Source organism: Paraburkholderia dipogonis (assembly GCF_046027395.1).
GTDB lineage: Bacteria > Pseudomonadota > Gammaproteobacteria > Burkholderiales > Burkholderiaceae > Paraburkholderia > Paraburkholderia dipogonis_A.
This window is the reverse complement of record NZ_JAQQEG010000019.1, coordinates 113,202-170,746: the sequence shown is the minus strand read 5'-3', so window position 1 is coordinate 170,746 and position 57,545 is coordinate 113,202. Positions and strand designations below refer to the sequence as shown.

The 57,545-nt window shown below is 63.1% G+C and carries 49 protein-coding genes and 1 pseudogene (2 of these 50 cut by a window edge); 25 read left to right on the top strand and 25 right to left on the bottom strand.

Translation table 11 applies throughout. The features are described from left to right. From ilvB to PQR32_RS20810, 6 genes are all read left to right on the top strand, one after another. Nucleotides 1–382, top strand: the final stretch of a protein-coding gene (gene ilvB / locus PQR32_RS20835; RefSeq protein WP_408231029.1) for a biosynthetic-type acetolactate synthase large subunit. The gene continues 1,484 nt to the left of window position 1, outside the view; only the last 382 of its 1,866 coding nucleotides appear in the window; the start codon falls outside the window, past its left edge; the stop codon is at nucleotides 380–382. 88 nt (nucleotides 383–470) lie between these two features. Continuing rightward, nucleotides 471–836, top strand: a complete 366-nt coding sequence (locus PQR32_RS20830) for a hypothetical protein (RefSeq protein WP_408231026.1) — start codon at nucleotides 471–473, stop codon at nucleotides 834–836. Between the two features lie 112 nt (nucleotides 837–948). Beyond that, nucleotides 949–2,250, top strand: coding sequence for a TolC family protein (locus tag PQR32_RS20825; protein WP_408231023.1), 1,302 nt, complete (start codon nucleotides 949–951; stop codon nucleotides 2,248–2,250). Nucleotides 2,251–2,260: 10 nt separating this feature from the next. Next, the gene (locus tag PQR32_RS20820) at nucleotides 2,261–3,793 is read left to right on the top strand and encodes an efflux RND transporter periplasmic adaptor subunit (RefSeq protein WP_408231020.1); all 1,533 of its coding nucleotides are present in this window, start codon (nucleotides 2,261–2,263) and stop codon (nucleotides 3,791–3,793) included. Next, a complete protein-coding gene (locus PQR32_RS20815) occupies nucleotides 3,790–7,008 on the top strand; it encodes an efflux RND transporter permease subunit (protein ID WP_408231017.1) in 3,219 nt (1,072 codons plus the stop codon). The genes PQR32_RS20820 and PQR32_RS20815 overlap by 4 nt, the downstream gene beginning before the upstream one ends. Then, entirely contained in the window at nucleotides 7,005–7,358 is a 354-nt protein-coding gene (locus tag PQR32_RS20810; RefSeq protein ID WP_408231014.1) for a copper-binding protein, read from the top strand. The genes PQR32_RS20815 and PQR32_RS20810 overlap by 4 nt, the downstream gene beginning before the upstream one ends. Before the next feature lie 223 nt (nucleotides 7,359–7,581). Here PQR32_RS20810 and PQR32_RS20805 read toward each other — a convergent pair whose 3' ends face one another. The 3 genes from PQR32_RS20805 to PQR32_RS20795 all read right to left on the bottom strand — a co-directional run bounded on the left by PQR32_RS20805 (nucleotide 7,582) and on the right by PQR32_RS20795 (nucleotide 11,708). Then, entirely contained in the window at nucleotides 7,582–9,201 is a 1,620-nt protein-coding gene (locus PQR32_RS20805) for a PqiB family protein (RefSeq protein ID WP_408231011.1), read from the bottom strand. Nucleotides 9,202–9,364: 163 nt separating this feature from the next. Beyond that, nucleotides 9,365–10,318, bottom strand: a complete 954-nt coding sequence (locus PQR32_RS20800) for a DUF2950 domain-containing protein (RefSeq protein ID WP_408231008.1) — start codon at nucleotides 10,316–10,318, stop codon at nucleotides 9,365–9,367. 22 nt (nucleotides 10,319–10,340) lie between these two features. After that, complete coding sequence (locus tag PQR32_RS20795; RefSeq protein ID WP_408231005.1) at nucleotides 10,341–11,708, bottom strand: DUF3300 domain-containing protein; 1,368 nt, start codon at nucleotides 11,706–11,708, stop codon at nucleotides 10,341–10,343. 923 nt (nucleotides 11,709–12,631) lie between these two features. On the opposite strand from PQR32_RS20795, the gene PQR32_RS20790 reads away from it, so the two are divergent. Beyond that, on the top strand, nucleotides 12,632–13,081 hold the full coding sequence (locus tag PQR32_RS20790) for a glycine zipper domain-containing protein (RefSeq protein ID WP_408231002.1): 450 nt from the start codon (nucleotides 12,632–12,634) through the stop codon (nucleotides 13,079–13,081). 46 nt (nucleotides 13,082–13,127) lie between these two features. Here PQR32_RS20790 and PQR32_RS20785 read toward each other — a convergent pair whose 3' ends face one another. The 4 genes from PQR32_RS20785 to PQR32_RS20770 all read right to left on the bottom strand — a co-directional run bounded on the left by PQR32_RS20785 (nucleotide 13,128) and on the right by PQR32_RS20770 (nucleotide 20,013). Next, entirely contained in the window at nucleotides 13,128–15,605 is a 2,478-nt protein-coding gene (locus tag PQR32_RS20785) for a spermidine synthase (protein ID WP_408231062.1), read from the bottom strand. Between the two features lie 277 nt (nucleotides 15,606–15,882). Beyond that, entirely contained in the window at nucleotides 15,883–17,565 is a 1,683-nt protein-coding gene (locus PQR32_RS20780) for an arylsulfatase (RefSeq protein ID WP_408230999.1), read from the bottom strand. A gap of 127 nt (nucleotides 17,566–17,692) precedes the next feature. Further along, nucleotides 17,693–18,751, bottom strand: a complete 1,059-nt coding sequence (locus tag PQR32_RS20775; protein WP_408230996.1) for an HAD family hydrolase — start codon at nucleotides 18,749–18,751, stop codon at nucleotides 17,693–17,695. Nucleotides 18,752–18,846: 95 nt separating this feature from the next. After that, entirely contained in the window at nucleotides 18,847–20,013 is a 1,167-nt protein-coding gene (locus tag PQR32_RS20770) for a formylglycine-generating enzyme family protein (protein WP_408230993.1), read from the bottom strand. A 363-nt stretch (nucleotides 20,014–20,376) separates the two neighbouring features. Between PQR32_RS20770 and PQR32_RS20765 the strand changes: the two genes are divergently transcribed. The 7 genes from PQR32_RS20765 (at nucleotide 20,377) to PQR32_RS20735 (ending at nucleotide 27,337) form a co-directional block, all read left to right on the top strand. Continuing rightward, on the top strand, nucleotides 20,377–21,336 hold the full coding sequence (locus PQR32_RS20765; RefSeq protein ID WP_408230990.1) for an AAA family ATPase: 960 nt from the start codon (nucleotides 20,377–20,379) through the stop codon (nucleotides 21,334–21,336). A gap of 16 nt (nucleotides 21,337–21,352) precedes the next feature. Then, nucleotides 21,353–22,330: a DUF58 domain-containing protein gene (locus tag PQR32_RS20760; protein ID WP_408230987.1), complete on the top strand. Its 978-nt coding sequence runs from the start codon at nucleotides 21,353–21,355 to the stop codon at nucleotides 22,328–22,330. Then, nucleotides 22,327–22,866 carry a DUF4381 domain-containing protein gene (locus PQR32_RS20755; protein WP_408230984.1) on the top strand — a complete coding sequence of 180 codons (540 nt, stop codon included), beginning with the start codon at nucleotides 22,327–22,329 and terminating at the stop codon, nucleotides 22,864–22,866. Before PQR32_RS20760 ends, PQR32_RS20755 begins: the two co-directional genes overlap by 4 nt. Then, complete coding sequence (locus PQR32_RS20750) at nucleotides 22,853–23,890, top strand: vWA domain-containing protein (RefSeq protein WP_408230981.1); 1,038 nt, start codon at nucleotides 22,853–22,855, stop codon at nucleotides 23,888–23,890. The genes PQR32_RS20755 and PQR32_RS20750 overlap by 14 nt, the downstream gene beginning before the upstream one ends. Further along, nucleotides 23,880–25,472, top strand: a complete 1,593-nt coding sequence (locus PQR32_RS20745) for a vWA domain-containing protein (RefSeq protein ID WP_408230978.1) — start codon at nucleotides 23,880–23,882, stop codon at nucleotides 25,470–25,472. Before PQR32_RS20750 ends, PQR32_RS20745 begins: the two co-directional genes overlap by 11 nt. Beyond that, nucleotides 25,469–26,809 carry a hypothetical protein gene (locus tag PQR32_RS20740; RefSeq protein ID WP_408230975.1) on the top strand — a complete coding sequence of 447 codons (1,341 nt, stop codon included), beginning with the start codon at nucleotides 25,469–25,471 and terminating at the stop codon, nucleotides 26,807–26,809. Before PQR32_RS20745 ends, PQR32_RS20740 begins: the two co-directional genes overlap by 4 nt. Before the next feature lie 231 nt (nucleotides 26,810–27,040). After that, nucleotides 27,041–27,337: a transposase gene (locus PQR32_RS20735; RefSeq protein ID WP_408231059.1), complete on the top strand. Its 297-nt coding sequence runs from the start codon at nucleotides 27,041–27,043 to the stop codon at nucleotides 27,335–27,337. A 40-nt stretch (nucleotides 27,338–27,377) separates the two neighbouring features. Here PQR32_RS20735 and PQR32_RS20730 read toward each other — a convergent pair whose 3' ends face one another. From PQR32_RS20730 to PQR32_RS20710, 5 genes are all read right to left on the bottom strand, one after another. Next, complete coding sequence (locus tag PQR32_RS20730; RefSeq protein WP_408230972.1) at nucleotides 27,378–28,331, bottom strand: isocitrate lyase/PEP mutase family protein; 954 nt, start codon at nucleotides 28,329–28,331, stop codon at nucleotides 27,378–27,380. Between the two features lie 47 nt (nucleotides 28,332–28,378). Continuing rightward, a complete protein-coding gene (locus PQR32_RS20725; protein WP_408230969.1) occupies nucleotides 28,379–29,269 on the bottom strand; it encodes an amidohydrolase family protein in 891 nt (296 codons plus the stop codon). Nucleotides 29,270–29,295: 26 nt separating this feature from the next. Beyond that, nucleotides 29,296–30,231 (bottom strand): isocitrate lyase/PEP mutase family protein, encoded by a 936-nt coding sequence (locus PQR32_RS20720; protein ID WP_408230966.1) that lies wholly within the window; start codon nucleotides 30,229–30,231, stop codon nucleotides 29,296–29,298. 48 nt (nucleotides 30,232–30,279) lie between these two features. After that, nucleotides 30,280–30,843: a hypothetical protein gene (locus PQR32_RS20715; RefSeq protein ID WP_408230963.1), complete on the bottom strand. Its 564-nt coding sequence runs from the start codon at nucleotides 30,841–30,843 to the stop codon at nucleotides 30,280–30,282. A 398-nt stretch (nucleotides 30,844–31,241) separates the two neighbouring features. After that, nucleotides 31,242–32,174 (bottom strand): LysR family transcriptional regulator, encoded by a 933-nt coding sequence (locus PQR32_RS20710; protein WP_408230960.1) that lies wholly within the window; start codon nucleotides 32,172–32,174, stop codon nucleotides 31,242–31,244. Between the two features lie 186 nt (nucleotides 32,175–32,360). On the opposite strand from PQR32_RS20710, the gene PQR32_RS20705 reads away from it, so the two are divergent. After that, on the top strand, nucleotides 32,361–33,392 hold the full coding sequence (locus PQR32_RS20705) for an isocitrate/isopropylmalate dehydrogenase family protein (RefSeq protein ID WP_408230957.1): 1,032 nt from the start codon (nucleotides 32,361–32,363) through the stop codon (nucleotides 33,390–33,392). A gap of 80 nt (nucleotides 33,393–33,472) precedes the next feature. Here PQR32_RS20705 and PQR32_RS20700 read toward each other — a convergent pair whose 3' ends face one another. The 3 genes from PQR32_RS20700 to PQR32_RS20690 all read right to left on the bottom strand — a co-directional run bounded on the left by PQR32_RS20700 (nucleotide 33,473) and on the right by PQR32_RS20690 (nucleotide 37,882). Further along, nucleotides 33,473–34,843, bottom strand: coding sequence for an MFS transporter (locus PQR32_RS20700; RefSeq protein ID WP_408230954.1), 1,371 nt, complete (start codon nucleotides 34,841–34,843; stop codon nucleotides 33,473–33,475). Nucleotides 34,844–34,959: 116 nt separating this feature from the next. After that, the gene (locus PQR32_RS20695; protein ID WP_494471421.1) at nucleotides 34,960–36,129 is read right to left on the bottom strand and encodes a porin; all 1,170 of its coding nucleotides are present in this window, start codon (nucleotides 36,127–36,129) and stop codon (nucleotides 34,960–34,962) included. 52 nt (nucleotides 36,130–36,181) lie between these two features. Beyond that, on the bottom strand, nucleotides 36,182–37,882 hold the full coding sequence (locus PQR32_RS20690; protein ID WP_408230949.1) for a thiamine pyrophosphate-dependent enzyme: 1,701 nt from the start codon (nucleotides 37,880–37,882) through the stop codon (nucleotides 36,182–36,184). A 51-nt stretch (nucleotides 37,883–37,933) separates the two neighbouring features. Here PQR32_RS20690 and PQR32_RS20685 point away from each other — a divergent pair, with 51 nt between their 5' ends. Together PQR32_RS20685 and PQR32_RS20680 are read left to right on the top strand one after the other, a co-directional pair. After that, complete coding sequence (locus tag PQR32_RS20685; protein WP_408230946.1) at nucleotides 37,934–38,068, top strand: hypothetical protein; 135 nt, start codon at nucleotides 37,934–37,936, stop codon at nucleotides 38,066–38,068. Between the two features lie 95 nt (nucleotides 38,069–38,163). After that, on the top strand, nucleotides 38,164–39,174 hold the full coding sequence (locus tag PQR32_RS20680) for a LysR substrate-binding domain-containing protein (protein WP_408230943.1): 1,011 nt from the start codon (nucleotides 38,164–38,166) through the stop codon (nucleotides 39,172–39,174). Nucleotides 39,175–39,231: 57 nt separating this feature from the next. Here the strand turns inward: PQR32_RS20680 and PQR32_RS20675 are convergent, their stop codons facing one another. Both PQR32_RS20675 and PQR32_RS20670 read right to left on the bottom strand, forming a co-directional pair. Further along, on the bottom strand, nucleotides 39,232–40,626 hold the full coding sequence (locus tag PQR32_RS20675) for an MFS transporter (protein ID WP_408205423.1): 1,395 nt from the start codon (nucleotides 40,624–40,626) through the stop codon (nucleotides 39,232–39,234). 59 nt (nucleotides 40,627–40,685) lie between these two features. After that, complete coding sequence (locus tag PQR32_RS20670) at nucleotides 40,686–41,525, bottom strand: TauD/TfdA dioxygenase family protein (protein WP_408230940.1); 840 nt, start codon at nucleotides 41,523–41,525, stop codon at nucleotides 40,686–40,688. 224 nt (nucleotides 41,526–41,749) lie between these two features. Here PQR32_RS20670 and PQR32_RS20665 point away from each other — a divergent pair, with 224 nt between their 5' ends. Next, a complete protein-coding gene (locus PQR32_RS20665; protein WP_408230937.1) occupies nucleotides 41,750–42,502 on the top strand; it encodes an IclR family transcriptional regulator in 753 nt (250 codons plus the stop codon). Nucleotides 42,503–42,553: 51 nt separating this feature from the next. Here the strand turns inward: PQR32_RS20665 and PQR32_RS20660 are convergent, their stop codons facing one another. Further along, nucleotides 42,554–43,954, bottom strand: coding sequence for an MmgE/PrpD family protein (locus tag PQR32_RS20660; RefSeq protein WP_408230935.1), 1,401 nt, complete (start codon nucleotides 43,952–43,954; stop codon nucleotides 42,554–42,556). 266 nt (nucleotides 43,955–44,220) lie between these two features. On the opposite strand from PQR32_RS20660, the gene PQR32_RS20655 reads away from it, so the two are divergent. The 5 genes from PQR32_RS20655 to PQR32_RS20635 all read left to right on the top strand — a co-directional run bounded on the left by PQR32_RS20655 (nucleotide 44,221) and on the right by PQR32_RS20635 (nucleotide 50,007). Then, a complete protein-coding gene (locus PQR32_RS20655; protein ID WP_408230932.1) occupies nucleotides 44,221–45,270 on the top strand; it encodes an ABC transporter substrate-binding protein in 1,050 nt (349 codons plus the stop codon). 8 nt (nucleotides 45,271–45,278) lie between these two features. Further along, nucleotides 45,279–46,343, top strand: a complete 1,065-nt coding sequence (locus PQR32_RS20650) for an ABC transporter ATP-binding protein (RefSeq protein WP_408230929.1) — start codon at nucleotides 45,279–45,281, stop codon at nucleotides 46,341–46,343. 2 nt (nucleotides 46,344–46,345) lie between these two features. Then, nucleotides 46,346–48,076: an ABC transporter permease gene (locus tag PQR32_RS20645; protein ID WP_408230926.1), complete on the top strand. Its 1,731-nt coding sequence runs from the start codon at nucleotides 46,346–46,348 to the stop codon at nucleotides 48,074–48,076. Nucleotides 48,077–48,131: 55 nt separating this feature from the next. Further along, the gene (locus PQR32_RS20640; protein WP_408230923.1) at nucleotides 48,132–48,941 is read left to right on the top strand and encodes an aldolase/citrate lyase family protein; all 810 of its coding nucleotides are present in this window, start codon (nucleotides 48,132–48,134) and stop codon (nucleotides 48,939–48,941) included. Between the two features lie 127 nt (nucleotides 48,942–49,068). After that, nucleotides 49,069–50,007, top strand: coding sequence for a LysR family transcriptional regulator (locus PQR32_RS20635; protein WP_408230920.1), 939 nt, complete (start codon nucleotides 49,069–49,071; stop codon nucleotides 50,005–50,007). On the opposite strand, the gene PQR32_RS20630 is transcribed toward PQR32_RS20635, so the two are convergent. Continuing rightward, entirely contained in the window at nucleotides 50,004–50,516 is a 513-nt protein-coding gene (locus tag PQR32_RS20630) for a RidA family protein (protein WP_408230917.1), read from the bottom strand. The genes PQR32_RS20635 and PQR32_RS20630 overlap by 4 nt on opposite strands. Before the next feature lie 199 nt (nucleotides 50,517–50,715). Here PQR32_RS20630 and PQR32_RS20625 point away from each other — a divergent pair, with 199 nt between their 5' ends. Next, entirely contained in the window at nucleotides 50,716–51,045 is a 330-nt protein-coding gene (locus PQR32_RS20625) for a hypothetical protein (protein ID WP_408230914.1), read from the top strand. A gap of 136 nt (nucleotides 51,046–51,181) precedes the next feature. On the opposite strand, the gene PQR32_RS20620 is transcribed toward PQR32_RS20625, so the two are convergent. The 4 genes and pseudogenes from PQR32_RS20620 to PQR32_RS20605 form a co-directional block, all read right to left on the bottom strand. Further along, entirely contained in the window at nucleotides 51,182–52,324 is a 1,143-nt protein-coding gene (locus PQR32_RS20620) for an aminoacyl--tRNA ligase-related protein (protein ID WP_408230911.1), read from the bottom strand. 420 nt (nucleotides 52,325–52,744) lie between these two features. Further along, nucleotides 52,745–53,494: an aldolase gene (locus PQR32_RS20615; protein ID WP_408230908.1), complete on the bottom strand. Its 750-nt coding sequence runs from the start codon at nucleotides 53,492–53,494 to the stop codon at nucleotides 52,745–52,747. A 76-nt stretch (nucleotides 53,495–53,570) separates the two neighbouring features. Next, on the bottom strand, nucleotides 53,571–54,743 hold the full coding sequence (locus PQR32_RS20610; protein WP_408230905.1) for a M20 aminoacylase family protein: 1,173 nt from the start codon (nucleotides 54,741–54,743) through the stop codon (nucleotides 53,571–53,573). Between the two features lie 39 nt (nucleotides 54,744–54,782). Then, nucleotides 54,783–56,030, bottom strand: a pseudogene (locus PQR32_RS20605) (diaminopropionate ammonia-lyase). Nucleotides 56,031–56,208: 178 nt separating this feature from the next. On the opposite strand from PQR32_RS20605, the gene PQR32_RS20600 reads away from it, so the two are divergent. Further along, entirely contained in the window at nucleotides 56,209–56,685 is a 477-nt protein-coding gene (locus PQR32_RS20600; protein WP_408230902.1) for an Lrp/AsnC family transcriptional regulator, read from the top strand. A 9-nt stretch (nucleotides 56,686–56,694) separates the two neighbouring features. Here the strand turns inward: PQR32_RS20600 and PQR32_RS20595 are convergent, their stop codons facing one another. Together PQR32_RS20595 and PQR32_RS20590 are read right to left on the bottom strand one after the other, a co-directional pair. After that, nucleotides 56,695–57,240, bottom strand: coding sequence for an ABC transporter substrate-binding protein (locus PQR32_RS20595; protein WP_408230899.1), 546 nt, complete (start codon nucleotides 57,238–57,240; stop codon nucleotides 56,695–56,697). An 11-nt stretch (nucleotides 57,241–57,251) separates the two neighbouring features. Continuing rightward, nucleotides 57,252–57,545 carry the 3' end of an aminotransferase-like domain-containing protein gene (locus tag PQR32_RS20590; protein WP_408230896.1) on the bottom strand. The gene runs 1,041 nt beyond the window's last position, so 294 of the gene's 1,335 nt are visible here — the last part of the coding sequence; its start codon lies beyond the right edge, outside the window; the stop codon is at nucleotides 57,252–57,254.

The window sequence follows — 57,545 nt, the reverse complement described above, 5'->3', positions numbered from 1 at the left end:
TGTCAAAGTACTGCTGCTCAACAATCTCGGTGACGGGATGATCCGGCAGTGGCAGCGTCTCTTTTACGAGGGGCGCTTGTGCGTGAGCGACAAGTCGCTTCATCGCAAGGATTTCGTCATGGCCGCTCGGGCCGACGGGTTTGAGTTTGCCTGTCGCGTTGACGCAATGAGCGAACTCGAGGACCAACTTAAGGCCTTCGTGGAATTTGACGGACCGGCTTTCCTCGAGGTGATGGTCGACGAGAACGCCGATGTGTTTCCGATGGTGGGACCAGGGCAAAGCTACGCGAATATGATCACCGGGCCGTTCATTCCGTCGCGGGTTGAGCCGGAAACCAAAGGGAAGGGCACGGAGCGTCAGGCGGCTGCGGATATGTTCTAACCATACCTGGTGCTGACTCACCTCACGCGCTCTTACCCGCGCGTCTCAACAGCGTGACAATGCCGATGGCTGCGCTATACTTGCGGCGATGAAAATCCTGCGGACACTTCTCGTCTTGCTGCTGTGTGTGATGCTGCCCCTCAGTGGGCTGGCAGCAAGCGGCGCGGCCGGAGCGTGTCCAATGGAATCCGCCATGACCGGCGACACCGCCGCCATGTCGGCTGATATGCCCGGCTGCGATTCGGCAAGCCCCATGTCCAGCGAACACGCCAAGTCGAAGGTATCGCTGTGCAAGGTGAGCGCCCAGTGTCAGATAGGCAGCCTCTATCACCCCGTTTCTTCTCCCACCGTGACTCGGCCCGCCGGGTCGTTTGTTCCCGTCAGCTTCCACTACGCACAGTCGCTCTCCATCCGCGAGCCGGATGGCCTCTGGCGTCCACCGCAGTCCCTCTAACTCCATCGTTCTGGTTCATCGCGTTTGCGCGGTGATGTCGTCCCGTTTCGGGACGTGAGTTCGTGTGTCCGCTCGCGCGGCTACGCACGGCTCGACCATTCGAGGTTAGACCATGTTTTCCATCATTGGCACGCCGGCATCCAGGCGCGCCCGGGCGGGCGCGTGTGCCGTCTTTCTTGCGTTCGGCCTGTTGGCTGGCCGCGCGGCACACGCCCAGCACGCGGGCTTGACGCTCGACGAGGCGCTTCAAATCGCCACCAGTCGCTCGTCCTCGATCCAGGCTGCGCAAGCCTCGGTTCGCGGAAGTTCGGACGTGGTTGTCAAAGCCGGGCAACTGCCCAATCCCACGCTGAATCTGAGTGTCCAGGACCTGCCTGTCAATGGACCCAATGCCTTCACGATCGGGCAGGACAATTTCACGATGCGTGGCATCGGCATCCAGCAGGAATGGGTCTCTCCTGCCAAGCGCCGGCTGCGGACAACACTGGCCGATCGTGCCGTGGAGCGCGACAAATCGACGTACCTCGAAAAGGTCGCGGAGGTTCGTCAGCAAGTGGCCATGGCCTGGCTCAACGCCATCTACGCAAAAAAAGCCGTCGCCCTGAGTCAGGCGCTGGTTGACCATCTGAGCCAGGAACTCGCCGCAAAACAGGCGTCGTACCGCGGCGCAAAAGGGGCAGCGATCGATGTCGCCCAGGCGAACCTGACGCTTGGCAATGCGCGTGACGAACTGATCAGCGCCGAGCAGGACGAGAAGACCGCGCTGATCACGCTGTCGCGCTGGACGGGGGCGGGCAATGTGCTCGAAGTGGGCGGCACTCCGCCGGCACTCCAGTCACACGTATCCGGTTTAAGCGCCGAGCAGCTTGCTCAGGTTCAGCCTTCGTTGATCGCGGCCCGCGCGGCCATTTCGCTGGCCGATGCCGACACGGAGGTTACCCGAAGCAACCGAAGCCCGAACTGGACCTGGGGGCTGACCTACTTCAAGAGCGGTGGCAAGTTTCCGGACTACGTGTCGGTAGGCGTTTCCATTCCTTTGCCGATTCACCGCGGGAACGTCGAAGACCGCGACGTCGAGCAAAAGTCCGAAATGGGTACGCAGGCGCGGCTCACTTATGAAGATGCCGAACGGCAGGTCGTCGCGGATATCCAGAGTCTGACGGCAAAGCTCGCCAGTGGGCGAGGCCGTCTGGCCAACGCCAAACAAACCGTTCTTCCCGCGGCCGAGCAAAAAGTGCAACTGGCCAATGCCGCTTACCGGTCGGGGACCGGCACGCTCTCCGATGCGTTGGATGCGAGACACACACAGCTCGAAGCGGACCTTCAGGTGTTGAACCTTGAACGGGACGTTTCCCTCGTCTGGGCGCAGCTCGAATATCAGGTTCTGCCGCCCGACCTGACCTCCGGCCAGTAAAAAGAAAAACATGAACCAGAAACTGATCGTACGCGCCGTTGCGGCAGTGTTCACTGCAGCCGCGCTGCTGGGCGCCGGCTATGTAATTGGCAGTCGTCGTGCCGCAACCGAAACACCCATGGCGTCAGCCACGGCCGCGGCTCCATCCGTAGCCGGAGACAAGGTCGACCCAAAGACTGGCCGCAAAGTGCTCTATTGGCACGATCCGATGGTGCCGAACCAGCACTTCGACAAGCCCGGCAAATCGCCCTTCATGAACATGGAGCTTCAACCCGTCTTCGCGGACGAAGGGAGTTCAAGCGGTATCAAGGTCGACTCGACGCTGCAACAGAATCTCGGCATTCGATACGCGACGGTGATCCGGCGGGATGCCTCCGAAAGTTTCGACGCGATCGGAACCACCCAGTTCGACGAGTCGATGGCCGGTGTCGTCCAGTCGCGAGTGACGGGTTATATCGATCACCTGTACGCGAGCGCTCCGATGCAACGTGTCGCGAAGGGAGCGCCGATTGCATCGCTCTTCGTTCCCGACTGGTTGGCGCCTCAGGAAGAGTACCTGGCGCTCAGGCGCGGAGGCATGGATGCCGGCCTGCTTGCCGCGGCACGCGCACGCATGCAGGCGCTGTCGATTCCGGACGGGCTGATTGCCAGCCTCGACCGAACCGGAAAAGCGCAGACCCATGTCACGCTATTCGCCCAGCAAGCCGGCGTGCTGACGGAACTCAACGTTCGCGATGGCGCGATGGTGTCGCCTGGACAAACGCTCGCCAAGATCGCGGGTCTTTCGAAGCTCTGGCTGATCGTTGAGATACCCGAGTCGCTCGCCTTGCAGGTGCAGCCCGGCATGATGGTCGACGCGACGTTCGCCAGCGACGCTTCGCACCACTTTAGCGGCCATATCCGTGAAATCCTGCCGGGCATCAGTCCGGACAGCCGGACGCTGCAGGCGCGCCTCGAAATCGATAACGCAGGACTGAAACTGACCCCTGGGATGCTGATGCGCGCACGGATCAGTGGAGCGGAACCGGTCTCGCGGTTGCTTGTGCCGTCCGAAGCGGTCATCACGACCGGCAAGCGCTCGATCGTCATCGTCAGGAATAGCGACGGCCGGTTGCAGCCCGTGCAGGTCGCGGTCGGTCACGATAGCGGCGACAGCACCGAGGTGACGAGTGGGTTGACCGAAGGCCAGCAGGTCGTCGCATCGGGCCAGTTCCTGATCGACTCGGAAGCGAGCCTGAAGTCCGTGCTGCCGAAACTCGAAGGCAGCGTGGCACCTGCCGCGCCTGCTTCCGCCTCCGAGTCCGCTGTCGCGCAAACCTACGAAACGACCGGCAAGGTCGAAAAAGTCACTAGCAGCGATATCACGTTCTCACATCAACCCGTGCCGGCGCTGGGCTGGGGTGCGATGACCATGACCTTCGGCAAGCCGTCGCCGACGGCCTTTCCGGACGTCAAGGCCGGCGAGTCCGTGCATTTCGTCTTCAAGCCGTCCGACGACGGCTACCAGTTGACGCAGGTCGAACCGGCCGGAGGCGCGAAATGATCGCACGCATCATTCGCTGGTCGATTTACAACCGGTTCCTCGTGCTGCTCGCGACAGTGCTCGTCACCGCATGGGGCGTTTATTCGCTGACTCAAACGCCGGTCGACGCATTGCCGGATCTCTCCGACACGCAGGTCATCATCAAGGCGTCGTATCCCGGCAAGGCGCCGCAAGTCGTCGAAGACCAGGTGACGTATCCGCTCACGACGACCCTGCTGGGGGTGCCGGGCGCCACCACCATCCGCGCCTATTCGTCGTTCGGGGACGCGTTCGTCTACGTGCTATTCGATGACAGGACGGACCCGTATTGGGCCCGCTCGCGCGTGCTCGAATATCTCAACCAGGTGCAGAGCCGTTTGCCACAGGGCGCGACTGTCTCACTCGGGCCCGATGCTACGGGCGTTGGCTGGGTTTACGAATACGCACTGGTTGACCGCACGGGCAAACATGACCTTGGCCAGCTTCGGGCCTTGAACGACTGGTTTCTGAAGTTCGAGCTGAAATCGGTACCGGACGTTTCGGAGGTGGCCAGTATCGGCGGCATGGTGCGGCAATACCAGGTCGTTCTGGATCCGGACAAGCTGCGCGCCTTCGGCATCACCCAGGCTAGCGTCGCGGATGCCATCGGCAAGGCGAATCAGGAATCTGGTGGCTCCGTGGTCGAACTGGCCGAGTCCGAGTACATGGTCAGGTCCTCGGGATATCTGCACTCGCTCGATGATTTCCGCCACATCATGCTGCGCACGAACGCCACTGGAACCCCTGTGTTGCTTGGCGACGTCGCGCGCATTCAGATCGGACCTGAAATGCGCCGCGGCATTGCCGAACTGAACGGTGAAGGCGAAGTGGCCGGCGGTGTGATCGTGATGCGCTCAGGAAAGAATGCGCTGACCACCATCGAAGCGGTCAAGGCCAGGCTCGCCGGCCTGAAGAGGTCTCTGCCGCCGGGCGTCGAGATCGTCACGACCTATGACCGCTCGCAGCTCATCGAGCGCGCAGTCGACAACCTTAAGGACAAGCTCATCGAGGAGTTCATCATCGTCGGCCTGGTCTGCGCGGTATTCCTGTTCCACTTGCGCAGCGCGTTCGTTGCGATCCTGTCGCTGCCGCTCGGCGTGCTGATCGCATTTGTCGTGATGCGTTATCAGGGCGTCAACGCAAACCTGATGTCATTGGGCGGCATTGCGATCGCGATTGGCGCGATGATCGATGCAGCCATCGTGATGATCGAGAACGCCCACAAACATCTGGAGGCGTACGACCACAAACACCCCGATACGCCGATCACGACTGCCCGGCGGTGGGAGTTGATCGCACAGTCGGCGGCCGAGGTCGGCCCGGCGCTGTTCTTTTCGCTTCTGATCATCACGCTGTCGTTCATTCCGGTGTTCTCGCTCGAAGGCCAGGAAGGGAAGCTGTTTGCGCCATTGGCGTTCACGAAGACCTACACCATTGCCGCTGCCGCCGGCTTGTCCGTGACGCTCGTACCGGTCCTGATGGGCTATCTGATCCGTGGCCGGATTCCGCATGAGAACGCCAATCCGATCAACCGTGTGTTGATCCGGCTTTACCGTCCGGTACTCGAAGCGACGCTGCGCCGGCCGTGGGTGGCAATCGGGCTGGCCGTGCTGGCGCTTGCCATCACGATGATTCCCGTGTCGCGGCTCGGCGGCGAATTCATGCCGCCGCTCGACGAAGGGGATCTGCTTTATATGCCGACCGCGTTGCCCGGCATCTCCGCGGACAAAGCCGCCGAGCTTCTGCAGCAGACGGACCGCCTCATCAAGACGGTTCCCGAGGTGAAAAGCGTGTTCGGCAAATCGGGACGCGCCGACACGGCGACCGATCCCGCGCCGTTCGAGATGTTCGAGACCACCATCCAGTTCAAGCCGCGCAGCGAATGGAGGCCTGGGATGACACCCGAAAAGCTGGTGGATGAACTCGACGCGCGGGTGAAGATTCCGGGTCTGTCAAATGTCTGGGTGCCACCGATTCGCAATCGCCTGGACATGCTGTCGACCGGGATCAAGACGCCCGTCGGAGTGAAAATCTCCGGCGCGGACTTGGGGCAGATCGACAGGATCGCCACGCAGGTCGAGTCCGTCCTGAAGAACGTTCCAGGCGTCACGTCGGCGTTGGCCGAACGCCTGAACGGCGGTCACTACATCGACGTCGATATCGACCGGCTGGCGGCCGCCCGCTATGGCCTGTCCGTGACGGACATCCAGTCCATCGTGTCGACCGCGGTGGGGGGCGATAACGTCGGCGAGGTTATCGCGGGCCGCGAGCGCTTTCCGATCAACATTCGGTATCCACGGGAGATCAGGAGCTCCGTCGATACTCTGCGCCAGTTGCCGGTCGTCACGGACCGCGGCGCGCAGATCACGCTGGGCGATGTGGCGACGATCAGAATCTCGGATGGTCCCCCGATGATCCGTAGCGAGAACGCCCGGCTATCAGGCTACGTCTACGTCGACATTCGCGATACGGACTTGCAATCAGCCGTGAAGGCGATGCAGATCGCGGTTGCGCAGCATGTTGACCTGCCGCCCGGCTATTCCATCGCCTGGTCGGGTCAGTTCGAGTATCTGGAGCGGGCGGCCGCGAAGCTGCGAACGGTGATTCCGGTGACGCTCGCGGTCATTTTTGTGCTGCTGTTCCTGACGTTCAACTCGGCGGCCGATGCCTTATTGCTGATGTCGACGGTGCCATTTGCGCTGGTCGGCGGATTCTGGTTGATCTGGATCCTCGGGCACGCCGTGTCCGTTGCGACGGCGGTGGGATTCATCGCGTTGTCGGGCGTGGCGGCCGAATTCGGTGTCGTGATGCTGCTGTACCTGAAGGGCGCGCTTAACCACCGCCTCGACGCAGGCGAGCCCTTTACCGAAGCGACCCTGCTCGACGCCATCCGCGAAGGCGCGGTTTTGCGCGTGCGACCCAAGGCGATGACGGTCGCGGTTGTCCTGGCGGGCCTCATCCCGATCATGCTGGGCCACGGGTCCGGCTCCGAAGTCATGCAGCGCATCGCCGCGCCGATGGTCGGCGGCATGGTGAGCGCGCCGCTCCTGTCGATGCTCATCATTCCCGCCGCCTGGCTGTTGCTGCAACGCCGCCGCGTTGCGCGCATGAAAGCCAGCCCGCAAGAAACGCTTCAATCCCACGTAGCACCCAATGGCACGCTTGTGCCGCAAACTCACTCTGGAGAAAAGCAATGAAGAAGTTGATCACTCTGACGGCTGCATTCTGTACCGGTCTTACGCTCGCCGGCGCGGCGATAGCGGCGGACGATATGGCCGGCATGAAGATGGCCAGCGGCGCCATGGATGCCGGGACACCGAACAAAGCAGCGCTCACCGATGCGGTCATCAAGAAGGTGGATCCGTCCACCGGAATGGTGACGCTTCAGCACGGCGAACTGAAGAACATCGGCATGTCGGCGATGACCATGGCTTACAAGGCCAAGGATGCGGCAATGGTCAAACAGGCCAAGGCGGGCGAAAAGGTCAAGGTTCGCGTTGAAAATGTAGATGGCACGCTGACCATCGTGAAGCTTCTGAAACAGTAACGGTTCGCGATTGCACAGCGATGCGTCGGCGCCTCTCCTACAGCCGACGCATTGCTGTGCCAGTGCCGACGCTGGTCCGGTGGCTGATAGCGCCGTAAGTGCCGATCCTGCGGCGCCCGCGCCATCGTGTCGGAACAATGGCCGCTCACGCACAACATGGTGAGTGTGGCGCGCGTGAATTACGACATGAGCACGCGCCGCCCGCGGGAGGGCCGTGAGGAAGTCATGGCTTGTCTCCAGGTTTGCCGCGCACCAGCGACTCCGGATGGCGCTCCAGATAGTCGGCCAGCGCGTTCAGCGATTGCAGCGTGCGGGTCAACTCCTGCAGCGCCTGGTGCACATCCGACTGCAATGGCGAGTCCTGCTGCAAAGTCGCCTTGGCCGAACCGAAGGTCTGCCTCGCGGCGGCGAGCGTATCGCGCGCCTGTGGCACGACTTCGTTGTTCAGCCGATTGAACAGCGCGTCGGCGTTCTTCAGCGACGTGTTCAGATTCGAGCCGATCTGATCGAACGGAATCCGATTGAGTTTCTTCGCGATGTCGGCCACCTGCGTCTGCAGCGCGTCGAGCGTGTTCGGAATGGTCGGCAGCTGGACCGGTTCGCTATTGGCGTCGAACTTGACGGGTGCGGCGTTCGGGAAGAAGTCGAGCGCGATGTACAACTGGCCCGTGAGCAGGTTGCCGGTGCGCAACTGGCCACGCAGGCCGCGCTGGACGAGACGCACCAGCAGGTCGTGGCCGGCTGCAGTACCCGCCTCGGGCATCGTCGTGCTACGGGAACGCCGCCGCAGCCGGTCCGGGTACAGATCCAGCGTCACCGGCATGACGAAGCTGCGCGCGTCCGGGTCGTATTCGACGCCGATGTCCGTCACCTGGCCGAGCACGATGCCGCGGAAGTCGACCAGCGCGCCCACTGAAAGCCCACGCAGCGACTGGTTGAAGATCATTACGGCGCGCACCGGTATGCCGTCCGGCGCGCGCATGGCGTCCACTTCGTCGGCGGCGAGCCGGAAGTCGGTTTTCTCCGCGGCCAGCGTGCCCATCGGCTGACCCGGCGGCGTCTGGAATGCAAGGCCGCCAATCAGGATCGCCGCGAGCGATTGCGTGTTGACGACGAAGCCGGCCGAATCGAGCCGCACGTTGACGCCACTCGCATGCCACCAGCGCGAATTGGTGCCGACGTACTGGTCGTACGGCGCGGCGACGAACACCTGCATCGTCACGCCCGTGCCGTCCTTGTCGAGCGAGATGCCATAGACCTGGCCCACCTGCACGCGCCGGTAGAAAATCGGCGAGCCGATGTCGATCGAACCGAGCGAATCGCCATGCAGTGTGAAGCGATGGCCTTTCTGGTTGGCGGTGATGGGCGGCGGCGTCTCCAGCCCGACGAACTCGGTTTGCGTTTGCGTGGAGTGGCCGACGTCCACGCCGATATATGCGCCCGAGAGCAGTGTGCCGATGCCCGACACGCCGCTCGCGCCCACGCGAGGGCGAACCACCCAGAAGCGTGTGTCCTTGACCGCGAAGCCTTCCGCCTGCTTCGTGAGTTGCACGGCGATCTGCACGTGCGTCCGATCCTTCGACAACGTGATCGACTTCACCGAACCGATTTCGACGTCCTTGTACTTGACCTGGGTCTTGCCGGGTTCTAGGCCCTCGGCGTTGTCGAAGACGATCGTGATGGCCGGACCGCGCTCCGTGACTGCCTTGATGACCAGCGCGAGACCGATCAACGCCGCGATCAGCGGCACGACCCAGACGAGCGAGGGCAGCCAGCTGCGCCGCGGCGCGATGTCGGGATCGGGCAGCTCGGGCGGCAAGGCGGGTCCTTGCGAGCTACTCATGACGGGCTCCGAAGCGTGGCTGGGTGTGGCCTGGCTGCCGCTCGCCGCGCGGGCGCGGACGCGGGCGCGGATCGAACTGCATCGCCATGCTCACCGCTGGTCCCGGGGCGCCGTGCGCCGGGCGCCGCCAGCGCGATTGCGCCCGGCGGTGCTGATGCCGCGTTCAGGGTGTCACGGCCTCCCACGACGAGTCTGGATCGAACGATTTGAGCGCAGCGGCGGCGGCCGCCGAATTCGGGCCGAGGTTCTTCTGATAGATCTGTCTGTCCTGATTGACGATAAAGCTCATCACGCCCGTCTTGCCGTATTCGGCTGGCCACGCGACGACGCCGTAGCCCTTGGTCATCGTGCCGTTCTCGACGTAGTTCTGACTACCGCCTTTGGCATGCGGCCCTTGCGCGGTCAGGATGCGGAAGTGATAGCCGTAATAACCCTCTTTCGAGATGTTCTCGGTATGCGGCATCGCCGCGGCGAGAGGGCCGAGCGGACTCTTTGCTTCATCCGGCGCGGTCGGCCAGTACAAGCCGTCGTGCTGGCCCGGTGTGCTGAGAATGCGTTGCGCGTAATGCTGGGTCGACGCTTGATATTCGCCTTGCGCATCGAGAATGGCGAGCGATATCAGCATGGCCGCGTTCTCGTTGCGGCCGATGCGGCGTGTCGCGATCTCATCGCGGGCGACAGTGGGATCGAAGCGCCAGCCTTTGGACGTCTGCACGAGCGGGATCGGCAACGTCCAGCCACTGGTGCCGACCGACAGATGCTTGCTCGCTTGACCGTTCAGCGGCGCCGGATCGTCGACGATCTGGTGTCCCTTCGACCATGCGCCGAGAAAGTCGTAGATGTCCTGTTCGCCGATGTTTTGCGTCGGAATGAAGCGGTTGAAGTCCTTACCGAGCACATGCTGCATGGCGGGGTGGTCGCTGCTGGCGAGCGCGCCGACGAACGCGTTGACAGCGGCCTCGGGTGTCGGGTACACGGCTTGTGCATGCGCCTCGGACGCGCCGGACAGCAGCACGGCGAGCCCGAGGACGGTAGCGGCGCGGCGCGGGTCGAGCACGAGAGCAAAGGCTTCGGCCAGACGTGCGCCGGGGGTGTGGAACATGCGGATGCGGATCATGAGCGGCTCCTGTGAGATCGGTTCAACGTTGCCGGCCGAAGTGACGCTGACCGCCGCCACCCGCGCCCAGACCGCCGCCGCGCGGCTGTCCGCCGCCGCCCGCGCCGAAACCGCCGCCGCGTTGTTGTCCGCCGCCGCCCGCGCCCAACCCGCCGCCGGCGCGCTCGCCACCGCCTCCCGCTCCAAGATTGCCGGTACGTTGCTGACCGCCACCGTTCGCGCCGATGCCGCCGCCGCGGTTGTTCGCCTGCGCCTGCCGGCTGGCTTGCCCGCGCTGCACGTCTCGCTGCGCGTCGCCGCCATTGCCCGCGCCGCGTAACGCGTTGTCGCGGTTCACGTTCTGCGCGCTGTCGCGAATGTTCCCGGTCGTGTTGCCGCCCTGGTGGATGCCCTGCACGCGCTGGCTGGCCGTTCCACCCAGGTTCTGACCGGTGCGGTTCTGCAAGGTCTGCTGCGCCTGCGCACGCGACGCTGCCGTCGCCGACGTATCGCGCCCGCGATATGCATCGCGCTGCGCGCTGCTCACGTTGGCCGTAGTGTTGCGGTTGAAGGTGGAATTACGGTTCCAGTTGGTCGTGCTGCTATTCACGTTGAGCTGTCGATTCACATTGATGTTGTTGTACTGATTGACGTTGATGTTGACGCTGTGATTGTTCCAGTTGACGTTGCTCCACAGCGAACTGGTGATCGCGACGCCGACGCCGAACGCGAGACCCGCGGCGAGGCCGCTGGCCACGGCATAGCCCGGCGGGGGCGGCACGTACACGGGCGGATAGGCCGGATAGGGCCACGTGCCGTAGACGACCGTGGGGTTGTACGTCGGCACATAGACGACCTGCGGGTTGACCGGCACGATCTGGATCGTGCTCTGCTCGACCACCACTTTCTGCTGCGGGTTGGTCTTCAGGTTGCCGGCCTGCTGCGCCTGCTTGCGCAAGCGTTGCACGGAATCCATCACGTCGTTCGGCTGCGCGAGGAAGGCGTTGCCGAGTTGCGTGACCCAGTCGGGTTTCGACGCCATGGTGGCCAGTACCTGGGGAAACGCCACCAGCGATTGCACGCTCGGGTCCCACGGCTCCGACGCGACCGCCTTCACGGCGTCGTCGCCCTGAAGTTTCGGATTGGCTTTCGACCATGCGGCCGCCGCTGGCACGTCCTGCGGAAAGGTGGAGGCCATCAGCACCTGCGCGAGGAGGGCGTCGGGGTAGAGCGCGATCGGCGCGGTCAGCGAGTCCAGTTGCTGGTTCGAGATTTTCGCCGGGGTCTGCGCTGGGGTCTGCCCATAAGCGGCCGGCGCCGCGACCTCGAGGAAAAGCGGCGAGCCGCCCAGTACGGTCAATGCGGCTAGAAGAATTCGCGATCCTCTCTGGTATGCCCTGGAGCGTTTCACGATCAGGTCTCCCTTGTTGGAAGTTGTTTGTGGCGCAGTGGTGCGGTGCGTGAGACGTCGACGCCGTGACCGCGCCTCTGAGCGGCGGTCACTTGAGACCGGTTTGATCACCGGTGCAGCGGACGGTGATACAAGACGGCGAGAATCGAACTTCGAACGGACTCCGAATCGTCTTTCAGACAACTTGAACCCGGACCATCCGAGTCCCTGTGTGCGGTTTGGCAAATTCACGACGACGCACGGCACTGCGCCGCGTGCGCAGTGCCAGTGATGCGCGCATGCGAGACATCGTGAATCGCAATGGCAAGATTAACAAACCTTTTCCGCCGACGTGTGCAATCTTTTGCCCAAGTAAATTCTAGTTGAATTTCCTTTGTTGATGGATTAGCGGCGTGATGCTTGCCGGGTTTTTTCGACGGTCAGCGCTTCTGACACGCTTCTTGCCTTTCGCGCCGAGGTTTCATACGGTGTTTGAAGCACCACCGAAATAGTCTGCGTGTTAACCGAAGAGGTCAAGCCGCACCTGACTCAGCGTGCGCCTGCTGCGTTTTCCGAGGAACGTCGTAGGGCGGCGGATCGGCCACCTTCCTGAACCCAAACTCCGCACACGGAGCTCCGCTATCCATTTGCATGGCGCCAGGTCCATTGGGATCGTTTCAGTCGTGATGCATGAATATCGTCCTGCCGCATAGGTTATTTGTGCGTGGGTGATATCGTTGAAAAGGCTGCACGTGAAAACGACCGAATAATAACGCGGCCCGATATCAATCGATTTAGATAAAAACACTTTTTCGTTAAGCTTTTTCCGAACCCTTCCAGCTAATCTCTGGTTCCTGCGCCGCAGTCGGCGAAGCGGTGAAAGGCGCGGGCACGTCTCGTCCGTGCCTGCGCCACTCGAGCACCCAACTCAAAGAGAGACTGATATGAAGCGATTCGCCCTGGTGATCCTGGTCAGTATGAGCGCGCTCGCCCTGGCACAGAAACCGGCCGTTTATCCTGCGCATGGGCAGAGCCAACAGCAGCAGATGTCGGACGATGGCGCGTGCTATTCATGGGCAAAACAGAACACCGGCATCGACCCAGCGGTCGTCGCGCAAACGCCTCCGCCGCCGTCGGGGCCGACCGGCGCGCGCGTTCGGGGCGCGGCGCGCGGGGCGGCAGCGGGCGCGATCGTCGGCGACGTGAGCAATAACGACGCGGGACACGGCGCGGCCGTTGGCGCGACCGCGGGCGCGCTCGCCGGTGGGGCGCGCAGCCGTCAGCAACACGCCGCGCAGGCGCAAACGGCGCAGGCTAATCAGCAAGCGGCGATGAGCACTTATTGGCACGCGTATGGCGCATGCATGCAAGGCAAGGGCTATACGGTGCAGTAGCCGCGCCACATGGATCGGCACATCCAGGCCGAGGCACCCGTTACCGCTACTGTTCGTCGCCGACGAACCAGCGGAAATAGGGATTATCCGGCTGCGCGCGCAAAGCATTGCTAACGTCGCGAGACCACGCCTCGCGCTCGCCGCGGTATGCGTCAAGACCCGCGGCATAGAAACTTTGCAGCGCGCCGCGTTCCGCGTTCAGGGTCGCGCGGAAAGTCTCATCGGCATGCAGCAACGGTGGCTCGCTACGCAGCGCGAGCAGATGCGTGAACGTGTCCGCGAAACTGTCCCGCCGCACCCACGCCGCGTATTCGATACGCGGCCGGTCATCGGTGACGGGCGGGGCTTCCGCGGTGTAATAGGCGAGGCCGGCGCGATCGGTGATCCACGTCGCCAGCAGCGCCGCCGGCGACGCCACGCCCACCTCGCGCAATGCCGCCGCCACCTGTGGTTGCGCGAAGCGCGACGCGATACGCGGCACATCCAGTTCGATCGGCTGCATCGAGCCGATCAGCATCATCTCGTGCAACTCGGTGGTCCACAGCGCGGCGTACGGAAACACCTGGATGAAGCTTTGGATCAACGAGCGCGTATCGTCTTCGTTCTGGGTCGGCAGAGGCAGCCATTGCGCGACGATGCCGCCCGTTTGCAGACGCGAGGCCGCCAGCCGGTAGAAATCCGACGAGTACAGATTGACCACGCCGGCCGCTGAAGGAGGCGGCGGTTCGAGCGTGATCAGGTCGTAGCGTTCGCTGCTGCGTAGAAGTTCGCGCCGTCCGTCGCGCAGACGGATATCGACGCGCGGGTCCGTGCTCATGCCGTAGTTGCCCTTGAACCGCGGTGCCGCGCGCACGACCGCCGGCAGCAGTTCGGCGACCACGCGCTTGTCGAGGCCGGGCCACGTGAGCAGCGCGCCGCCCGTGATGCCCGTGCCGAGTCCGATGACGAGCGCGCTGCGCGGCGTATCGCGATGAACCAGCAGCGGCAGCAGCGCTTGCAGGCGCATATAGCGCAACGACGTCATGGCATCGCCGGAGTTCGAGACGCCTTGAATGTAGAGACGCCGGAACTGTTTCTGGCCCGCGCCCTGTTCGATCACTGCAACAGTGCCGCCCGCGCTCTCTTCGTAGGAGATCAGATTGCCGCCGCGCGCACCGGCGAGCAGGGTGGCGAGCCGGTCCGACGGTGTCAGCAGCACGGCGCACAGCGTGGCCGCGGCCAGCACCGGCACGCTCCAGCGCGCACCGCGCCGCACGCCTTGACCGCGCCACACGGCGACGCCGCCCACCGCGCCGGCGAGGACGGCGAGCACCGCGAGCGCATGCACCACGCCGAGCGCCGGCACGAGCAGGAAGCCGGCGAGCAGCGTGCCGGCGATGCCGCCCGCGGTATTCAGCGCCACCACCGCGCCGACATCGCGGCCGGTGTGCCGTGCATCCACGCTCACGCGCAGCGCGAACGGAAATGCCGCGCCCAACAACAGCGTCGGTATGAAGACGATGCACGCGGCTGCGACCGCGAAGCTCGCGCACATCGCGGCAAGCAGGCTGCCGGTGGCGGAAAACGCGGCCGCGCGTGCAAGGCTTTGCCATTGCAGCAGCCAGCCGCCCAGCGCGGTGACTTCCAGCAACGCGACGAATCCGGCCGCCACGATCAGCAGCGCGAACACGCCCCACGGATCGCGCGTGCGGTCGACACGGCGCGAGGCGAGCGCGCTGCCGAGCGTCAGTCCGAGCAGATAGGTGGCGAGCACGATCGCAAAGGCGAAACTGCGCGTGCTGATGAACTGCACGATCACTTGCGACCACACCACCTCGTAACCGAGCGCGATGCCGCCCGCGAATGCATAGAGGGTGATGGCGAGGCGTGCGCCGGGCTTGTCATTTGCTGCGGCGTCATCATCGGAAGGCGCCATGTCGAGCGGTGGCAAAGTCACGGGCGCCTGCGCGGAATCGCCACGGTTAATCAGCAGCGCGACCAATGCGGCCGCCGCGTTCAACCCGGCCGCGGCGAACGCGCTGCCCCGCACCCCGAGCGACGGAATCAGCACGAACGCGCAAACGAGCGTCCCCGCGATCGCGCCGCCCGTATTGGCCGCATAGAGGCGTGCGCCAGAGCGGCCCAACTGCGTGGCGCGCGGACCCAGGGCGCGCATCAGCACCGGCAGCGTGCCGCCCATCAGCATGGCAGGCAGGCCGACCAGTGCGAACGGCAACGCCCACGCCAGCGGCCCGGCGCGCTCCTGCAGCCAGGCGAACGGCGCGGCCGCGTGCGCCAGCGCGAGTGTGCCGGCCACGGCCAGCAGCAGCGCGCCGCCTTCCAGGGCGGCGTAAAACAGCAAAGGCCGCGACAGGCGGTCGGCGAGTCGGCCGAGCAACCAGCCGCCCAGCGCGAGGCCCGCGAAAAACGCGCTGACGCCGGTCGTGACCGCCTGCACGTCGACGCCCACGACAAGCGCCAATTGCTTGATCCACAGTACCTGGTAAATCAGCGACGCCGCGCCCGATGCAAACAGCAGCAGCATCGGCCAGGCGACGGACAATGCGGGGGCAGCGGCGGGCGCCTCCGCGGAATTCGGCGAGTCCTGTTCGAGCGGGTCGCTTCGTCCTGAAGCCCGCGCCTGCGCGCGTGCCTGTGCGCGGCGCTCACGACGCGGACTCTTGGCGCGGTGGGTCAGCGTGTGCGTCATCGATTGAAATTGAATGGTGTTGATGCGGCGCGTGGCATGCGCCGTTCGGGTGATGCGTTGCGCGCGCCATCGGAGGGCGGCGCGCGCAACGGAGGACGACGCAGGCGCAGGGCTACTCCAGTCCGCGTTTCTTGAACGACTCGTCGATCTTCCTGTCGACCTGCCGGCGCACGCCGTCCACGCTGAAGCTCGCGGGCCGCTGGCTCGGCGGATACGTGACGAAGGTCTGCAGGAATGTCGAGGCTTTCAGTGTCGCTATGCCGGTCAGATAGGCATTCTTCGTCACCCAGTCGTTGTACTGATCCGAGGTGATGTCCGCCCGTTCATAAGGATCCATGCGCAGGTTGAATATCTTCGGCAGGCGCAGGCAGACGAGCGGGTCCTGCCAGATATTCAGGTTGCCCTTCGCTCGCTGCTCGCAGAAGACCGCTTTCCAGGCGTTGCCGTCCTGGTCCCAGCGCATGGCTACCAACTGGCCGTCGTCGTCGAAATAGTAGAACTCCGTGCGCGGGTCCTGGGTCGTCTGGCCCGTCAGGAACGGCAACTGGTTGTACCCGTCGAGATGGTTCTTGAAGCTCGTGGCACCTGCCTTGGGCGCCCATCCTTTCATCAGGCGATCCTTCACAGCCCCGTCTCCCGCGGCAGCAAGCAGCGTCGGGAACCAGTCGAGCCCCGAGAACATCTGGTTCGACGTTTCGCCCGCCTTGATATGCCCCGGCCATCGCACCATTGCCGGCACCCGGAACGCGCCTTCCCAGTTGGAGTCCTTCTCGCTGCGGAACGGCGTGGTCGCCGCGTCCGGCCACGAGAATTGATTCGGCCCGTTGTCGGTCGTGTAGATGACAATGGTATTTTTGGAGATGTTCAGATCGTCCAGCAGCTTGAGCAGTTTGCCGACGTCCTGATCGTGCTCCCACATGCCGTCGGCGTATTCGTTGCCGGGCATGCCGCTCTTGCCCCTGAACTCAGGACGAACGTGCGTGAACACGTGCATGCGCGTGTAGTTCATCCAGACGAAGAAGGGCGTGCCGTTCTTGACCTGCTTGCGGATGAACTCTTCCGCGTGCGCACCGGTTTCGTCGTCGATGGTCTCCATGCGTTTGGCCGTGAGCGGGCCGGTGTCCTGAACCTTGCCATCCGAGGTGCTATGAATCACCCCGCGCGGCGAGAAGTTCTTCACGTAAGGATCGTTCTTGTCCTTAGGCCAATACGGACGCTCGGGTTCTTCTTCGGCGTTCAGGTGGTACAGGTTGCCGTAGAACTCGTCGAAGCCGTGATTGGTCGGCAGGTACTCGTTCTTGTCGCCAAGGTGGTTCTTGCCGAACTGGCCGGTGGCGTAACCGAGCGGCTTGAGCGCCTGCGCGATCGTCATGTCGCCCTTTTGCAGGCCGACCGGCGCGCCCGGTGCGCCCACCTTGGACAGCCCCGTGCGCAACGGCGACTGACCCGTAATGAAGGAAGAGCGGCCCGCCGTGCAACTGTTTTCGGCGTAATAGTCCGTGAAGATCATGCCTTCGTTGGCAATGCGGTCGATATTCGGCGTCTTGTAGCCGACCACGCCGCGCGAGTAGGCGCTGATGTTCGTCTGCCCGATATCATCGCCAAAAATCACGAGGATGTTCGGTTTCGCCGACGACCTGGCGGCCGGTTGTGGCGCGCTCGTCGCAGCGGGTTTGGCCGCGGGTTGAGTCTGCGCGGGTGCGTTGATCGATGGAAGGATCAGCACACCGAACACGGCAAGGGCCAGCACGGTCGCCCCCAACGCGTAACGCCCTTTTTTCAGCACCTTTGTCATTGTGTCGCTCCAATGGAGTTGACGCCTATCTGCCCGTTATTCGCCCGTCATGCCTTGCTCCGCGTGACGGGGTTGCCCCTCGTCGGCCGCTGTCCGCCTGCGGCCTGCGTTCGCCGCCTTGTGCGGCTTACTGCTTCGGCGCCGGAAACACCGTTTGCCAGTCGTCCTTCATGCTGACCACTGTCCAGCCGTCGGCGACCGCTTCGTCCCACGCTCGGTCGAGCTTGCCGACTTTCGACGCACGGTCGTACGCGAACTCGCGCGCGGCATCGTCGTGATGCAGCAGCAACGCGAGATGCCGCCCTGGACCGCTCGCGGTGTACTGCAGCATCTGCAAATCGCCGTCGGAGTTGCCGAACGCGAGAATCGGCTTGCGGCCGATGTTGCGATAGATGCCGACGGGTTTGCCCGGACCGTCGTCGACGAAATCGAGTTTCGGCAGGCGGACGAGCGCGGGCCGGCCGTCGCGCAACTCGTACTGCACGACCTGGCTGGAGCCGATGATCTGCTCTGGCGGAATGCCGTAAACCTTCTCGGCCCACACACGCATGAACTCGATCGTGCCGCCCGAGACGATGAAGGTCTTGAAGCCGTTGGCGCGCAGATACGCCAGCAATTCCAGTTGCGGTTGATACACGAGCTCCGTGTACGGCCGGTTGAATTTCGGATGGCGCGCAGTGTCGAGCCACGCGTGGATGGTCTTGTCGTAGTCGTCGACGCTCATGCCGCTATTGGCGACCGCGACCAGTTGTTGCAACGCCTTCTGCTGGTTCGCGAGCGCGCCGTAGTCTTTCGCGACGAGCGCCTTGAAAGCCGGGTTGTCTTTCCACTCGGGATGCTGCGGCGCGGCCGCCTTCACCTGTTCGAGCATGAAGACGAACTGGAAATACAGCGGCTGTTCGCTCCACAGCGTGCCGTCGTTGTCGAACACGGCGATGCGATCCGCGGGCGGCACGAACGTGGGCGAGCCTTCGCGGGTGATATCGCTGACGAAGGACTCGATCGTCTGTTTGGCAGGCGTGTCACGCCATGAAGACAAGGTGGCGACGGGTTGCCTGGCCGTGGGCTCGGCGTGTGTGACGGCATCATGTTGCGCGGCGCAACCGGTAAGACTCAGTACGACGCCTGCGGTCCGGATCAGGCGCAGGGCACGGCTCGACCACACAGGCTGATGGCACGGTTGCATCCGGGCTCCAGTTCGATTGGACAGACAATCGCGACGCGCGCCGACACCTTGTGGGCGCGAGAAACAGTGGTTAAGTAACGATCAACCCCAGCGATCTACCCGCCGGCGATGCCAGGCGCGCCCGCGGCCCTCGCCGAGGCCTGACGGGCGCCGCTTTCTTTCCAGGTGTCTTCGTCCATCACCAGGCGAAAGCCGAGATGCGACATGCTGTTATAGGGATCGGTGCCGCGTCTCGCGCTGGGCCGGTAGCTCAGGCAGTAGGTCTCGTTGCACAGGAACGAACCGCCGCGTGTCACGCGCTTGGGGGCGTCGACAGGGACGCCCTGGTCGGCGGGATCCCACGAATCGTGCGGGCCCACCGGGTTGTTGATCGCGCTCGTGCTCACCGCCTCGCGTCTGAACTGATCCGCGCGATACCAGTCGGCCACCCATTGCCAGGCGTTGCCGGTCATGTCGGAGAGGCCGTAGCCGTTGGCCGGAAACGTGCCCACCGGACTCGTGCCGAGCGCGCCGCCCGCTTTCGGATTGACGACCGGAAACGACTGCGCCTGCTGGCCTTGCCACACGTTGGCCATCTGTTTGCCGTCAGGGGAGAACTGCTCGCCCCACGCGTACGTGGCCTGTTCGAGGCCGCCGCGCGCGGCGAATTCCCATTCGGCTTCCGTCGGCAGACGCTTGCCGGCCCATTTCGCATAAGCCTGCGCATCCTCGTAGGAGACCTGAACCACAGGGTGGTCGCCCTTACCGATGATGTTGCTGTCGGGTCCAGTCGGATGACGCCAGTTGGCGCCGGGCACATAGCGCCACCACTGCGAGTAATCATCCAGCGGCACCGGACGATTGGTGCCGACGAACACCATCGCGCCCGCCACCATCGCGCTGTCGGGCGGACGCGGCGTGCCTGGCGGCAACTGCACTTTCAGCGTGTCCCAGTCGGGCTTCTTCTCGGCGGTGGTGACGTAGCCGGTAGCTTCGACGAAGCGGCGGAATTCGGCGTTCGTGACGTGATGGCGGTCCATCCAGAAGCCGTGCACCTTGACCTTGTGCGCGGGACGCTCGTTAGGCTGGGCCTGTTTGGCGTCGCTGCCCATGAGGAACTGACCGCCGGGCACCCAGGCCATGCCGAGCGGGCCGTGCGTGCCGTCGCCGAGGACGATTTGCGGATGAGCAGGAGTGTGCGGCGTGAAGGCCCAACTGACCGCGGCGCCGACGCATGCGGGAAGCATGACGAGCAGGGTGCCCCATAGCAACAGTTTGCGCATGCGTGAGGCACGCGTTGCTGTCGCGGCGGCCGTTCCGCTCGAGCGGGACGGCTTGGCTGGCCCTCGATCTCTTGCACTCGTCATCTTTTCTCTCACGCAGTGAAACGGCCGGGTCGTCGCATGTGACGGTCGACTCTCTATTTCGAGCTTCAGGACAAGCTTAGCGATACAGAATAAGGATGTTGCACTCGTGCAAACGAGCCAGTTGGAGAGTAGCAATTTTTTTCCGATATTTCATAATTTTTTTTTAAACAAGTTGGAAGCTTTGACGAATACGCGGAGGTGCATTACCGTGTCTGCGGCGAGCATGGCATCCGGGTCGCCCAATCAGATATCACATAATGACTTGAGAGAGAAAGCACGATGCGCGAGACCGTTCTGCAGTTCGAAGCGAGCGTGAATGAAGCGGTCGTGGGCCAGCAGGCCGTGGTTCGGCAGGTGTTGATTGCATTGCTGGCGGACGGCCACGTCTTGCTGGAAAGTCTGCCGGGGCTTGCCAAGACGCGCACGGTCAAGGCGATTGCCACGCGGCTCGCGGCCACCATGAGCCGCATTCAGTTCACGCCGGATCTGTTGCCATCCGACATCACCGGCGCGGAAACGCTGCTGCAATCCGGCACCGAACGCACGCTCAGTTTTCAACCCGGACCGATTTTCGGCAATCTGATTCTCGCCGACGAAATCAACCGCGCGCCGGCCAAGGTTCAATCCGCCTTGCTCGAAGCGATGGAAGAGCGGCAAATCTCAGTCGCGGGAAAAACGCACCGCATGTCCGCTCTGTTTCTCGTGATGGCGACTCAGAATCCGATTGAACAGGAAGGCACTTATCCATTACCCGAAGCGCAAATGGATCGCTTTCTTCTCAAGGTGCTGATCGACTATCCGTCGCCCGATAGCGAAGTCGCCATGCTGCGGCTGCTGCGGCACGAGAGCAATGCGCCCGCCGAGACGCCGACGGTGCTGTCGCAGGATGTCATTTTCGCGGTGCGCGACGAAATCCGCCAGATTGCCGTGGCTCCGGCGATCGACGACTATATCGTGTCGATCGTCAATGCGACGCGTCACGGCGCGGAACTCGACGCGGATCTCGGCAAATGGATCGAAGTCGGCGCAAGCCCGCGCGGCGCGATCGGCCTCGACCGCGCAAGCCGCGTAGAGGCGTGGCTGCAGGCGCGCAGTTTCGTTACGCCCGACGACGTGCGCGCCGTCATGCATCCCGTGCTGCGGCATCGCCTGATCCTTTCTTACGATGCGAATGCGGACAGTATCAGCGCCGACCGGGTGATCGACCGTCTGGTGGAAAAGGTGGCGGTGCCGGCCTGATCCGGCTGTCGTTTCAATGCTAAGGAGTGGCGTGGCCGTGCTGTCCTCAACTGACATCGGCAGCGTGTATGTCGACGCCGCGCATCTGGCGAAGCTCGAATTTCAGGCGCGCGGCTTGAGTTTCGTCGCGCCCGCGCCGGTGTCGAGCGTGCTGTCCGGCGCGCACGCGTCGCGTCTGCGCGGGCGCGGCCTGAACTTCGAAGAAATTCGCGGCTATCTGCCAGGCGACGACGTCCGTCATATTGACTGGAAGGCCTCGTTGCGGCTCGGTAAACCGCAGGTTCGCACTTATACCGAAGAGCGCGACCGGCCGCTTCTGGTGGTCGTCGATCAGCGCATGAGCATGTTTTTCGGCTCGCATCGGGCATTCAAATCGGTGGTGGCCGCCGAAGCCGCCGCGCTCGCCGTGTGGATGGGATTCGCCGCGGGCGACCGCGTCGGCGGCGTGCTTTTCAACGACAGCCAGCTCACGCGCATCAAGCCGTTGCGCAGCCGCGCCCGCATCAAGACGCTGTTCGGCGCGCTCGCCGCGATGAACGGCGCACTGCACGCCGAAAGCGAGATCCGAACCGCTTACGATCAACTCGACGCCGCGCTCGAAGGCGTGCTTCAACTGGCCGGGCACGACTATCTGATCTGCGTGATCAGCGATTTCGCCGGCGCGGGCGAGCGCACGCGCCGGCTGCTGCGGCAACTCGCGGCGCACAACGACGTGGTCGCCGCAATGATCTTCGATCCGCTGTGGCAGCAGATGCCGGGCCACCGCGCGCTCGTTGTCAGCGAAGGGCGCTTGCAGGTCGAATTGCGGATCGAGCAGGAGCGCGTGCGCCAGCCGCTGTCGAGCCTGTTCAGCGGCCGCACGGCCGAAGTGGCCGAATTGCTGCGCACGAGCGGCGTGCCGTTGATGGCGCTCTCCACCGACGAGCCGGCCGTCGATCAGGTGCGGCGTCTGTTCGGCGAACGCGCGCGGCGTACCACGGGGAGCGGCATATGAGCGGCGCGTCGGGCATCGTGTCGGCGGTGGCGGATGGGTCTGCGCAACTGCAAGGATTGCAGGAGTTGCCGTTGCCCGCGCCGGTATCGTACGTACCCCAAACGATCGGCTGGGTGTTCGTCGCGGCTGTGCTGCTGGCGATCGTGTTGCTGGGATCATGGGCAGCCTGGCGGCGCCATGAACGGCAGCGTTACCGGCGCAACGCCTTGCAGGAACTGGCCGGAATCGAAGCGAACCTCGCGATGGGCCAGGCAGACCCGCTGCAACGCGCGGCTATGCTTGCCGCGATACCGCGGCTGTTGAAGCGCACGTCGCTCGAAGTTGCGCCGCGCGCACAGGTGGCGGCGCTGACCGGCGACGCATGGCTCGCTTTTCTCCAACGCACGCGTGGGCGCTTCGACGCGCAAACCGGTCCGCTTCTCACGCTTGCAAGCTATGCGCCGCCGGAGCAGGTCGCGCGTCTTTCGCAGGACGACGCAGCCGCACTGATCCGGCATGCGCGCGACTGGATCGAGCATCATCATGTGGAAGTTTGATTTTCCGTGGATGTTCGCGCTGCTGCCGCTGCCCATACTCGTGTGGTGGCTGATACCGGCTTATCGCACGACAGCCATGGCCGTGCGCGTGCCGTTCTTTCATGAAATGGCGCAGGCCGCCGGCGAGAAGCCGGCGCCCGGCGGCGTGCGTCTGCGCCGGCACTGGCTGCTGCGTTTGCTGATGCCCGTGCTGTGGGTCCTGCTCGTGATCGGCGCGGCCAAGCCGGTGTTCGTCGAGCCGCCCGTCGTGCGCGACGAACCGGCACGCGATCTGATGCTGGCGATCGATCTGTCGGGATCGATGGCCACGCGCGACTTCGTCGATCCGGCGGGTGAGCGCATGGACCGGCTGAGCGCTGTCAAGCGTGTGGTGGCCGACTTCGTGGCGAAGCGCAAGGGTGACCGCATCGGCCTCGTGGTGTTCGGCGACGCGGCCTATCCGCAGGCGCCGCTCACGCTCGACCACGACAGTGTGCGAATTCTGCTGGATCAGATGCAGATCGGCATGGCGGGGCCGCGTACGGCGATCGGCGACGCGATCGGCCTGACCGTCAAGCTGATGGCCGATTCGCACGCGCAGGAGAAGGTGCTGATCCTGCTCACCGACGGCAACGACACCAGCAGCGCGATCCCACCAGAGCGGGCGGCCGAGATCGCGAAACAGCACAAGCTGGTGGTGCATACGGTGGGCATCGGCGATCCAGACACGACCGGCGAAGACCGCGTCGATCTCGATGCGTTGAAGCGCATTGCGAGCCTCACCGGCGGCCGCTCGTTCCGCGCATTGGGTCAGGAAAAGGATCTGGCCGATGTCTACACGACGCTCGACAAACTGACGCCTGAGAAAATCAAGCGGGAGATTTACCGGCCGCAGCGCGATTATTTCTGGGTGCCGGTCGCAGCGGGCTTGTCCATTCTCGCGCTTTATCACGTGCTGGCTTTGTTGATCGCGTTGTTGCGTGCGCCTCGGCGAGCGCGCGGCGTGCAGGGCGTGCCAGTGAGCGAGGCTCAGCGTGGAAATTGATCTGACCGCGTTCCATTTCCTGCGGCCGGCGTGGCTGCTGATGCTGATTCCGGCGTTCGGCCTGCCGTTCGTCTGGCTGCGTCGCAACGACGTGCGCGCGCGCTGGCGCGGTGTGATCGCGCCGGAATTGCTGGAGCATCTGATCGTCGGCGGCGCGAAACGTCGCGTGATTCAGCCGGTTCATACGCTCGCGTTGCTGCTCGGCGTCGGCGCCATTGCCGTGGCAGGGCCGACGTGGCAGCAGGAACGCCCGCCGTTCAATCAGGACAAGGCGCCGCTCGTCGTCGTGCTCGAACTCGCTCATTCGATGGATGCCACCGACATCGCGCCGACCCGTCTCGAACGCGCGAAGCAGAAAGTGCTCGATCTCGCGAGAGCGCGCAAGGGTGCGCGAACCGGCCTCGTCGTGTTCGCATCGACAGGCCACCTCGTCGTGCCGCCGACCGAAGATCCGGCGATGCTCGAACTCTACGTTCCCGCGCTTTCACCGGCGCTGATGCCGCACGATGGCAAGAACGCGGCCGCGGGTCTCGACGTCGCCGAGCGGGTTCTCACGAACGACCCGGCAGCAGGCACGATCGTCTTCATGAGCGACGGCTTCGATGCAAACGGCGCGGACGCCTTCGTGCAAAAAGCGAAATCGTTGCGGCATCAACTGCTCTGGCTCGCGGTCGGCACGGAACACGGCGGTCCGATCCGCGGCCCCGACGGGATGATCCAGATGGATGCCGAAGGCCATCCACTGCTGGGTACGTTCGACGCCGACGCGATCCGCACTGTCGCGCGCGATGCCGGCATCCCGCTCGCGAGCATGCGTGCGGATGACGACGACGTGTCTTGGGTCCAGCATCGCGCGCAGTCCTATCTCGCGCAAGCAGAGGAAACCAGGATCGAGCCGCGCTGGAAAGAGAGCGGCTATTGGCTCGTGTTGCCGTTGCTGCTGCTCGCACTGTGGAATTTCCGGCGCGGCTGGACCGTCAAGTGGCTGCCCATCGTGCTGCTTTCGCTCATGTTCAGCGCGCTGCCGCGGCAGGCGCAAGCGGCGCAATGGCAGTGGCTCGACCTGTTCGCGACGCACGACCAGCAAGGGCGCTGGAATCTCGAACACGGCCACTACAAGGCGGCTGCGGAACGTTTCGACGATCCGGTGTGGAAAGGACGCGCGCAATATCTGGCGGGAGATTACGCCGGCGCGCTTGAAACTTTCTCGCGGCTCAAGACGGCGCAATCGTATTTCTATATCGGCAATACGCTGGCGCATCTCGACGATTACGCGGGCGCCATCAAGGCCTACGACAACGCGCTCAAACTGCAACCCTCGCTCGCGCAGGCGGCGGCCAATCGCGCGTACATGCAGACGCTGCTGGCGAGAGACAAACAGAACGAAGCCGACCCCGAACAAGATCCGCCCGACCAGGTGCAGGTCGACAAGAAGAAGGGCCGCGGCACGACCGCGGTGATCGAAGCGGCGCCGCAGCCGAGCGAGGATGCGTGGATGCGCAACCTGAACACGTCGCCCGCCGTGTTTCTGCAACAGCGCTTCGAACAGGAATCCGCGGCGAAGACGGGGGCCACGCCATGAAGCGATTTCTGGTCGGCCTTGCGTTGTGGCTTTCCTTGCTGGCATCGGGATCCGCCACAGCCGATCCCGCGCCGCGCATCATGGCGCGCGCGCATCTCGAACCGGCCGGTCCGGTCGTGGCGGGAAGCGAGGTCAAGCTGGTCGTCGATGTGCTGACGACCACGTGGTTCACCGAGGCGCCAAACTGGCCGCTGTTCACGATCCCCGACGCGATCGTGAATCTGCCCGACGAGCAGGCCGACAATCTGTCCGAGGACATCGACGGTACGCGTTGGTTCGGCGTGAGCCGTGCGTACCGGATCGCGCCGCAGGCGGGCAAGACCTTCGAGATTGCGCCGCTGACCATCACCGTGTATCCCGGCGGCATGACAGGACCGGCGCAGGTGACGACGCCCGCGTTGAAACTTGTCGCGACTTTACCGCCAGGCGCTGAAGGCATGAGCACTTTTTTCGCCGCGCCCAAACTCACCGTCGAACAGAGAATCGAACCAGCGCCTGGGCATCTCACCGTCGGTGCGCCGCTCACGCGCACGATTACGCAGCGTGCCGCGGGCACCGAGTCGATGCTGATTCCTCCCGCGATACTCGCAGACGTGGCCGGCCTCAAGCGCTATGCGAAACCCGCCGCGACCCGCAACATCGTCGAGGACCGCGCCGGACTCGTCGCCGGTGAGCGAACCGACAGCGCGAGTTACGTTGCCGATCGCAAGGGCACGTACAATCTGCCGCCCGTGACGATCGAATGGTGGAACACGACGACGCGGCGCAAGGAGAAGGTCGTCCTGCCGGCGGTGCGTTTCTCGGCCGCCGCGGTACGGGAAAAGCCACTATTCGAGCTACCCGTCGACGCCATGCGTGAAGGCATGCCGCATCGAATCGTGGTAATTCATGCGCGGCAGGTCATTGTCGGCGGTGTGGTCGTATTGGGCGTGATCCTGTTGATTGCCTTGCGTGCGCGTGTCGGGTCTTTCGTTCGGCGCGGCGAGCGTGCGGTGAGTCAAGCGCGAAAGCGCTGGCTGGCAAGCGATGCGCTCGCCTGGCGCAAGCTCGCGAGGGCCGCGCGCAAGGGAGAATGGCGGCGAACCATTCCGGCCTTGTATGCGTGGATGGACAGGGGCAGCGACTTCGGTCGCCCGGCGCGGTTCGCCAACATCGATGCGACCGGGGACGACGAGGCCGCGAGTTTGATCGCCGCGGTCGCGTCGAACTATGCGGGAGACAAGGCGTGGACTCTTCTTCGCTGGAAAGAAATCGGTGCGGTTCTGCGCCGGAGTGCGGATCGAGCGAAGACGAAGCGCAAGAACGAAACCCTGCCGGGACCGCTGAACCGATACTAGGCGTTCGTCGAGTTCAACGCGCACAGTCGCGCGGTGCATCGCTTCTGGAAATGACATGAACCGTGCCTTAAAGGGAGGCAGGTCGTTTCCTCGCGACGGTGGCTATCTTTAGCATGGCCGGAAGCTGGGCGATTCCGGGGTTTGCAGGCGAAACCACCGCTACTCCAGGATATAACGGGCGGTCTCTGATGTTAAGATCATAATGTACTGGTTAGTTAATCGTTGGCCGACATGCTATCCCTCCCGCTTTCCGACGACGCCTGGCAGCGTATCAGTCATCTTTTCCAGCAGGATACGAAGCGGCGCTCCGGGCGCCCAGCGCGAAACCCGCGCGACGTGCTGAATGCAATCCTGTGGGTCACGACGCAGAACGAGAAATGGCATCGACTGCCCGCATGCTTTCCTCCGTCGCAGACCTGCTACATGAAATGGTTGCAGTGGCGGCGCGATGGCCTCATGTCGAGGATTGCCGAGGAGCTGGGCATGAAGGAAGTTTTACCGACGGACGAGCAAGCGGGCAGCAAGTAAGCCTCGTCCGGTTTGCGAAAGCGCGTGCCCGTTCAATGTCCTAACGTTTCTCACGCACCACGTAGTTCGCCTCTCCCGACCCGTATTTCCGCTCGATATCCTCGGGCAGCAGAAATTCCGTTTCGAGTTTGTCGATCATCGGATAGCCCATCAGGTCGGTGATGTCGTCGATGCCCACCAGCAGATCGGGCCGGTCGTGCACCGTGCCGTTCTGCGCGCCATCGCGAAACAGTTCGAGCGCGCGCATCATGCCCATGATCGCGGCGGCCGGCAACATCCGCGCGACGGTGACGCGTTTTACGCCGAGTTCCTGCAAACGACGCACGGGGATCAACGGCGTGGTGGGCCGCGAGCGGATGCCGAAGCCCATGTTGATGCTGACGGGCGCGTTGACGGCGTCGACGAATTTTTTGATCTGTTCTTCCGATGCGATCGCGTCGGGATAGACCATGTCCGCGCCGGCGGCCACGTACAGTTTCGCGCGTTCGATCGCGGCATCGATGCCTTCGACGGCGATCGCATCCGTGCGCGCATTGATCACGAAGCCGGAGTCGGATTTCGCCTTCACCGCAGCTTCGATCTTCTTGGCCATTTCCCGTGCGTCGATCACTTCCTTGCCGCGCATGTGGCCGCAACGCTTCGGGCTGACCTGATCCTCGATATTCACGCCGACCACGCCGGCTTCCTCGAACAACTGCACGGTGTGATACACCGACACCGGATTGCCGTAACCGGTGTCCGCGTCGGCCATCAGCGGCAGCGAGACGGAGCGTGCCAGCCAGTGGCATGCATCGACATTTTCCGTGAGCGTCATGATGCCGATGTCCGGCTGGCTCAGGCGCGAGTTGGCCAGCCCCGCGCCGGTCGTCGAGGCCGCCTTGAAACCCATTTTCTCGATCACTCTCGCGCTGTATCCGTCGTAGACGCCCGGCGAAATAATGATTTCGGCGGAATTCAGAAGCGCTCGCATCTGCTGGATTTTCGTGCTGCCCATATGCCACTCTCCATGTTTAGAAAACGCGCGGCTATACGGCTATACGGCTATTCGAAGCCGTATAGCCGCGCGGGATTGATGCCGAGAATCATGTCGCGGGTGCCGGCCTCGGGCGCCCACTCGCCGACGAGGCCGAGCAGCACGCCCATGTTGGGCATCACGCCGTGATAGGACGAGTGCGGCCAGTCGCTGCCCCAGACCAGCCGGTCCGGGCGCGCCGCCACGAGTGCTTTGGCGAACGGCAGCACGCCGGCATAGGGGGAAACGTCGTCGCCGAGGCGAAACGGCGCGGATAGTTTGACCCAGCACGGGTCGCTTTCCAGCAGCGTCAGCAGCGCTTTGAAACCCGGTTGATCCAGGCCGTCCTGAACGACGATGCGCGCGAAATGATCGAGCACGACAGGCACCGGCAGACGTGCGAGGCGAGGGCCGATCTCCGGCAGGTCACGCGCATCGAGATGCAATTGCACGTGCCATCCGAGCGGCGCCACGCGCCTTGCCATCGCGTCCAGATCGTCGAGACCCGAACGCGTATGCAGACGCACGCCACGGAATCCGGCGGCGTCGAGGCGCTTGAGCTCCGCATCGCTTACATCGGCTCGCAATTGCGCGATGCCGCGCCATGCGCCGGACGATGCGGCGAGCACGTCGAGTGTCATTTGATTGTCGTGATAGACGGTCGGCTGAACGATCACCGCGCGCGTGACGCCGAGCCTGGCAAGTAACGCGCGATATTCGTCGAGGCCGACCGGCGCAGGCGTATAGCGCCGCTCATCGCGGTACGGGTACCGTTCAGGCGGCCCATAGATGTGCGCATGACAATCGCATGCGCCCGGTGGCAAGACGAACGGCAGCGGAACCGGCGAGGCGTCCGGCGACTGGCAGACCGGCGGTTCATCCGTTAAAGCGTGCCGGCGATCTTTTCCCGAATCGGTCATGTCATGCTCCGCGCCAGGGTTTGCGGTCACGGCCGTTTTTCGTAAGCGGCATGCTCGTATTTCTGCTGATATTGTTCCGGCGTCAGATAGCGCTGTTCGATGCGTTCGAGCTCCGCGATCCCGACCAGATCATTGAGTTCCTCGAACGACACGACGAGGTCGGGACGCTCGATCACTTCACCGCTCGCCACGGACTCCTTCAGCGTCGCGATCGCGTTCTTCATGCCCTGAATAGCCGCCGCCGTCAGCAAGCGCGGATAGACCACCACGGCCACGCCCAACTCCTGCAATTGCCGCGCGGAAATCAACGGCGTGGTGGAGCGCTGGCGAATGCCGAAGCCCATGTTGACGCAAACCGGCTTGGAGACGTTCTTGACCACCGTCGTAATATGATCCGTGGCCAGCAGCGCGTCGGCGAACAGCAGGTCCGCGCCAGCTTCGGCGTACATGTTCAATCGCTTGATGACTTCATCGATGCCGTGAGTAGCAAGCGAGTCGGTCCGCGACATGATGAGGAGTTCCGGATCGAGCCGTGCTTCCGCCGCGGCGCGGATTTTTTCCGCGCCTTCCTCGGCGGAGATGACCTGCTTGCCTTTCATATGGCCGCAACGTTTCGGCCAGACCTGATCTTCGATCATCACGCCGGCGAGGCCCGCGCCGTCGAATGCGCGAACCGTGAAATGCACGTTCACCGCATTGCCGTAGCCGGTGTCGGCGTCGGCAATCAGCGGCAGCTCGCAACAGGAGGCGAGCGCGCGCGTGACGCGCAGGTTTTCCTCGAGTCCCATGATGCCCTGATCGGCCCAGCCGAGACTCGCTTCACTCACGCCGGCGCCGGTCACAAAGCCCGCGGCGAATCCGGAAGCGCCGAGCAGTCTCGTGCTGTAACCATCGAATACGCCCGGCATCACCAGGATTTCAGGGGCGGCAATCAATTCACGCAGCTTGCTTCTCTTGCTCATCGTTTTCTCCAGGCAATACGAACCGGTAATGGCTGCCCACGCTGCGCGTCACTTCGTAATGAAAAGCTCTTTGCGCCAGCGGTCCTTGTGAATACCGATCACGTCTATCTGATCGACGTAATAAAGAATCTTGCCTTCGAGCGTGGCGGGGAATTTAGGCGCCTGAGGCGAATGCGTCAGCAGCACATGCACGATTTCGTCGGGAATGCCGTTGCGCAAGGCGAGGTGCGCGGCCCAAAACGCGTGCGGATACTGTTTGCCGATATCGGTCGCGACGGCCTTGCCTTCCGCGTCCGGTGCGAACTCGACCACTTTGCTCGCGTCCTGCAGCACGGCCGCTGCGATCAGATAATCGCGGTTCACCTTGATGCCGTGGTGGCGTTCGAACAGATCGGCGACCGACATCGCCATCTCCAGCACACACTGGTTATGCGGCAGAGTCGGATAGGGAATTTCAGTCGACGTCGGAACCTCCGCGATCCGCTTCCAGGGGCTCATTTCCCACAGCGTCTCCCATGTGGCAATGACGGCCTTGCGCAGCGTCGCATCGCCGATGTCGGCGACCTGGGGAAACATCGCAACGACATCGATCGGTTCTTTCGGTTGACTCATAGTGTGCTCCATGGCGTCCTCTGCTGTTTGACACATATCCGGCCTACGATGCGGCGCGTCGCCTTGCTCGAGCAGGAACCGTGCGATTGGAATTCCCTCGCGCTGCATAGCAGCATGCGTGACCGATCCACTGGGTGAACGCGGGGCCGGTCGCGGCATGATTGACCGGGCGTTGCGAGAGACGCTGCAGTTCTTGCCGGCGCGATGAAGTGATTGTCACGCAATGCCGATGCAAGGCTGTGGCGCGCGTGACGTACGAGGGGTCTCCGTTTTAGTGGTTCGCCGAATTGGGGCTGAGGCGGCGGCGTTGTGTTGCAACCAATATAGAGCAAGCGCCCGCAACGCGGAAATACCAAAACGATGACACGGACATAGCCGAATCCTATGGTTCGCTCACGCTACTGCGGCAGCGAGAGACCATATTGATCGTGCTGCTCGATAAGCTTTGTAAACAGCGCTTTGATCGCCAGTTCCACAACGCGGATACCGTGTGTGACCGGACGGTGAACCGCGGTCGCGAGGACGAGCCGCGTGTGCAATTGCGGGCTGGCGAGCGCCCGCGCGTGCAGCGTGGCCGCCGCCAGTTCGCCGAGCACGGCGGGTTTCGCGAGTACTGTGCAGGCGAGGCCCGCGACCACCATCTCCTTGAGCAGTTCGAGCGTGTCGACTTCGTACTGCACGTCGAGCGTCACGCCTTCCTTGCTGGCCGCGTATTCGAGCGTGCGGCGCAGACCGTGATTGCGCGTCGGCAAAACCAGCGGTATTTGCGCAACGCCTGCAAGCGTCGTCTCGACAGGTATCGTGAAGTTCGTGGCGACGGCCGGCGTGACGAGAGACAACTCCGCGGCAGCCAAAGGATCGACCGCGACGGTGGACGAGCGGCGGGCGTCGTGCAGAATCGCCATGTCGAGGCGGCCGTCGATCAGCCACTCGTGCACATAGCCGCTATAGCCCGATATCACGTTCACCCGCAGATTGGGATGCGTCTTGCGCAAGCCGGCGATCAACCGCATGCCGATCAGATTGCACACGGTCGGCGTCAAGCCGACGGTGACGAGTCCATGCGGCGAATCGCGTTCCGACTGGAGATCCGCTGGAATCGCGGTCAGCTGACGTACGAGCGGACTCGCGCGTTCGATCAGTGCGAGGCCTTCCGGCGTAAGCGAAATGCCGCGGCCGTGGCGGTAGAGCAGACGTAGGCCGCATTCCTCTTCGAGCTTCTGGATCTGCCGACCCAACGCAGGTTGCGCGATGCCCAGCACAGTGGCGGCTTTCGAAAAACTGCCGAACGCGGACACCTGCATCAGCAATTCGAGCCGTCTCAGATCCATTCTGACGCTCCTGCTTTTTTGCGGCATAGCTGCTATGCCCGATAAACCGATTGTGAGGCGCGCGCAAAGTTTTGATAATAGTGCTCTACCCGGGCATCGGGCGGCCTCGCTCGCGAACCTGTCGCCGCGTATTGGCGTGCATTGCCGTGTATTGCCGTGTCCGGCACACACAGAAGGAGTCACACAATGAGTGCAAGCAAATCATCCCCCATTCCCGCGACGCTGATACCAGGCGACGGCATCGGCCCGGAAATCACCGCTGCCACGATCAAGGTACTCGACGCATTGGGCGCGCCCTTTGCATGGGACATCCAGCACGCGGGCATGGCCGGAATCGAACGCGGCGGCGAACCGTTGCCGGAAACGACGCTCGACAGCATTCGCCGCACGAGGCTCGCGCTGAAGGGGCCGTTGACCACACCCATAGGCGGCGGATTCCGCTCCGCTAATGTGCGGCTGCGCGAGGCGTTTTCGCTCTACGCCAATCTCCGGCCGGTGCGTACCATCGTGCCGGGTCGCTATGATGATATCGATGTCGTGCTGGTGCGCGAGAACATCGGCGGACTTTATGTGGCGCACGAACATTACATTCCGATAGGCGACGATCCGCATGGCGTCGCCGTTCTAACGGGAATGAACACGCGCGAGGGTTGCCGGCGCATCGCGCGCTACGCATTCGATTACGCGGTTGAGCACGGGCGCAAAAAGATAACCGTGGTTCACAAGGCGAATGTGCTCAAGGCGCTGACCGGTCTTTTCCTCGAGACGGCACGAGAGGTGGCGCGCGATTACGAGGGCAGGGTGGCCGTCGACGACCGCATCGTCGACGCTTGTGCGATGCAGCTCGTGCTGAATCCGTGGCAGTTCGACATGCTGCTGTGCACGAATCTGTTCGGCGATATTCTCTCGGACGAACTCGCGGGACTGGTCGGCGGACTCGGCCTCGCGCCCGGCGCGAATATCGGCGCCGACGCCGCCATCTTCGAAGCCGTGCACGGCTCGGCGCCGGATATCGCCGGGCGCGGCATTGCCAATCCTGTCTCGCAGATGCTGGCCGCGGGCCTGATGCTCGAACACGTCGGCGCCGGCGATCTCGCGCAGCGTCTGAATCAGGCGATCAGGCAGACGCTCAACGACGACAACGTGCGCACGCCCGATCTGGGCGGCCATGCATCGACGGCGGTATTCACGGACGCGCTGATTGCACGGCTCGGCTGAACGGGCCGCCAGGAAATCGCTGCCGCTTCCATTGCGAAGGGCGTTGCCGCCCGACGCAGGAACCGGCAGCGATTGGCGCGTCAATGCTTCACTTCGAGATCTTCCAGACTGATGTTGGTCGTATCCACGGCGACGAACGCGGCCACCAGCGCACAGGCAAACCACGCCGCGGCGCCAATGCCGATCAACCAGCTATGCCCCGCACCGATCCCCAGCAGGAACGACGCGACGAGCGGCGCAAAAAAGCCGCCCAGCCGGCTGAGCGCGAAACTGATGCCGGCGCCGCGCGCCCGGATGCCGGTCGGATAGATTTCAGCCTCATACGTGTGCAGCAACGGGCCGTTGATGAAAATCATGGCCTCGGTGAGAAAGCCGAACAGCACGATCATGGAGGTCGAGTCCGCCAGCAGAAAACACAGGCCGAAGATCATGTTCAGCACATACGCGAACGCCATGCCCCATTTGCGCTGGATTTTGTCCGTAATGTAGACGGAGACCAGACAGCCGACCGGGTACGCGATCTGGATGACGGCGGTGTAGGTCAGTGCGTGCACGATCGAATAGCCACGCGAATAAAGAAAGAACGGTACGAACGTCGCAAAGCCGTACGCACCGAATCCCTGCAGCAGTTCGATTCCCCACGCACTCATTGTTCTGCGGATATAGGCGCGCGACAGCAGCAGGCTGATCGGCGATACGCCGCTCTCGATTTCATATTCCGTTTTGGGTGGGGGCGGCAGCATGACGAGGTTCTTTTCGCGCATGACGCGGTGCTCGATTCTATCCATGACGTCGTCGGCTTCGTCGCGCCGGCCCATGCGTTCCAGCCAGCGTGGCGACTCGGGCAAGCCAAGCCGCAACAGAAGCGATGAAAAACCGCCGACTGCCGCGAGCAGCAATGCAATGCGGAATCCCGGAAGCGGCAGATCATTCAGCGGCACGAGCAGCATCGAGGCAAAACCGCCCACCGTGCCGCCGAGAAAACCGATCGTCAACGCGAAGCTCGACATTTTGCCGCGTGCTCGCGCGGGCGACAGTTCCTGCACGTAGGTCGTCGACAACGGCAATTCCGCGCCGGTGCCGATGCCTGCAATAAACAGCGCGATCAGCAATACCGTGGCATTCGGTGAGAACGCGGCGAGCAGCGCGCCGGTCGCGAGAATGCACAGGTCGAGCGTGAAGGCGCCGCGCCGGCCGATCTTGTCGGCCACCGTGCTCAGGCCGACCGCGCCCACGAACGTGCCGAAAAAGAGCGCCAGCGGCAATTCGGTAGCGAGATGCGGTTGCCCGAGGTAAGCGAAGAAATGCGCTGAAATGGGCCCGACCGAAAATAGCATGTACGAATCCCAGAACGTGCCGAGCGAGATCAGCAGAATCGATAATCGCAGGTAGTTCGATTCGGGAAGGCGCTCGATTCGCGCGGCGATGGGAATGCGCAGATTGGTTGTCATGGTGCGTCCTTGTGTCCGTTGGGACTGCGCACGTTCATTGCGCGCGGGTGTGACGCGCAAACGTGGGAGAAAGCGGCTGGGGTCAGCGGCTCGGACCGCGTGCGGAGTGAGTTTCATCAGAACTTGTGGCGAAAGCCGAGCGACACGACGGTCTGACTATTGCTGTTCGATGCGGTCACCTGATTGATTGCCGCGACTGCCGGCTTGCCGGTCGAGTCTACCCCCGACGCGTGTTGATAAACGCCGACCAGATATACATCGGTCCGCTTCGACAGAAAGTAGTCCACGCCGAGCGTGCCCTGGTGGTACTGGGCCGCATCCGCACCGTTCACCGAACTACCGCGCGTGTAGTCGTATTCGAGCCCGACCAGCAGACTGGCCAGCACCTGGTACTTGAAACTGAGTTCGACGTTGTTGAAGGTGACCTCGCCGCCGAGGTGGCGTGAATTCGGGCCGCTTTGCGCCGTATTGCCGAGGCCCATGAATTTGGTGTTCGAATAGGTGGCGCCGAGTGTGGCCGCGCCGATCGTGTAATTGCCGCCGGCGCCGATCACCTGATAGGTATTCGCCGACGCGTAGCCGCTATACACAGGGCTCGCGATCGCATTGGCCGTCGGCGTGGCCGTGCCCGTCGTGCTGTTGCCGAAGAAACTGACGTTCGGATTTCGCACGTTCAGGTACGCGGCGCCGAGCGCCAGCGGCCCGTTCGTATAGCCGGCGCCGAGCGACCACACCTGATTCTGCGTGACGTTGCCCGCCACGCCACCGAGACTGTACAGACCGCCGAACGTGATGCCGTCGTAGTTCGCGCTCGCGTATTTGACCGAGTTATTGGTGCGCTGACTGTTGTCGAAGTTATCGAGGTCGCCGGGGTGCGAACCGATCGTGCCGCCCCACTGGTCGCCCACGGTCAGCGGCCCGATATAGTCGACCACCGAATCATATTGACGTCCCAGCGTGACCGAGCCGAAGCGCGTGGACGTCAACCCGACGTAGGCCTGCCGGCCGAACATCAGGCCGCCCTGGCCGAGTTTGCCCGTGCCGAGATCGAAGCCGTTCTCCAACCTGAAGATGGCGCTCAAGCCGCCGCCGAGATCTTCCGAGCCACGAAACCCCCAACGGCTGCCGCCCTGAGCGGCCGTGGTCAGGTTGTACAGATGCTTGCCTCCTGCGTTGCTGTTGTATTCGGGCCCTTCGTCGATCATGCCGTACAGCGTGAGGGTCGACTGAGCAAAAGCGGATGGCGCGGTCGCGGCAATGATTGCCAGCAGTCCTGCCGTGGACATGATCTTCATGTTGTCTCCTTGCGTCTCTGTAGTTGTAGGGTGATTACCGCAATCAAGGCTCCTGGTTGAGCGCCATCGACGGCACGCTCGAAAGTGGCTGAACGGATTCGATACTCGACATGACTTCGATGAAATAGGGCCGCTGTGCCGCGAGGCCGCGTTTGACGGCCGCGTCGATTTCGTCTGAAGCCGTCACGCGTTCGGCGTCGATGCCGCACGCGCCGGCAATCAGGGTGAAATCCGGATTGGTCAGCGTGGTGCCGACATGGCGTCCCGGATAGGTGCGGTCCTGATGAACGCGGATCGATCCGTAGCAGTTGTTGTTGGAGAGAATGAACAGGATCGGCAAGTGGCGCGCCACCGCGGCGATCATCTCGTTGCCGGTCATGGCAAAGCCGCCGTCGCCGACGAGGCAGATCGTTTTTTGCGCCGGCAAGCGCAACTGCGTCGCAATGGCGGCCGGCGTGCCGTAACCCATTGCGCCGGACAGCGGTGACATCAGGCGTTGCGGATAGCAAAAAGGAAAATGGCGGTAGACGGGCGCGGCGAACGTGCCGGCGTCCACGCAGATGACGGCATCCGCGGGCGCACGCTGCGCCAGCGAACGAACGACGTCGACGAATCGCACGCTGCCACCGGAGTCGCCGTGACCGTCACCGGGTTCGACGGTGCGGTCGGGCCATTCGGCGATGCGCGTGGCGATGCTTCGCAAGCGCGCGGGCCATTGTTGCGAGCGCGTATGAGAACGGTGCGCACCGACGAGCGCGTCGGCAAGCGCGACGGGATCGCACACCACACCGATATCCGGCGCCACATGAAGACCGACGGCGTGGCCGTCCGCGTGGCAATGCACGAATGTCTGCGCCGCGCGCGGCGGCTTCGGGAAGCGATAGCCTTGCGTCGTGATATCGCCCAGGCGCGTGCCGAGTGCGAGAACGAAGTCGCTCGACTCGAAGGCTTCGATCTGCTCCGCCGGATTGGCCAATCCCAGATCGCCCGCATACAGCGGATGCGGGTTGGGGAAAATGTCCTGGCGTCGAAACGACACCGCAACGGGAACATCGTACGTTTGCGCGAGCCGCAGCAGCGATTCGCGCCCGCGCGGTGCCTCGAACGCGCCGCCTGCGATGATGAGTGGCCGCTGCGCCTGTTCGAGCAGACGGGCGATACGCTGAAGTGCGGCGTTAGAAGGAACCGTGGATATGGAAGACGGCACCCGCCACGCATTCTGCTCGACGCGTTGTTGCTGAATATCTTCGGGAACGACCAGCACGACGGCGCCGGGCGTGTCGGCCGTGGCGATGCGCAGCGCCTTGAACGCGGCGGCCGCCAGCTGTTCCGGCTCCGTGACTTCCACCACCCACTTGGCAATCGAACCATACATGCTTTGATAGTCGATCTCCTGAAACGCTTCCTTGCGCAAATCCGCTTTGGGGATTTGTCCGACGATCAGCACCAGAGGAATGCCGTCCTGTTGCGCCGTGTGCACCGCAATCGACGCGTTGCTCGCGCCGGGTCCGCGGCTGACCATCACGACGCCCGGGCGGCGCGTCAAGCGTCCGTCCGCGCATGCCATGAAACCGGCGCCCGCTTCATGGCGGCACGTCACCACGTCGATCTGTGGAAAGTCCGCGAGCGCATCGAGAATCCCCAGATAACTTTCACCGGGCACAAGAAAAACGCGATCGATTCCGTTAGCGGCGAGCACGGAGAGCAGCGCGTGGGATGAAGTCGTTGCGGTTGCAGGATTCATGAGCCGTAAATAGAAGTGGGCGAAAGGGGAGTCGACGAGTGCATTGTTGTTTTGATCGCCGTGCAGTATCAATTGGCTCGCCGGCATATCAGCTATGCCGCCATCGATGCTTTCTCTCTCGCGAAGAACGGTCTGCATTTCCTGTCGGGCGCCAACGTGTCGGCGCGCATGCGTGATGCCAATTGAAAGACTGTAGAAGAAGTGTGGTTTGCGTGGAAATACCAATTGAATGAGTCCATCATAGGCATAACCTCTGACCGTTAAACTCAGGATCACGAATCATGGACACCCGTCAGCTTCGATACTTCGTTGCGATCGTCGATTGCGGCAGCATGGGCAAGGCGGCTGAGAAGCTGTATGTCGCGCAGCCTTCGCTGAGTCAGCAGATGAGCCGCCTCGAGGAGGAACTCGAAACGAAGCTGTTGATCAGAAGCCGGCAAGGCGTGGCGCCGACCGCCGCGGGCCAGTCGCTCTATCGTCATAGCCGGCTCGTATTGCGGCAAATGGAAGAACTCAAGCAGGAAGTGCGGGAGGGCGGAAATGCCGAAAGCGGCACTGTCGCCGTGGGTTTTCCGACCACCATGGCATCGATTCTCGCCATGCCGCTATTCGCGCGCATTCAGGAACGCTTTCCGCGCATCCGTTTGCAGTTCTTTGAAAGCATGAGCGGCTTTATCAGCGAACTGCTCGCCAACGAACGCATTGATCTGGCCATTCTGTTTCGCGACGCGGACACGCTGGGCGTGACCGCGCTGCCGGTTCTCGAAGAACAGCTCTACGTATTCGGCGAGCCGGGCGGAACAGTCGGCGCGCTCGCGCAAACCTGCACCCTCGCGCAACTCGGCGGCGTGAAACTCGTCGCGCCCGGCATCTCGAACGGTTTGCGCCTGTTGCTCGAACGGGTCTTCGCGCGCGAGAACGTCGAGTTGAATATCGTCGCCGATATCGACTCGCTTCCCACGCTCATTTCAGTCGCGCAATCGGGCGCGGCATGCACGATCCTGCCGGTGTCGGCATTGGCGCAACGTGATCCGGCCAGGCGCCCGCGAGTGCGCAGGATCGTCGAGCCGGCGTTGAAGCGTCCGGCGAGCGTCTGCTGGTCCAGCGCGACGCCGATGAATTCCGCGACTTCCGTGGTGTGTCAGACCATCGTCGATCTGATTCACGAACTGTCAGCGCAGGGTGAGTGGTCCGGGATCACGCTGCTCGACCCCGCCATGAGTCATGCGCGCGTCACCTCGCATCGCAGCGAAGAGGCGAATGTGTTTCGCCGGTTCGCGCACATGCGCTGAACGTCTCACCGCGAGGCTTTGGAAGAAGGCGCGCGCGGCAAGTTCTGTTACTCCTCCTCAGGACGCCGGCGACTTGGCATGCTTATGATCCGCGCTCAAGTCCACGCCCGCGAGAATTTCCCGCTCGACATCTTCGAGCGTTTTGCGGCGCGTTTCCGGACCGACCGCGAGCACCAGCAGGCACAACAGCAGCAGCACGCTTGCCAACATCACGAACACGGCGAACGAGCCGAAGCCGTTCAGCACGAACAGCACGAAATACGGCATGATCGCGGCCGACACTCGCCCGACTGCGGTCGACGCGCCAAAGCCCGTGCCACGGATATCGGTCGGAAAGAGTTCGGGCAGGTAGACGGCGAGCACGGTATTCGCGGTGATCTGCACGAATAGCACTTCGAGAAAACCCGTGGTGACGAGCAACCATGCCGGCGCATCGAGTGCGAACGCATAGCCGATGCCGACCGCGGCCGCCAGAAACGACGCCGACGCCACCACGGTGCGACGCCCGAGCCGGTCGACGAGAAAGATCGGGATCAGCATGCCGATCGGCGCACCCATTGCCATGACCGCGGAGTAGGTCAGCGAGTGCACAATCGACTGGCCACGATGCAGCAGCAGTGTCGGCACCCAGCCGATAAACCCATACTGGCTCGCGAGGATCAGCGACACGATCGCAAAGCAGAACAGCGTGCGCCCGAGCCGGTGGCGGCCGAACAGCGCGGTCCACGGCAATTCATTGCGCTCCGGTAGAAAGCTCGCCGGCGCGACGCGCGGCGCGTGCGCGTCGCCGGTATTTTCGAGCCACAGCGCGTCGAGCACTTCATGCATTTCCGCCGTGCGGCCCTGACGTTCGAGCCAGCGCGGCGATTCCGGCAGTGCCCGGCGCAGATACCAGACGATCAGCGCCGGCACCGCGCCGACCACGAACATCGCGCGCCAGCCGACCGCCGGCAGGAACCATGCGCCGACAAACGCCGACAGCGGCTGCGCGCAGTTCACCAGCAGCCCGAGCGTCACGCCCCAGCGTCCGCGGCAATGCGCGGGTGTCATCTCGGCCATGATCGCGTAGCCCACCACCAGTTCGCCGCCCAGTCCGATCCCGGCGATGAAGCGCAGGATTACGACAAGCGTGAACGAGGGCGCCGCCGCCGTTGCGAGCGTCGCGAGGCTGAACAGCAGCAGATTGAACTGGTAGAGCGATTTGCGTCCAAAGCGGTCAGCGAGCGTGCCGCTCATGACCGAACCGATCGCCAGCCCGAAGAAGGTGGCGAAGATGAACTGCGCGACGCCGCTGGTGCTGGTGAAGTTCGTATGCACCATCGACGCCACGACGCCCGACTGCATGAACAACTCGAACGCATCGATCAGCATGCCCGCGCCGAGCAGCCAGAACATCCGGCGGTGCGCCGCGCCGACAGGCATCCGTTCGATAGTTGCCTCTGCGATCGACATGGTGTCTTCCTCCAGAAATGCGCGTCTCGTTCCCGTGCGTTTGAGGGCCCCTCGCGGTCCTACACGGGCTTCGTGCCGCGTAGCTGGACGCGATGCATCAGGCGCCGCTGGCCGGGATAATCGTCGAGCGCGAGATGCTGGCAGCAGCGGTTGTCCCAGAACGCAATCGAACCGGGCGCCCAGCGGAAGCGGCAGGTGAATTCAGGGCGCGTCGAGTGTTCGAACAGGAAGCGCAGCAACGGGGCGCTTTCGGCCACCGTCATATTCTCGAAACGTTCCGTATGCAGCGAATTGACGAACAGCGCTTTCCTGCCGGTCTCGGGATGCGTTCTGATGACCGGATGCACTGCGGACAGCGTCGTATGGCTGCCGTAGCCCTGGCCCTGCGCGAGCACGTCTTCGGCTTCGAGCGACGCGAGAATGTGGCCGTTCGCATGCACGGCGCGCAGACCACCCAGCATGGTCTTCATGCCGTCCGAGAGGGTGTCGTATGCCATGTACTGATTGGCGAACAACGTGTCGCCGCCCACCGGCGGCAGGATACGCGCTGCAAGCACCGAACCGAGCGGCGGAATCTCCAGGTGCGTGGTGTCGGAATGCCATTCCCAGCCGAAGACGAGTGCGTCTTCCGGCTTCTTGTCGATGATCAGCAGTTCCGGCAGCGCGCCCGGATGCTGCCGGTGCGGCGGCAACACCGCAAGCTCACCGAAATAACGAGCAAAGTGAGCAAGATCGTTATCCGATGCATCTTGCTCGCGGAAAAAGATCACGAGGTACTCGTGGAACGCGCGCCGGATCTGGGCAACCGTCGAAGGATCCAGTTCGCCGGACAGATTGACGCCAAACACTTCGGCGCCCAGCGAACCGGCCAGCGGCCTGACGATGATGCTCGATGCCATGCGAGTCTCCTCCGCGATACACGTGACGGACGCCTGTCAGCAAGGCCGAGGCGCACTCTCACACGCTCGACGCCGCCCGCTCCGAAAATGTCTTGCGTTCATATATGTGAACGTCTATGCTTATCCATGAACTCAGAATAGGCGATGTGCAAACGCAGCGCAAGCGCGTTTGCCGTCCATCCATGCGTGAATTCGGGTTTTCCTTAGGCTTTCTCGGGGGCGCAATGACGGTCGCAAACGACTCGGATGTCAAAAGCGCGCGGCGCGTAGTCGAGATTTTTCAATTGTTCGCGGAGCTCAAGCAGGCGGTGCCGCTCGCGTTGATCAGCAAGCGTCTCGAGTTCCCCAAGTCGAGCTGCCTCGCGCTGCTCAAGACGCTCGAATCGAACGGCTATCTGTATCGCGTGCACGATTCGGCGGACTACTATCCCACGCGCCGTATCTTCGACGAGGCGCGCATCATCATCGACAACGATCCGTTGCTGTCGCACGTGCGGCCGGTCTTGCAGGAGCTCTGCAACGAAACCGGCGAGACGGTGTTTCTCGCCACGCGCACCGGCCATCAATCGCACTACCTCGAAGTCGTGCAGTCGGGTCAAACGCTGCGCTATGCGGCGACGGTCGGCGAAAAGCGGCCGCTGCATATCGGCGCGGCCGGGCAGGCGCTGCTCGGCGCGATGAACGACGACGCGCGCAACGCGTTGATCGAGGAGCTCGAGTTCGAGCAATACGCGCCGAATACCGTGACCAGCAAGACGCGCTACAAGCGCCTGATCGAGCAGGGCAAGGAGCGCGGCTGGTTCGTGTCGATCGGCGGATATCAGTCGGAGATCGCTTCGATCGGACACTACGTGTGGATCAACGGCGAAGCGTATGCGATCGTCGTCGGCGCGCCGACGCAACGGGTGAAGGGCAACGAGATCTCCATCGGCCGGGCGGTCGCCAAGTACTGCAAGAAGATTTCGAGCCGGGCATAACGGGCCACGCTATCCGCCGCGAGCGCTGTCGGTGCACCTGCGGCGCCGGGTTCAGCCGCCGCGAAGCACGGCCCACAGGTCGCTGCTTTGCAGTTCGTCGAGCGCGAGCACCGCATCGCGAACCTGTTCGGCGCGTGCGTGGCTGACGGCCCAACACGCGTTCTCGAAGTACTTCGCGACAATCGCTTCATTGGACAGCGCGCGTTCGCCGGCGCCTTTGTTGATGCGGTAATAGCGGCGATGTTGCCGGCCGTCGTCCGTATCGACGATCACGCCGCCCGAGTAGTAGGCGGGAAACGCGCTATCGGGGTCCGCTACGCATTCCACCCGCGCGGATAGCGCCAGAATGCGCTCATCGGCGAGTGCGTCGGCCTCCAGTTCGGCGAGTCCGAAGCGGCCGCGCACGAGGGAGGCCGCCGCCACATACTGCGCACTGAACTTCGCTTCATAGTTCGTGCTCGGCCGCCTTTTCGCCTCGAGCGGCTCGGTGACGATCGGCATGACCGGTTCGGGCAGCAGTGCGCGAATGCGGCTGATCCGGCTCAGATCGATCTGGCCGTCGTGCGCCAGATCGGCGCCGGCCTCCGCGATCGAATGCAGAAAATGGCATACAGGGTAGGGTTTGATTGCCATCTGTTCCGTTTCCCAGATTTCGCCGAGACCCGCGCTCGCCATGACGTAATCGACTTCGCCCGCGTGTTGCTGCAGGTGCGAATCGAATAGCCCGTAACGCCCTTCGTACGGGCGCGATGGCGCAACAAAACCGGCCTGCGCAAGCCGCGCGGCCGTGATGCCGCCAACGCAGCCCCAGCCGGGATGCAGCCGCTTGGACCACGTGCCTTCTTCGAGAAACACTTGCACGCCCGAAGCGGTGCTCGCGGCAATGCCTTGCGCGGCGGCCAGCTGCGCGGTGTCCAGTCCATAGAGGCGGCCTGCGATCAACGCGGCCGAGAAGTGCGACAGCACACCGGTCGGGTGATAGCCGGCATGATGAAAGCCGCCTTTCGCTGCCGCGCCCAGACGCGTGGCGACTTCCATACCCACCAGATACGCGGCGAGCGCTGCGCGCCCGCCGGCGCCGGTTTCGTTGGCCACGGAGAGCGCTGCCGGTGCGCAGAAGGCGGTTGCGTGCACGATGCCTTTCATATGCGTGTCGTCGTAATCGAGTCCGTGCATGAGCGCCGCATTGAGCAGCACCGCATTGCGCACCGTATGCGTGTCGCTGCTGCCGATCACCGGACTGACGCCGCCTTCACCGAGCGCCCTGATGCCGCGCAGCATCACGTCGGCGAATTCGTTGCGATGGGACGCGAACGCAATACCGACCGCGTCGAGGATCAGATGCTTGGCGCGCGTGCATACGTGGCGCGGCACTTCGTCGAGGTTGAGCGAGTGAGCAAACGCGGCGAGCGTTTGCGAAAGCGTGCGGTTGCCGGCGGGTGTGCATGCCATTGTGAACTCCATCGCATGTGGAAATTCGAAGCCCGAAATCATGGGCCAACAGGATTCACGTTATAGATCGGCCTGCGTGACAAGCAAGCTGTTTCGCGCAAAACACAGCGCGCATGCGCGATAACCCGGATCTTCATCCACGCTTAAATCGACGTTCAGCATATCGAAATTCCGTATGCGGCGATTATCGGCGATGCTCGATAAGCCCACGACGCAGAGCGTCCGTGAACGGCGCGAGAAATAACATAAGACCATTGGAGACAGACATGCTACGAGCCCCGATGCGAACGTGGATCGGCGTATTGGCACTGCTGCTTGCACTCTTGCCGATGGTCTCGCGCACGGCCTTCGCGAGCGATCCCGCGTTGATCGAACAGGCGAAGAAAGAGGGCAGCCTCGTGGTCTACGGATGCGATCCGCCGCAAACGCCGGTATATCTCGACGCATTCAAGAAGCGCTATCCGGAGATCAAGGTCAGTTCTTACGTGGCGGGCTGCTGGCAGATTTACAACCGCCATATCGCCGAGCGCACTGCAGGCAAGCAGGCCGCGGACGCGTTCTTCTCGCTGGAAGACGTCTTCACGCGGATGCAGAACGAGCAACTGCTCGACCCGTATCACTCGCCGGAACTGAAGAACTTCCCCGCCGATGCCGCGCCCGCCGGAAAGGACTTTGAGCGTGTGAAGACGCTGATTCTCGGTGTCGGCGCAAACAGGCAGTATCTGAACGGCATGCAGCCGCCGCAGGACTGGATGGATTTCGCCAACCCGAAGCAGGAGTGGCAGAACCAGATCACGTTTTACGACCCACGTACGTCGTCGGCGGCTTTCTCGCTGCTTGCGACGCTGTACCAGAACTTCGGCGAACAGCGCACCGTCGCGATCTACCAGGGACTCATCAAGTCCGGCGCGGAATTGACACCGACCACGCCGGCCGGTCTGTCGAAGATGCTGTCGGGCGAAAAGCCGCTGATGTTTTATGTGGTCAACAACCACTATAGCGGCGCGGTAGCGAAGGGCGCGCCGCTAGAATTCATCGTGCCCAAATCCGGCACCGTGTCCACGCCGTTTTCGGTCGCGGTGCTGAAGGGCGCGCCACATCCCGCGGCGGCGAAGCTGTTCGTCGATTTCATGATGAGCGATGCGCAGACGATCATCCAGAGAGCGAACGAGTACGCGCTGCGTAACGGTTCGACGCCGCCACAAGGCATGCCGAAACTCGAGACAGTAAAGGTGCTGCCGCTCGACATCGACGCCGCGCTCAGGCAGCAGACGCAGCTCATCGAGTTGTGGCAGAAAGCAACCGGAATCAGGTGAGGCCACGCATGTCGATCATCATTCGCCGCCTGCAAAAATCCTATGGCGCGCAACCGGTGCTGAAGTCGGTCAGCGAGAGCTTCGCCGAGGCGCAGATATCGGTGCTGCTCGGCGCGAGCGGCTGCGGCAAGACGACGACCTTGCGCTGTATCGCGGGACTGGAGCGGCCCTCGGATGGCGAGATCGTAATCGCGGGACGTACCGTGTATCAGGCTGCGCCCGCGCTGTGGGTGCCGCCCGAACGCCGTCATGTGTCGATGGTGTTCCAGTCGTACGCAATCTGGCCGCATATGAGCGTATTTGAAAACGTCGGCCTGCCGCTGCGGGCGGCCGGCGTCAGCGGCGCGAAGGCACGCGACGCGGTGATGGCGACGCTGCGCCTTGTCGGCCTCGACACGTTCGCCGAGCGCAGCGCGACGCAGTTATCAGGCGGCCAGCAGCAGCGCGTGGCGCTCGCGCGCGCCATCGTGTCCGAGGCGCCCGTCATTCTGATGGACGAGCCGCTCAGCAATCTCGACGCGAAACTGCGCGTGGAGATGCGCATCGAAATCCGTGAATTGCAGCGGCGTCTCGGCCGCACCATTCTGTTCGTCACGCATGATCAGGAAGAAGCGATGTCGATTGCCGACACCGTCTACCTGTATCACGCGGGCACGGTGATTCAAAAGGGCGCGCCGAAGGATCTCTACGATCGTCCCGCCACGCGTCATGCAGCGGAGTTTCTGGGGCGGGCGAACATCATCGCGGACTACGAATGGCAAATGGGCGCGAACGGCGCGGTCTTCGCGATGCCCGGCGGACTGACGTTGCCCGCCGCGCTCGCTCAGCCGCCGCGGCCCGGTGAACTGTTGTGCATTCGCCCGGAGAAGTGGCGCGTGCGCCAGTCCGGCGCGCCTGGCTCGATCGCCGGGCGCGTTGCGGAGGCGAGTTTCGTCGGCAATCGCACTGAGTATCGGATCGATACCGCGTTCGGCCAGATGAGCGTCGTGCAACTCGACGCGGGCCCACGCCGGCCGGGCGACGCGATCAGCATCGAAGTGGCCGCGGACGACATACGCGTGATAGGAGCGTGAGCTTGGCCGATCTGCCTCTTTCGGAACGTCACGCGGTGCAGCGCCATCGGATCATGCAGCAATTGCCGGCGATCATGGCGGTCGTGCTGATCTGCGGCGCCGTCGCCGTCCTCGTGATCGCGCCGCTGTGCGCCGTGCTGTATCGCGCTGTCTTCGACGTGGACGCAGGCGCGCCATCGTTGACGAGCCGCTATTTCGCCGAGGTGCTGGGCAAGCGGATTTACTGGGACGCCCTAGCCAACACGCTGCTCGTGTCGGGCGGCGCAGCCACGATCGCCACGCTGCTCGGCGTGTCGTTCGCGTGGATCTTCGAGCGCACCGATACGTGGATGCGCGGCGTACTGCAATGGATCAGCCAGTTGCCGATCTTCATTCCGCCGTTCGTCGGCGCGGTCGCGTGGGCGCTGCTCGCCGCGCCCCGCAGCGGCATCATGAACCGGCTCCTCGCGACGCTCGGTTTGCCCGGCGCGCTGGACGTGTACAGCCGCTGGGGCATGCTGATCGTGATCGGCCTGTATCTCGCGCCGTACGTGATGATGATCGTCGCGGCGGCGCTGCGCAGCATGGACCCGAGCCTAGAGGAAGCGGCGCAGGTGTGCGGCCTCACGCCCTTGCAGACCATGCGCCGCATCACCATTCCGCTGCTCACGCCGGCCGTGCTGTCCGGCGCAGTCCTCGCGTTTACGATCGCCATCGGCCTGTTCGGCACGCCGGTGGTACTGGGCTGGTCACGGCAGATTCTCATGCTGACCTCGCGCATCTGGATCGGCTCGCAGGAAGTGCCGCCCAACTATGGCGTCATGGCCGTCCTGTCGATCTATCTGCTCGCGTTGTCGAGCTTCACCACGTGGCTGCAACGCGTGCTGGTCGGCAAGCGGATCTACACGACCATCAGCGGCAAGGGTTTCCGGCCGCGGCTCGTCGAACTCGGCGGCTGGCGGTGGGCTACCGGCGCGCTCGCGGCGCTCTATGTCGTGTCCACGATCCTCGCGCCGATCGCGATCCTGATCGCCGCGGCGCTGTCGCGCTACACCTGGTCCGGCGAGTACTCCCTCACCACCGCGATCGGCTATCTGCAATCGGACGACGTGTGGTTCACGCTGCAAAACAGCGTGCTCATCTCGGTGGTGTCCGCGACCACGGCGACTGTCGCGGGCATCGTGATCGCGTGGATCGTCGTGCGGACCCGGCTGCGCGGCAAAGGTCTGCTCGAATACGTGATCCTGCTGCCCATTTCCATGCCGGGCATCGCGTTCGGCGTCGGCATGCTGCTGTTCTGGATCAACGTGCCACTCTCCGTCTACGGCACCACGCTGATCATCGTTTTTGCGTTCGTCGGCCGGTTTACCGCGTATGCGGTGCGTTCGGTGTCGGCCAGCCTGATCCAGGTGCATCCCGAGCTCGAAGAAAGCGCGCGCGTCTGCGGCTATGGACCGTTGCGCACGTTCACGCACATCACGTTGCCGCTGATTCGCGCCAGCGTGATCGCAGCGTGGCTGCTGCTGTTCAGCTTCTTCATGACCGAACTCTCGATGGTCGTGATTCTCTACACCGCGGCGGACCGTACGTTCTCCGTACTCGCATTCGAAGCGTGGAATGTCGGCGATTTCTCGCGCCTAGCGAGTTACTCGCTGTTGCAGATGGCGGTCGGCATCGTCTTCATGGCGATTCTCAAGACCTGCTTTCGCAGTTGGAGCGCGCCGCGTTCCATGCAACCGGTCACACCGAACTGAAGCAGACAGCCATCTGCGTAATCTGCCCGCTCGCGGGCGTCTGAAGGAGCAGGGTATGAAACCGAAGAACATGCTGATGGACACGATGAAGTCAGGCCGCACCGCACTCGGCGTGTGGGCGAACGATCCCGAAACCGCGGAACTGTGCGCGCATCTCGGCTTCGACTGGATCATGATCGACATGATGTTTACCGGCATGGACTTCCATGACGTGCAAAATATGATCCGCACCTGCGAGGCGGCCGGCATTACGCCGGTTGTGCGCATGCAGACCAATCCGTGGCATGGCTACGATGCGCGCATCGGTGTCGATCTGTCGCGACTGCAAGGTCTGGGCGCGGAATACGTGCTGATCTCGCATTCGGGCCTGCAGGAAATCAATGAAGCGCTGGAAATTGCGCGCGACTGGCACCGGCGCGCGCTATGGATTCATCCGTTCAACAACCGCGAATGGGAACAACGCACCGATGAGATGGCGCAGGCCACGTACATCATTCCGCACGTGGAGAGCCAGGGCGGCATCGACGACTTCGACAAGGTACTCGATCATCCCGATCTGAAGATGTTCTTCTTCGCGATGACCGATCTGTCGAAAGTACTGGGCGGCAATGCGAAGAAACCGGACTTCAATAGCCCGGACCTGTGGAAGCTGGTGGATCGTGGTGTGAAGAAAGCGCACGAGCGCGGCATCATGGTCGGCGCCAACACGAGTTATGCCTATACGCTGGAGGAAATGCGCCAACGGGTCAAACGGCTGCACGACGCCGGCATGAACTTCATCATGATCCAGGGCGCGCAGTTCCTGTTCCAGGTCGCGATGATGGAGTTTTTGCCGAATGTGCGCAAAGACCTCGGCCTGGTCTGAATGCGCGCTTGCGAACATCGCCATGATGATGCGGCACGCCGGAGGAGGTAACATAAGTCACGCGCGAGGTGACGTGCAAAGCGTGACACCCGCGCCCCGGTTTGCCGCTGAGGAGACAATCCACGTTATGGCGACGCACTTCGATCTGACCGACATGCAGTTGATGGTGAACATCGGCGAATCATTGAGTCTCACGCGGGCGGCCGAGAAATCGCACCTGTCGGCGCCCGCGGCCAGCATGCGGATCAAGAACCTCGAAGACTATTTCCGCACGCCTTTGCTGTACCGCACCAATCAGGGCGTGACGCTCACGCGTTCCGGCGAGGAATTGATGCGGCATGCGCGCATTCTGATCGCGCAGGTCGAGCAGTTGCACGGCGATATGCAGGAATTCGCGCGCGGCGTCAAAGGGCGGCTGCGCGTGCTCGGCAATACCACGGCGATGATGGAGGTGATGCCGAACATCCTGAGCCGTTTTCTCGCCTCGCATCCGGATGTTGACCTCGAGCTGCGCGAGAGCGGCAGTCAGGCGATTGCAAGGGCGGTAGCCGACGGCGCCGCCGATCTCGGCATTGTCGCGGGCTGTCCGCCTGCGGAGAACCTGCACTACTTGCCATGTCGCGACGATCGCCTCGTGCTGATCGTGCCGAGCGGTCATGTGCTCGAGGGGCGTGAGGCGGTGGCGTTCGCCGAGACGCTCGCGTTCGATTACGTGGGCTTGTCGGAATGGAGTGCGATTCACGCGTTTCTTGTGCGGGCTGCCGCCGAGGCCGGGCGGCCGTTCCGCTTTCGCGCTGAGATGGGCAATTTCGACGCGGTGTGCCGGATGATCGAGGCGACCGTCGGCATCGGCGTGATTCCCGACTCCGTGGCGCGCCGGCTCGTGCCGACCATGCGCATCACCGCGATCGCGTTGACCGATAGTTGGGCATTGCGCAGGCTCCATGTCTGCGTGCGCGATTTCGACGCGCTGCCGCTGTTCGCGCGTGAACTGGTCGATATGTTCGCGGCCGAAGCGCATGCTGGAAAAGATCACATGCTGACGGCCCGCACGTTGACGCCTTAGCGAACCTCGAAAATAGCCTCCACCTCCACGGACGCCGCGGCGGGCAGGGTCGCGACGCCGACCGCCGTCCGTGCATGCCGGCCGCGCTCGCCGAATACCTCGAAGAAGAGATCGGACGCCCCGTTGATCACTTTCGGCACGTCCGGATAACCGGGCGTCGCATAGACGAAGCCGCCGACGCGGTGGCAACAGACCACGCGGTCCAGGTCGCCGTCCAGCGCGAGCTGCAATGCTGCCAGCAGATTCAGCGCGCAGATCTGCGCGGCTTGCTGTCCGGCCTGAAGGTCGTGAACTTCGCCGACCGGACCGCTGAATCGCACTTCGCCTTCCCATTCGCAGATTTGTCCGGAGAGGAAGATCAACGGGCCGGAGCGTGAAAACGGCTTGAACGCGCCGCGCGGCGCGGGCACATTCGGCAAGGCGAGCCCGAGGGCATTCAGGCGGGCCAGGGCCGTACCGGGGGAAGCATTCGATGTGGGCGTCGTCATGTCGGTGTTGAAGGTTTCCATTGAGGTGAAAGCCCGCGGGCGTTCGGAGCCGGTAACGCATTGGTCGAGGCGAAACGCTCCGGTAGTCAAATCATGACACGGCCGGGCGCTGGTGAGAAACGTGTGAATCCATGCTCGGCGCTTCCATGCGCGCTGACGGTAACGATATACACCCGCGCTGGCGTATGATTTCGCAACCTCTGCAAACAGGAGTTGCCCGATGCAACCGCGTGTTCACCTTCTCTTCATCACCGTACTGGCAGGTGCATTGAGTGCCTGCGCACAGACCGGCCCGGTCGAGTTCTCCGCGTCGGGCGCCGACGCGCCGATGCTCAACCAGGCCAGCGATACGGACTTCGGTCCGATGGACAGGACGATCGCGCAATGCAAAGCCGTGTCGCGCAACGCGGGCCCGGGGCAATGCACGAAAGTTCGCGCCTACGAATCGTGCATGAAGAGCAAAGGCTACATCACCGTGCTCGGACCGGAAAACCCACAAGGCTGCGGCGACCCGGAATGGGAGAAGGATGTGCGGAAGTGGCTTCAGTGAGGCGGTCATTGCGCAAGTCCTGTGAGCGCGCACGAAAACCCCGCTGCTAACATGACGCTCCCTCTGCTTGCGGGTGTGCGCAAATCAGTAACGAGGCCGTCTTAGAGCAGATGCCGAAGCGCACACGTTGTCGGCGTTATCTCGCGCAAAGCGCCACGATTTCCGCCGCCGACGCCTCTTCACGCGCAAGGGTGCGCCGGTCCATCCATTCGAAGCGGCCCGAAGCGGATGCTTTGCCGCTCACCACCACGCGTTGCCGGCACGCGATCAACTCGGCGTCGGCGAGCTTCTTTCCGGCTTGCGCCAGACGATCGTCGACCAGCACGCTCAATCCTTTTGTTTGCAGATCGCGCAGCAGCGCCTGGGCAGCCTCCTGGCGTTCCTGACGGTCCCAGTCAATGACGGTGAGCACAACGTCGAAGGTATTGAACGACTCGCTGCCCCAAAAGCCGCGCTCGTCGCGCTGTCGGCTGAGCAGGAGCATGGCGAGGCGTGAGACGCCCACGCCGAAGCAACCCATTCTGACGAATTCGCCTTTGGCGTTCACCAACCCCATGGCCTTGGAATAGCGGTCGCCCAGATCGAAAATGTGCGCGCACTCGAGCGATTTCTGGCCGTCGGTCTCGTCCTCGCCGAGCTCGCTGAGGACATGAAACTCCTCCGAGCTTTGGCCGCCGATTTCCCCGTTGTCGCTAGACTTCACGATGGCGTCCAGGCCCAATCGCCGGAAGATGCGCAGATAGGCTTCGCGAACGGCCTCATACGCTGCGCGCGCGCCGTCTTCCGTGGCATTGAAGGCATAGCCGTCTTTCATGATGAACTCCTTGGCGCGCGCGAGGCCACCGCGCGTCCTCAGTTCGTCGCGGTATTTGTTGCCGAACTGATAGAGGCCCAGACTCATGTCCGTCCGGTTGTAGTGCGTCTTGACCATGTTGGTGGCCAATTCCTCGCACGTGGCGCCAAGGCAAAACAGCCGGCCAGAGCGGCTCGTGAGCCGCATCAGCTCGTCGCCATACACGTCCAGCCGCCCGGTTTGCCGCCACAGATCGGCGTCCTGCAGCAGGCTCATCTGGATTTCGCAAAAGCCGGCGCGCTCCATCTCCTCGCGCACGATGCTCTCGACGCGCCGCTGCGCTCTCAGGCCGAACGACATCCAGGAGTAGAGTCCCGCGGCGTCCTGATGGACGAGGCATGCCTTGCGGGCGAGATCGGTCAGTTCCAGCCGGGTGTTGTCCTGCTCGAAGAAACTGTTGGCGAAAAATTGCTGTGAGAATTTCATGATGTGCTCCGGATTCAGAATTCAGCGTAAAAACAGGCCTGAAATGAAAAAACGCCCGCAAGGGGCGTCCGGATCATCGATTCTCACGCGAGGCGCAGGCGCTTAGCCTCTCTGTCGCGCATATTGAGTTCTCGAGCAGACTCCGGCCGCCATAGCGGGCACCGGAGGTCGTTGCGGGAGAATGCTCAAAAAGTCCATGATGTCTTGCTGCTCGTCCTGTACTCGTTTCGATTCAATAGCGGAAGATGCCGCGCTGAAATGATCGAGGCGGATCGCCGGTTGGCTTCGCTTTCTCGTCATTCATTAGTTGCTACTCTGCACGAAACGCGGCGCGGCCGCAACCCCGTCTCGAGCGTGGCGTAAGTGCATGGTTCGGGAACTCGACGCTACAGGCGATAACCGGCAGAACGGCGTACGCCGCTACCCGGGTTCGCCGAGTGTGCGCCTCAACGCCGTGAAGAACAGTTCCGACTGTGCCCGCTCGCTTTGCACCTGCTTTGCCACGCGAGTCGCGACGGCAGGGTTCACCGGCTTCAGTGCGCGCCCCGTGGAAAGCGCCAACACCTGGCTTTGGCAAGCTCGTTCCAGATAGTAAAGATCATCGTACGCGTAGTCGATGCGCTCCGCGCACACCACCACGCCGTGGTTGCCGAGGAATACGATGTCGCTGCCATTCATCGCATGCGCGATCCGTTCGCCTTCTCCGGCGTCCAGTGCCAGGCCGTTGTACTCGCGGTCCAGGGCGATCCGGCCGTGGAAGCGCATTGCGTTTTGCGACAGCGTGGTATCGAGGCCGCAGTCTTCAGTCAGCGTCAACGCCGTCGCATAGGGCATATGCGTATGCAGCACGCAATGCTTGCCCGCGATGTTATGGACCGCCGCGTGGATGAACATGGCGGTAGGCTCGACCTCATGCCGGCCGGCGACACGATTGCCGAGACCATCCACGATGACGATGTCGTCCGCCTTGATTTCGCTCCACATCAGGCCGCGCGGATTCAGCAGGAAGAGCCCGCGCTCGCCGGGCAATGCGATGCTGAAGTGATTGCATACCCCTTCGCCAAGGCCGTGATGCGCGGCGGCACGCAGTGCCAGCGCAAGGTCCTGCCGCAGGGTGACGACTTCCGGGGCGTGAAAGATCGCGTCTTCAACAACCGGGGTAACTTTCATGGCGGTGTTTGCGTTCGTAATGATGTGAAGGAGACGGCCCCTGTCGCCGGACTCTCGACAAACGGCGACGAGCTTATCAGCGGTCTCGGGCAAGAGGTAGTGCGAGCTTCGCTATTTCCGCGAAGTATCGCGCACCGGTCAGCAAAATATCGTCATTGAAGTCATACGTTGCATTATGCAACGGCACGCCGCCCGTCTTGCCCGTATCCCCGTTGCCGATGAAGGCAAAGTTGCCCGGCACGACCTGCAGGAAGGCGCCGAAGTCTTCGGAGATCATCATGGGCTGCACGTTGGCTTCGACGTTTTCCGCGCCAACGATATTGCGGGCCGCTGAAACGGCGAGCTCCGCATAATCCGCCGAGTTCACGGTCGGTGCAAATTCGTGCGTGTATTCGAACGAGCACTCCGCCCCGTGCGCGTGGCAGATCCCTTCGCTGATTTCGCGCATGCGGGTGGCGAGCATTTGCTGCACCTCCGGCGCGTAGCTGCGCGTGTCGCCTTTGATCGTCACATTCGACGGGATGACGTTGCGAATGCCGTCCGTAATGAACTCCGTACAGGAAATCACGGCCTGTAAGCCCGGATCCAGGTTGCGCGAAACGATGGTCTGAAGCGCCAGCACGATTTGCGACGCGATCACGATCGGATCCACGCCCATGTGCGGTCGCGCCGCGTGCGTGCCGCGCGCCTTGATATGGATGACGAAGTTATCCTCGCTCGCCATGATTCCGCCGGCTCGGGTCGCGAATGTTCCGGCCCGCTGGCCAGGCATATTGTGCGCACCGAAGATCGCGTCGACAGGGAAGCGTTCGAAGAGCCCGTCGCTCATCATCGCTTTTGCACCGCGGCCGTGTTCCTCCGCCGGCTGGAAAATAAACCGCACCGTGCCGCTGAAGTCCCGCCGCTCGCCAAGCAGGCGCGCCGCGCCGAGGATCATGGACATGTGGCCGTCGTGACCACACGCGTGCATCTTGCCGCGCGTACACGACGCGTGCGAACGGTCAGGCGCGTTTTCGAGGATATTGAGCGCATCCATGTCGGCACGCAGTCCAATCACGCCTTTTCCCGACCCAACGGTGAGATTGGCCACGAGTCCGGTACCGCCGATTCCACGGTGTACCTCGAGGCCGAGGGTTTGCAGAATGTTCGCCACGTAATCGGCGGTCGCGACTACCTCGAAGCCGGTTTCCGGGTGCCGATGCAGATGCTGACGCCAGCTTTTCAACTGCGATTGCAGGGAGGTTTCCATGGTTTCAGATCCTGTTCGAATTCAATGCATGTCGACGCGTCATGCCATATCTGCCGGTGAGCGGGCGAGGTGACCGAGCCAATCGGCCTGACGTTCCAGTGCCGACGCAGCCGTTTCGCCCACGCATTGCGCGTAGACGGCGGGCGCGGTCGCGCCTTCCGTGCTGATGACGAGCACTCGCGAATCCGCATTCAAGCCGACCACTCGCGCCAGGTTCGCGTCGCACATGAGCGCGGTCAGGCCCGCGAAACCCGCAGCGCCCGACTCGCCAACCACCAGCGGCACATCGCGCCCGGAGCCGGCGGCCAGTGTGCGCATGGCATCGATCGCATCGTCGTCCTGGATGGTCATGAAGTGATCGATGCAAGGCTGCAGGATTTTCCACGCGAGCGGCGATGTCTCGCCGCAAGCCAGCCCGGCCATAAGCGAATCGATCGCTCCGCGAGTTCTCGTCGCGCGGCCTTCGAGCGCGCTTTGATACAGGCAATCGGCCTGCTGCGGCTCGACCACGACGAAGCGCGGCCGATCCGCGCCATAGGTCTCCCACAGAAAGCTCGCGATACCCGCTGCAAGGCCGCCCACGCCGCCTTGCAGAAAGACATGGGTGAACGCCGGGCCGTCCTGATCGCTGGCGCTTTGCTCGATGATTTCGGCTACCACGGTCCCGTATCCCTGCATCACGTCGCGAGGAATGTCCTCATAGCCTTCGTACGAGGTGTCCGAAACGACATGCCAGCCGTTTGCAGCAGCAAGCCGGGCTGCCTCTTCGACCGACTCGTCGTAATTGCCCGCGATGCGGACGATCTTCGCACCGTAGGCGGCGATCGCCTGCTCGCGTTCGACGCTCACGTTGGCATGCAGCACGATCACGCATTCACAGCCGACGGTTTGCGCGGCCGCCGCCAGCGCCTTGCCGTGGTTACCGTCCGTCGCGCTGATCACCGTCAGATGCGTGAGCATGTCTTTGCAGCGTCCTTCGATCACGGCGATTGCGTGGAGGTCAAGCATCGGCCAAAGGCGCAGGATCAGCCGGACCAGGGCGATGGGCGCGCCCAGCGCCTTGAAGCTGCCGAGAGGAGAGCGCACCGACTCGTCTTTCACGCATAGCTTCGCGACGCCCAGTCGCGCCGCGGCATCGGGTAAATTCCAGAGCGGCGTTGCCTTTGGATTGAGGTGATCCCAATGAGACAGTCATGCACGGCTTTGCTGGGCCGCCGCCACGTTCAGGATCCGCGTGAGGTCATCGGGGTAGGACGTACGCGACGCATGCTTGTTGGCAATGAGCATTGCAATTGAACTCCGGAAAGACGGTTGGACAAAGTGATTTCAGTCGGAAGCGGACGCGAAGCCCACCCCGGACGCATCACCTTTCACCAAAATAATATTGCTTGACTCGCATAGATATGACGCAAAATGCGGGTTGTTTATGAAAAAAAATCTCATTTAACCGGGTTGAAGCACGACTATGGCCGCGACTCTCGATACCTTCGACAGAAAGCTGCTGCGCGAAATACAGCAGGACGCGCAGATCCCGCAGAACGAGCTTGGGTCACGCGTCAGTCTGTCCACTGCCGCCGTGAACCGGCGCCTGCGCCGTCTTGCCGACGAAGGTGTGATCGAACGGTATGCCGCCATCGTTTCGCCGGAGAAGGTGGAATCGCCTCTCACGATCATCACGTCCATCGAGGTCGAGAGCGAACAGATCGACCTGTTGGACGCGATGAAGCGGACGTTCTCACAGTGTCCGCAAGTTCAGCAGTGCTATTACGTCGCCGGCGAGTGGGACTTCGTGTTCGTCATGACGGTGCGGCATATGGAGCAGTACAACGAGTTGACCCGGCAACTCTTCTTCGCGAACAACAACGTCAAGCGCTTCAAGACGCTGGTCAGCATGAGCCGCGTCAAGGTCGGCTTGACGGTGCCTGTCGATCTCGAGGAATAGCCCCGATCGTTACCTGAGGACGCTGCGATCGTGCCAGTCGCGTTGCCCGCACTGGCGAACGGTGATCGCGCCGTTGCGAATGTCGCCATTCGCATCGAACTGGATGGGGCCGGTCACGCCATCTATTTTCAAAGTCTGGAGCTTGGCCAAACAGACTTTCGGGTCGGTGGAATCGGCTGCCTGCATCGCACCCGCCATGGCCATCACGGCGTCGTATGCATAAGGCGCGTAGAGCTGCACAGGTATGCCGAAGCGTTGCTGGAAGCGTTTGAAGAACGCGTCGCCCTGCGGCATGTTCGAAGGCGGCACGCGTGCCAGCGTGCAGTACATGTTGTCCGTCATGGCTGATCCGGCCAGCTTGATGAACTGCGGCGTGCACGCTTCATCGCCTGCAATCAGTTTCGCCTTCAGGCCGAGTTTCTGCGCCTGTTGCGCGAACGAGGCTGCCTGCGTATCGCCACCCGTGAACACGATTCCAGTCGGAACATGACTCTTGATCGTGGTCAGCACGGCCATCCAGTTGGTCGTTTTGTCGGTTCGGTATTCTCGAGCCACGACGGTGCGCTTCAATAGGTGTACGAGGCAATGACGCTTTTAATCTTTTCCAACGACTCGCGGAGAGTGGTCAATTCAACGGACCCCAGCGCCACGCGAATCGCATGGGGTACATGCTCCGAAGTCGAGAAAGGCTCGGCTGTCGAGACTGAAATTCCCTCGCGCATGAGCGCCATCGCCACCACGTCGGCGCGAACCTCCTCTGCGAGAGGAAGCCAGAGGAAGTAGGACACGGGATGACAAACGCGTCGCAGTCCGGCGAGGACCTCAGCGGCCATCGATTGCCGGACCTTCGCATCCCGGCG

Bases quoted from the DNA above. Each gene is read 5' to 3' on its own strand.
- PQR32_RS20780 (WP_408230999.1), bottom strand. From the start codon at position 17,565: ATGACAAAGGTGCTGAAAAAAGGGCGTTACGCGTTGGGGGCGACCGTG.
- PQR32_RS20710 (WP_408230960.1), bottom strand. From the start codon at position 32,174: ATGGATCTGAGACGGCTCGAATTGCTGATGCAGGTGTCCGCGTTCGGC.
- PQR32_RS20720 (WP_408230966.1), bottom strand. From the start codon at position 30,231: ATGAGCAAGAGAAGCAAGCTGCGTGAATTGATTGCCGCCCCTGAAATC.
- PQR32_RS20705 (WP_408230957.1), top strand. From the start codon at position 32,361: ATGAGTGCAAGCAAATCATCCCCCATTCCCGCGACGCTGATACCAGGC.
- PQR32_RS20730 (WP_408230972.1), bottom strand. From the start codon at position 28,331: ATGGGCAGCACGAAAATCCAGCAGATGCGAGCGCTTCTGAATTCCGCC.
- PQR32_RS20690 (WP_408230949.1), bottom strand. From the start codon at position 37,882: ATGAATCCTGCAACCGCAACGACTTCATCCCACGCGCTGCTCTCCGTG.
- PQR32_RS20820 (WP_408231020.1), top strand. From the start codon at position 2,261: ATGAACCAGAAACTGATCGTACGCGCCGTTGCGGCAGTGTTCACTGCA.
- PQR32_RS20615 (WP_408230908.1), bottom strand. From the start codon at position 53,494: ATGAAAGTTACCCCGGTTGTTGAAGACGCGATCTTTCACGCCCCGGAA.
- PQR32_RS20785 (WP_408231062.1), bottom strand. From the start codon at position 15,605: ATGCTGCTGCTGTTTGCATCGGGCGCGGCGTCGCTGATTTACCAGGTA.
- PQR32_RS20620 (WP_408230911.1), bottom strand. From the start codon at position 52,324: ATGAAATTCTCACAGCAATTTTTCGCCAACAGTTTCTTCGAGCAGGAC.
- PQR32_RS20725 (WP_408230969.1), bottom strand. From the start codon at position 29,269: ATGACCGATTCGGGAAAAGATCGCCGGCACGCTTTAACGGATGAACCG.
- PQR32_RS20670 (WP_408230940.1), bottom strand. From the start codon at position 41,525: ATGGCATCGAGCATCATCGTCAGGCCGCTGGCCGGTTCGCTGGGCGCC.
- PQR32_RS20755 (WP_408230984.1), top strand. From the start codon at position 22,327: ATGAGCGGCGCGTCGGGCATCGTGTCGGCGGTGGCGGATGGGTCTGCG.
- PQR32_RS20800 (WP_408231008.1), bottom strand. From the start codon at position 10,318: ATGATCCGCATCCGCATGTTCCACACCCCCGGCGCACGTCTGGCCGAA.
- PQR32_RS20830 (WP_408231026.1), top strand. From the start codon at position 471: ATGAAAATCCTGCGGACACTTCTCGTCTTGCTGCTGTGTGTGATGCTG.
- PQR32_RS20825 (WP_408231023.1), top strand. From the start codon at position 949: ATGTTTTCCATCATTGGCACGCCGGCATCCAGGCGCGCCCGGGCGGGC.
- PQR32_RS20675 (WP_408205423.1), bottom strand. From the start codon at position 40,626: ATGTCGATCGCAGAGGCAACTATCGAACGGATGCCTGTCGGCGCGGCG.
- PQR32_RS20735 (WP_408231059.1), top strand. From the start codon at position 27,041: ATGCTATCCCTCCCGCTTTCCGACGACGCCTGGCAGCGTATCAGTCAT.
- PQR32_RS20630 (WP_408230917.1), bottom strand. From the start codon at position 50,516: ATGGAAACCTTCAACACCGACATGACGACGCCCACATCGAATGCTTCC.
- PQR32_RS20770 (WP_408230993.1), bottom strand. From the start codon at position 20,013: ATGCGCAAACTGTTGCTATGGGGCACCCTGCTCGTCATGCTTCCCGCA.
- PQR32_RS20650 (WP_408230929.1), top strand. From the start codon at position 45,279: ATGTCGATCATCATTCGCCGCCTGCAAAAATCCTATGGCGCGCAACCG.
- PQR32_RS20610 (WP_408230905.1), bottom strand. From the start codon at position 54,743: ATGGAAACCTCCCTGCAATCGCAGTTGAAAAGCTGGCGTCAGCATCTG.
- PQR32_RS20750 (WP_408230981.1), top strand. From the start codon at position 22,853: ATGTGGAAGTTTGATTTTCCGTGGATGTTCGCGCTGCTGCCGCTGCCC.
- PQR32_RS20765 (WP_408230990.1), top strand. From the start codon at position 20,377: ATGCGCGAGACCGTTCTGCAGTTCGAAGCGAGCGTGAATGAAGCGGTC.
- PQR32_RS20695 (WP_494471421.1), bottom strand. From the start codon at position 36,129: ATGTCCACGGCAGGACTGCTGGCAATCATTGCCGCGACCGCGCCATCC.
- PQR32_RS20760 (WP_408230987.1), top strand. From the start codon at position 21,353: ATGCTAAGGAGTGGCGTGGCCGTGCTGTCCTCAACTGACATCGGCAGC.
- PQR32_RS20665 (WP_408230937.1), top strand. From the start codon at position 41,750: ATGACGGTCGCAAACGACTCGGATGTCAAAAGCGCGCGGCGCGTAGTC.
- PQR32_RS20640 (WP_408230923.1), top strand. From the start codon at position 48,132: ATGAAACCGAAGAACATGCTGATGGACACGATGAAGTCAGGCCGCACC.
- PQR32_RS20740 (WP_408230975.1), top strand. From the start codon at position 25,469: ATGAAGCGATTTCTGGTCGGCCTTGCGTTGTGGCTTTCCTTGCTGGCA.
- PQR32_RS20680 (WP_408230943.1), top strand. From the start codon at position 38,164: ATGGACACCCGTCAGCTTCGATACTTCGTTGCGATCGTCGATTGCGGC.
- PQR32_RS20810 (WP_408231014.1), top strand. From the start codon at position 7,005: ATGAAGAAGTTGATCACTCTGACGGCTGCATTCTGTACCGGTCTTACG.
- PQR32_RS20655 (WP_408230932.1), top strand. From the start codon at position 44,221: ATGCTACGAGCCCCGATGCGAACGTGGATCGGCGTATTGGCACTGCTG.
- PQR32_RS20625 (WP_408230914.1), top strand. From the start codon at position 50,716: ATGCAACCGCGTGTTCACCTTCTCTTCATCACCGTACTGGCAGGTGCA.
- PQR32_RS20660 (WP_408230935.1), bottom strand. From the start codon at position 43,954: ATGGCATGCACACCCGCCGGCAACCGCACGCTTTCGCAAACGCTCGCC.
- PQR32_RS20815 (WP_408231017.1), top strand. From the start codon at position 3,790: ATGATCGCACGCATCATTCGCTGGTCGATTTACAACCGGTTCCTCGTG.
- PQR32_RS20805 (WP_408231011.1), bottom strand. From the start codon at position 9,201: ATGAGTAGCTCGCAAGGACCCGCCTTGCCGCCCGAGCTGCCCGATCCC.
- PQR32_RS20790 (WP_408231002.1), top strand. From the start codon at position 12,632: ATGAAGCGATTCGCCCTGGTGATCCTGGTCAGTATGAGCGCGCTCGCC.
- PQR32_RS20600 (WP_408230902.1), top strand. From the start codon at position 56,209: ATGGCCGCGACTCTCGATACCTTCGACAGAAAGCTGCTGCGCGAAATA.
- PQR32_RS20775 (WP_408230996.1), bottom strand. From the start codon at position 18,751: ATGCAACCGTGCCATCAGCCTGTGTGGTCGAGCCGTGCCCTGCGCCTG.
- PQR32_RS20635 (WP_408230920.1), top strand. From the start codon at position 49,069: ATGGCGACGCACTTCGATCTGACCGACATGCAGTTGATGGTGAACATC.
- PQR32_RS20715 (WP_408230963.1), bottom strand. From the start codon at position 30,843: ATGAGTCAACCGAAAGAACCGATCGATGTCGTTGCGATGTTTCCCCAG.
- PQR32_RS20700 (WP_408230954.1), bottom strand. From the start codon at position 34,843: ATGACAACCAATCTGCGCATTCCCATCGCCGCGCGAATCGAGCGCCTT.